The following is a 57,671-nucleotide window of genomic DNA, read 5'->3' as shown; positions in this document are numbered from 1 at the left end:
TATCACCGCCCGTATCGCCACCTGTGTCACCGCCGGTATCACCGCCTGTGCCGTCGCAGTTTTCGTTATAAATAAGTGAAGCAAGTTCAGGCTTATCAATAAACGGGTTACGGTTCCCTTGGAATTCAAACACACGCTCGTTACGGCGAAGCTCAAATTCATCCACTGGATCGCTCTCATGCCACTGAAGCAGCACACAAAGCTTGCCAAATGCTGCTTCGTCGGTAGAGGTTAAGCGGTTTAACAGGACTAAATCTTCTTCCGTATCACCTGCGGTATTACCGTCGTAACGCACATCCATATAAAGCATAGAACGAGCAACGTCGCCTTTCACTGCATCGCGCGGTTCAAAAGAATCGCTATCAACGCGGTTCGCTGGCGCTTCACTTAGAGGGCTATCGCTGAAGTCAAAATCTAAGTTTCCGCGCGAGCTATTTACTGAAATATCAGTTGGACGTAGGTGAAGGATATCACTGTATGCCGTTAAGCTTGTGCTTGAAAACCCATGACTTTTTGCCCAAACATGTTCGCGGTTCCAATTTTCTTGGTTAGAGCTTTGACTACCGCTTCCGTTGGTAAACTTGCCTTGTGATATCCCTTTGTAAAATAAGATAACATTGTCAGTATTTGTAGGGTCTTCATCGGTATAGGTAAGTGCAGTCCACACTTCAGAGTATGATAATGTGCGATGACCGTTTTCAATGATGTTGTGTGTTGTTTCTTTCAGTGTTTGTGCACTATCGCCGTTAGCAATAGCGGTATCTAATGCGGCATAGTAGTCTGATGCGACAAAATTACTCGCTAAATTAATCGCCTCTAAATCTGGGCAATTAAAGCAAGTACCGCTTAAGAAAAGAAGTTCGTTCGAAGGTTCACCACCATTATCGGGGTTATCGCCACCATCGCCATTGTCGCCGCCATCGTTGGTACCCTCACCGCTAACCGAAATACTGTCTAAATTTAGGTATTCAGAGCTAGAATTATTGGCCATAGCAACTTTTAATACTAACGTGCTTCCACTTCCAATTGTCTTATTTATCGTGGCACTACCGAAATCATCTTGTACGGTATTTGATGTCCCTTCGGTGAGCGTTATAAGCTCAAAAGCACCACCATCTAGTGAGTAAAATACGTCGACGTAGTCTGCCGTTTCAAATGTTCCGCTTTGAGAAAGTGCTGCATTGATAGTAACTTCACCCGCACTAGCGATATCAATTGATTCACTCAACCAAACCACTTCGCCATCGACATCACGGGCTTGCATGACGCCATTTTCTACACGAAACCAATCTGTAGTTGCAGTCAAAGCGCCTGCAGAAACATCAACTGACCAACGCTCTACTCCCTCAAGGCTAAGAACAGCCCCTCCGGGATTAGAACCCGTTGCGCCCTTTCCTTGCAGCTCGCTGGATTCAAAATCTTCTTGCCAAACCGTATCGGCCGAAGCACTAACTGAAACTACGCCCAGTGACAAAGCCCCTGCTAACAACGCATTTACGACTTTAGCTGATTTGCTCAGCTTATACTTTTGTGTGTTACCCTCATTAATCATTTTGCTTTCCGCTTTTTTGTATAAGGAAGGTATAAAATCTTATACATACGTATTTGCAGCAAGTACTTAACAAAAATAATAATAGAAACGTAACAAAGCTTATATATCAACAACTTACAACCTTAAAATAAGGTTATTTATTGATTAACTCGACTGAACTTTGGTATAGGGAAAGTTGATTTGTAACATTACTAAGTTGTTTCAGTTTTGAAACATTTTTATGTTACAAAGCAGTGCATGTTACATTTCAAATGCACAGTAAAGGAGCGCCTGCTTTGGATGATTTTTACTTCATAAGCACCTTGCCACCTACAATCTTAAGCGCAGGGGCACCACGTATCATTGTATTCCGGCCAAACTGAACATTACATGAGGGGCAGATCCCTTCTTCATTCGTGTAGTCTTCAACAATCCGCTCTTTAAAGCATTTGACCAGAGCCCCTTTGCCCCCTTTTCGGTATTTAAGCAGTTGGAATCTGCATTTGGCGCAAAATATTTGCACAGTCCTAACCGGACCTTTTGCATTGGGTTTTGCCATAACAGTAATTACGTTCCTTGTTGTAATATTCGCCTTTTGTTGAAGTGCGACAAATTACAAATCTTGGTTATACTTTACGAAGGGTGATGTGCCCTTTTATAACAATGTCTCTGAAGTTTATTAACGTAGCAATTCAGCTGTCAGAGAAAGGACTAAAGGTAATACCAATGAAGATAATTGCAGCCCTATTTTTAATCTTGTCGGCACCACTTTATGCGGGCACCGCCGTAATTGTAAATGCTAGCAACAATTCAGGTATAGATATCGACACTGTGAAAAAGATTTACTTGGGCAAAGTAAAAGCCTTTCCGGATGGCAACCGTGCAATTCCACTCACATTCGAACAAGGAAATGCTGCAAGAGATGCATTTAACAACAATGTGTTAGGAAAATCTGAATCACAATATTCTGCATTTTGGTCAAAGCTAGTTTTCACTGGCCGGGGTACACCACCTGAAATGATTGAATCAGAAGATGAAATGTTAAAATTAGTTTCAACCAACCCAAATACAATTGGTTTTATCGATGAGAGCAAAGTCGACGGCCAAGTAAAGGTTGTTGGTACGTTTTAACTTAGTCATTTGCAAAAGCAGATTTTAGATACCGTGCGACACGTACTCCTATGCGTCGCACTTAACCTAAAGCTTAGTTTGGGTAACTGGCTAAATAATTAATGTTGGCAAATGCCATTATTACGTCTTTCGCAAAGTCTACTCTAGGATGTCGCAGCGCACCTTTCTTCCACACCAAGTAAATCTCGTTTTCAGGCCCATTTTTTCCAAGCGGAACTAGCTCGCCTTTGACAATTGCTTCCTTACAAAGGTAATCGGGCAGCACAGAATACCCTATTCCCGCTTTAACTATGCTGCTGATTGCGCGGATATCTGGGCATATTGCAGCTACAGGTGACTCGCATGGCGCGTTAAATACTTCTGAAAAATAACGGCGAATAAGCGGCAGTTGTTCGTCATAGCTTACTACTTTATGTTGATTCAGTAACGACGGCGTAATCTCTTTATCACCAAGTAATTTACCTTGAACCCGATTCATCACCAAAATCAATCGCTCCTTGTCTAACATCTGATATTCGTACATAGCATCCGTTGGCTCAGAGGCGGTAATAGCGAGTTCGGCGATATCATCTTCTAATAGCTGATAAGTGTTATTTTTATTACCGGTATGGATAACCAAATTAACTTTGTCTGCTTGAAGTAAGTTAGCCAACGCAGGGCCCGCAACAAAGCTTAAATATTCGGCGGGGCCAGCTAAGTGCAAGGTACCGTGGTCGGTAGATGCGCGACTGCGGATAGACGCTACTTTTTGTTCTAATGTATCTATATGACTGGCTACTTGAAGCGCTAAATCATCGGCGATCGCCGTTGGCTCTACGCCCCTAGCTTTTCTCACGAACAATTCTTTTCCGACAATATTCTCCATTGCCTGAATATGTGAAGTTACTGCTGGCTGAGACATATGAAGCCTAGCTGCTGCACGTGTGATGTTGCCGCATCGATAGACTTCTACAAAGGTTTTTAGTTGTGTTAGGTAAGACATAATACTCCACCCATCAGATTTTTGATGACTCATCATAATTTATCTGACTTCTGCTTTTAAACCAATAACTCTAAGATGCACACACTTTCAAATGCGACAGGAAAAGCACATGAGAACATCATCATCAATTCTATCACTTGCGATCATTGTTGGGTTGACACAGTCGACGTATGCTGCAGATTTTCAGTCATCAAAAGCCAGTAAAGGCGAAGTGCTTGTTCTGCTTTCAAGCGAAAATGTAATGCAGCTTACAGAAGGTAAAACTGAACCTACCGGTTACTATCTCAACGAATTTGGCGTGCCAGCTAAGGCATTGGCAGATGCGGGCTACAAGTTGGTATTGGCAACTCCTAAAGGCAATGCGCCAGCAGTAGATAAAAAATCAGTTATTCCACAGTACTTTGATGGCGGCGAATCACAAATGCGAGATATTCAAACGTTTGTTGCGTCTATAGATGGCATTAATGACACGCTGTCACTAAGCGAAGTTATTGCACAGGGGCTTGATAAATTTGAGGGTGTATTTATCCCAGGTGGTCATGCACCGCTTATCGATTTAGCAAACAACCCACAGATAGGCGAGATTTTGGCTCACTTTCATAATGAAGGAAAACCTACTGCTGCAATCTGCCATGGCCCAATCGCCTTACTTTCTGGGCAATCTAACCCAAAGGCATTCGAACTGGCATTGAAATCAGGTGAGCAAGCCGCATCTGACAGTTGGATTTATGAAGGCTACAAAATGACAATCTTCTCGACGCCAGAAGAAGAGTATTTTGAAAGCACCTTAGATGATGCAAGTTTATTGTACTACCCAGCTGATGCTATGGCACAAGCGGGTGGCAAGATGGAATACAAAGACATGTGGGCGCCTAATGTAGTCGTAGACCGCGAACTTATTACTGGCCAAAACCCATTTTCTGACGAACTGCTAGCTGAGAAGCTATTACAACAGCTAAATTCACAAACTAATTAAGGGCAGGCAACACGATGCTTAATTTTACATTTAAAAATCAAACCGAAATTTTGTTCGGCAAAGGTCAACTAAGTGAAGTGTCTTCACGTTTGCCGGAACAAGCAAAAGTCCTCTTCCTGTATGGTGGCGGCTCAATTAAGAAAAATGGTATTTACGATAAAGTAAATACCGCGCTGGAAGGCGCAGACGTTATTGAATTTCAAGGCGTTGAACCAAACCCAGAATTCGAAACATTGATGAAAGCGGTGTATGTGGCCCGTGAAAATGACGTTAACTTCATTCTTGCTGTAGGCGGCGGAAGTGTTATCGACGGCGCAAAATTTGTGGCAGCGGCAGTAAACTTTGCAGGAGACCCATGGGATATATTAATCAAGGGTGCATCTTTCGAAAATCCACTACCTATTGGCGCAGTACTTACGTTACCTGCAACAGGCTCTGAAAGTAACGGCAACTCTGTAGTAAACAGAAAGGAAACTTCACAAAAGCGCGCGTTTTCATCGGAAACAGTGCAGCCTGTTTTTGCTGTACTTGACCCTGAATTCACCTATTCACTGCCACCTCGTCAAGTTTCAAACGGTGTAGTAGATGCTTTTGTTCACGTAATTGAGCAGTACTTAACTTACCCGGTAAACGCGCCGCTTCAAGACCGTTTTGCTGAAGGTATTTTACAAACCTTAATTCAAGAAGGCCCTAAAGCTTTAGCGACACCTGAAGACTACGACGTACGTGCAAATGTGATGTGGTCAGCAACTATGGCGCTTAACGGCCTTATCGGAAAAGGTGTACCACAAGACTGGGGCACTCATATGATTGGGCACGAACTAACGGCCTTACACGGTTTAGATCACGCCGCGACTTTAGCCATTGTGTTGCCATCGCTAATGTTTGTGCAGCGCGACAAGAAGCAGGAAAAAATACTGCAGCTAGGCGAGCGCGTATTCGGTATTCAAGAAGATGACAAAGAAAAGGCCATCGACTTGACTATTAAGGCTGTACAAGACTTTTTCGAAACCATGCAGGTAAAAACCCGCCTATCAGACTACGACATTGAAAAGTCTGCAATTGATGGGCTTATCGACAACTTAGAGCGCAACGGATTAACAGCGCTTGGTGAGCATGGCGATATCGACCTGGCAAAAGCCCGCGAAATTTTAACCCTCGCAGCATAAGCCTGGTTGCATATGACGCAACGCGCATATGCTTTTTCAACATTTAAGTACCTAGCATAGTCTGGGTACTTTTTATTCTTATCCTAATTAGAGAGAAATATGACTGCACTATTTGAACAGTTTTCGTTAAAAGACGTCACGCTTCGCAATCGTATTGCTGTACCTCCTATGTGCCAATATTCGGCAGAAGACGGCTTTACCAACCAGTGGCATGAAGCAAACTATCAGTCGTTCGCCCGTGGTGGCGCAGGGCTTGTAATCGTTGAAGCTACAGCGGTTTCTCCGGAAGGTCGTATTACGCCAAATTGCTTAGGCATTTGGAAAGACGAACACGTCAGCGGCCTTAAAAACATCGCAGAGCGCATCAAAAGCCAAGGCGCCGTTGCAGGTATTCAAATTGCTCATGCAGGACGAAAAGCTAGCGCTAACCGTCCTTGGGAAGGCGACGATCACATACAGCCAAGTGAAGAAAACGGTTGGCAACCTATTGGCCCATCTGCACAAGCGTTTGGCGCGCACCTTCCGGTAACACCTACCGAAATGACCAAGGCCGACATTGAACGTGTTAAGGGTGACTTTGTTAAAGGCGCCGAGCGTGCACTTGAAGCTGGGTATGAGTGGCTTGAACTTCACTTTGCTCACGGTTATCTAGCCCAAAGCTTTTTCTCGAAACACGCGAACAAGCGAACAGATGAATACGGCGGTGACGCACAAGGTCGCGGTCGCTTCTTGCTTGAAACACTAAGTGCAGTGCGTGAAGTTTGGCCAGAAAACCTACCGCTAACCGTGCGTTTTGGCGTTATTGAATACGATGGTGAAGACGAGCAAACACTTAGCGAATCTATCGAACTCATTAAACAGTTTAAAGAAATTGGCGCTGATTTTGTAAGTGTTAGCGTGGGATTCAATACCCCTGAGGCAAATATTCCGTGGGGTCCAGCTTTCTTAGCGCCTGTAGCAAAACGCGTACGAGACGAAGCTGATATCCCTGTTGCAACGGCTTGGGGTGTAGACACACCAGAGTTAGCTAACGAGACAATCGAAAACCAACAGCTTGATGTTGTTATGGTAGGCAGAATGCACCTTACTAACCCGCATTGGACTTACTATGCAGCAAAACAATTAGGCGTTGAGAAACCATCATGGGTAATGCCCGCGCCTTACGCTCATTGGTTGGAGCGTTACGCTCCTTCTGATGAAAGGTAGCGAGTAAAAATACAGGCAGCAAATGCTTTAAGCTATGCTGCCTTTTTAGTTTGCACTTGTTTTGGTCTTATTTTGCTCTTAAGTAATGTTCCTTTGGCTTGGCGATGCTTTGAAAGCTTTCGAGGTTTCAAAGGGATCTTTTTCTTGGCGGTGATTTGACGTAGCTTCAGCCCACCAAAGCATTTGGCTAAGCGCCCGACCAAAGTAAGTTCGCCAGTTATCTTCTTGTTCACTATCAGCAGCCCCGTCCTCATTGAACGCATTTTGTGCGTGTGGCACGTGGATCATTGCTGAAACCGGTAGACACCCAAGTTCAGATAGAAAGGTTCTCATTGCGACAGCAGCTCGCATTCCGCCCCACTGCCCTGCTGAATAAGTGGCAATAACGCTGGGTTTGAACGAATATAAAGAACTACCAAAGTGATTAAGTAAATCCGCCAAAGCGGGGCTCATTGTGTGGTTGTACTCAGGACTTACCATCACATATCCATCAGCCGCCTCTATTTTCTCGGCAAGAGTAGATAGCGCCTCGGGAGCTTTTCCTTGCGCGTACGCAAAATGAGGTTTGAACACTTCACCGGTTTTGTAATCTAAAGGGTCTATCAATCCAAACTCGTGTTCAGCCATATTATCTTTGGCCCAATTCAATATCGCTTTTGCGACTCGAAGGCCTAACCTTGCTGGTCTAGGGGGCGTGCTGTCACGTACGGTGCCGAGAAAAACTAAGAATTTCACCTCGCTTGCTCCTTTGTTAGCGCATTGTGTAGCCCAGCCTAGTGTTTCTTAAAGGAGGGCACAACCGTTGCGCTATCAAAAAAGCAAAGCATAAGCTTAATAGGCTAAAACCCGTGATAAGTCACAAACTCTTCGTTGTCAGCGCGAGTTGAGCGGACGTCGTTTGCTGGGAAATCTGGGTCTGGATAACCTAGCGCAATACAAATCATAATGGCTTCATCATCTGGAATATTAGCGTACTTATGTACTACGTCAGACTGCATAATACCTTGGCCATTAATAACGCAACCCAGACCTAAATCCCACGCCGCCAGAACAATACCATACGCTAACGACCCTAATCCAAACTGCGTTATACCTGCAGGCTCTAAAGATTTATCATACGTCAGCACTAAAGATACCGGCGCATCGAACTGCCTAAAACCTCGCATCATCCAATCCATGCGCTTTTCTTTGTCTTCGCGCGCTATGCCCATCACGTCGAACAGCTGTATTGCTACATCTATTTGGCGCTGTCGATGTATACCTTCATAGTCTTCTTTATAAGGGAAGTCTCGAACGTGAGGTTTGCCTTCTAATGTATTCTTGGTATTACCTTCTCGAATTTTATCTAAAACCTCACCAGTCACCGCGTGAATTTTCCAAGTTTGGGTGTTATATGATGATGGCGCCCACTTCGCAGCGTTAATAATGGCGTCCACCGTTTCCTTAGCAACGGGCTCTTTGGTGAATCCTCGAACACTTTTTCTTGATGCTGCAAACTCTGCAAAATTCATACACTTCCTTAAACACGGTTATTGAATTTGTTAATTTAGAGTAAACATGGGGACGTGGCTCTTCAATAGGAGGGAACGCTTATTCGGATTGATTGTTTTTATAGATATATATAGGAACGTTTAAAATTTTTAATTAAGTCACGTTTAGTCAAAGCATGAATTCAGTCAGAAATAACAATCGTTTTCCTTAACAAATCAACGGCATTCAACTTTAGAACAAAAGTTTATTCACAGATTTGCGAGAATGAAAATTGTGGCTTACGTTTAGGGTATCTAATCGTTCACTGCACTGTGTATGTCGTTATTCAAAAAGTCTAAAACTGAACAAAACACCCCTCGTTTAGCACCGTGGAAAATTGCCGTTATCGATGATGAAGCGGGCGTGCACGAGGTCACCAAACTCACACTACGTAAGTTTCATTTTGAGAAGCGTGGTGTAGAGTTTTTATCTGCTCACAGTGGCGAAGAAGGTTTAGCGCTATTTAAAGCTAACCCTGATATTGCGCTTGCGTTTGTTGACGTAGTGATGGAAACCGACGATGCTGGCTTAAAGCTGGTAGATGCCATTCGCAACGATTTAAAAAATCATATTACCCGATTAATATTGCGAACAGGCCAGCCAGGGCAAGCTCCTGAAGAAGATGTCATTAGAAGGTATGACATCAATGACTATAAAGCCAAAACAGAGCTTTCTTCACTAAAGCTTAAATCTTGTGTTTATACGGCTATACGCTCTTATCGCGATATACAAACCATAGAGCAAGGTAAACGTGGTATGGAAGAGGTCTTAAAGTCATCCTCTTCTGTGCTGGCGAGCCAGTCGCTGGCTCAATTTGGTACTGCAGTACTGAAACAAACACTTACTCTTCTGAATTTAAACAACTCAGTGTTATATCTTTCGACACAGCATACCGATTTGTATGGCGACACCAATATGACGGTGTTGGGCGCAAGCGGAGACCTTGTGGGTTTGTGTGAACCGGGTATCTCAACACGTATACCAGAAGAAATTGAAGAAGAAGTTAAACAGGTATTAGCCAATAGATCGCACTTCCAGAGCGATAAAGTATTTATCGGCTATTATCCAACAGGTGAAGACAGTCACAATATTTTGTATGTAAAGCTAGACCAACCTTTAGATGCAATGCAGAGAAAAACACTGGAAATGTTTGCATCCAATGTAGCGGTTATTTTCCAGAACCTTACGCAGAAAGAAGACATTCAAAAAACCCAGAAAGAACTCATCATGGTGCTAAGCGACGCTATCGAAATGCGTAGCAAAGAAACCGGTGGTCACGTTAGACGCGTTATATTGATGACAGAGTTTCTTGCAGAAAAGCTACACATGAGCCGAGAGTTCATAGATACCATTCGCTACTCTGCTGCCCTACACGATGTAGGCAAAATCAGCATACCAGAATCTATTTTACACAAGCCTGGAAAACTTGACCCCGACGAATGGGAAATAATGAAAACCCACGCGCAAAAAGGCTATGAATTGCTTGCCGATTCTGACCGCATCGTTGCCAAAATGGGAGCAATCATTGCCAAAACCCACCACGAAAGATGGGATGGACAAGGCTACCCAGACGGGCTTGCCGGAGACAACATTCCAGTTGAAGGGCGGATTATGGCTATTGTTGATGTGGTCGACGCCCTACTTTCTAAACGTTGCTATAAACCTGCGTGGAGCGTTGACGAGGTTAAAGCTTACCTACAAGAAAACGCGGGAAAACAGTTCGACCCGCTAATTACCCATATCATGCTAGAGCACTTTGATAGAATACTTGAGATCCGTGCCACAGAACCGGACGCAGATGAATGAAAGAGACGTTAGAGTTAATTTTGCTACGCGTTAGCCAAAGTCCAGACATTGATAAAGGTGAGCTAGACGTTGCTTCAAGACTCATTATCAATTCTGTATGTGAAGGCTTGGAAATTACTCGGGCGGGTATTTGGTTATATGATGAAAACCAAACCCTTGTGCAGTGCACATTGCTTATAGACAAAGGCAATGACCTTGATAGCGAAAGCTTAGTGCTAACGCGAAGGGATTTTCCCCATTACTTTGAGGCGCTCGACTCAGGTCGAACAATAGCGGCCCACGATGCGCTCACCGATGTTGCGACATTTGAATTTGCCGAAGTATATCTTACGCCACTGGGAATAAGCTCTATGCTAGATGTTCCCATTCGCCACCGCGGTAAGATGATAGGAATAATCTGCTGTGAACACCAGGGTAAGGCCCGTAAATGGCTTGACGATGAAATGGTATTTGCGGCTTCGCTTGCCGATCTTTACGGGCGTGCGGTAAGTGCTAACGAACGGGCTGACTATGAGCAACAGCTTATTGAAGCTAACCAGAATCTAGAGCAAAAAGTAAAAGATCGCACCGCCGAACTTGAAGCAGCCCAAGAAAAACTTGTTGAATCAGAAAAAATGGCCGCCCTGGGCAACCTTGTAGCCGGCATAGCTCACGAAGTTAATACGCCGTTAGGCATTGCGCTTACTTCTGTAAGTAACTGCAAAGAAGAATTAAAAGAGATTTATCGAGACTTCGAAGATGGTGAATTAACAGAAGACGGTTTTAAGGATTTTGAAGCTATTTGCACTGAGGGACTAACGTTAGCTGAAACAAGCCTGATGCGGGCCGCGAACCTAGTTCAAGACTTTAAGCGAACTTCAGCCGACCAAACCTCGCTGGAAATTGAAGAGATTGCACTAGATGAATATATCCCTCGGGTTTGTAACCCATTAAAACCCATGCTTCATAAGGAGCAAATCGAGCTTGATATAGATGTTACACCAGATCTCGTTATCACTACCTGCCCTGGCATTATTGCCCAGTTGCTTACGAATTTGATATCGAACGCGCAACGTCATGCTTTTGGCCCATCAGTAAATAATGAGGTGAATAAAGTTACTGTTAGCTGTAGCCAAAACGACAACGGCGTTGTGGTAAGCGTTCAAGATAACGGAAAAGGTATACCTGCAGAATTTCATAAAAAAGTATTCGAGCCCTTTTACACAACGGCCCGCGACAAAGGCGGCACAGGTTTGGGCTTAAATATTCTATACAATTTAGTTCGTCAGAAATTTAACGGAGAGATTGGCTTAGTATCGTCGCCTGGTGAAGGAACCACTGTAACAGTTTGTATACCTGCGGAGAGTTAGTGCAGTAAACCCACTATCACCCATTTGTTTTGGTTTAAACTAATGTAACAAGCGCGACATAGTTTAAATGTCGCGCTTACGACAGACCTAGAGCTTCACGAAGGGCAAGCTGAGTATAAAAACATAATAAGGCTTTTCGCGATGCAACTTTCACAATGGCGTAGCTCAGGCCAATCCCTAAACGTTAATGATCAGCACATTTTCTACACTACCCAAGGCAAAGGGCCTGTGCTGTTGTTAATTCATGGGTATCCTACTGCGAGCTTTGACTGGGTTAAATTATGGCCTGCGCTTACTCAGAAATTTCACTGTGTAACACTCGATATGCTGGGGTTTGGTTTTAGCACCAAAGCGCCCAAAAAATACAAAATAAAAGAACAAGCCGCGGTGATAGAAGCCTTAATGGAACACCTTCAAATTACGCATGCTCACGTTCTATCACACGATTACGGCGATACCGTTGCGCAGGAGTTAATGGCCCGTCAGTTAGACGGCAACCTTGCATTTCGTATGGAGTCACTGCATTTGCTAAATGGCGGCCTTTTTCCCGAAACCCATCAAGCATTACCCATTCAAAAGCTGCTGCTTTCCTCTATTGGCGGGCTGCTCATTCCTTTTTTAAGCAAAAACGCTATTCGAAAAAGCATGCACAACATCTTTGGCCCAAATACGCCCCCTTCAGACCAAGACATTAATGATTTTTGGACGCTTATTACTGAAAACAATGGCCACAAATACATGCACTTGCTTTTGGACTATATGAAACAGCGCAAGCAATACAGAGAGCGTTGGGTAAGTGCACTTCAAAATGCCGACGTGCCGGTTCGACTAACCGCCGGCATGGCAGACCCAATTTCTGGTGCGCATATGGTGGCCAGATATAAAGAGCTTATTCCCAAAGCTGACACAGTAGAACTTGCTGATATAGGCCACTACCCGCAGATTGAAAGTGCGGAATTGGTTTTAGAGTCTGTTTTTGGATTTATCGAAGATTAGGTGCTTGGGTGTCGCTTCAAAGAAGAGAAGTTGGTCGGTGTGAGAGGATTTGAACCTCCGACCCCTGACACCCCATAAAAATATATATTAGCTAGCATTAGCGTTGATTAGTTTTAATTAGAAACAACAATAGCAACAACCAGTTGTTATTTAAGAATTTTAATTGATTTCAAATGTATAATTAGAATTAAGTAGAACCAAGTAGTTGAATCATCAAGCTGCTACACATATGCTACACCAATCTATTTCAAGATTATTTTGGTGCTACACGTGTCTACCGTAAAGCTTCTCATCAGCGATACCTCACTCAGCAAAGTCCCTGAACAAATCAAACGAATTAATGATTCTAAACTCAGTGGTTTTCATGCTCGGATTGGCAAAGTATCAGAAGACAATAAGTCAAAAATAGCGTTATACCTGAATTATCGAATTGGTGGCTCGGGCGGTAAACAACGTAATTATCTATTAGGCTATCACGGAGAGCGAGATCTCAAAGAAGTTCGTAAAGAGGTCGAAAGCTTAAAAGGCCGTATAGCAGCTGGTGAAGACGTTTATGAAACTAAGCGAATAGCTCAGAGAGAGCAGTTTATTGAAGACAGTAGCCCTTCCCTTTCAAAGCTAGCGAATGAATTCCTTACGCGATATATAGACGTTAACCGAAAAGACCCGAAAGAAGTTCGCAGAATGTTCGATAAAGATGTTCTGCCTACACTTGGCGATATGAAACTGAAAGACATCACCAGGCGAGATGTTATTGAAAAGGTATTAGACCCTATCACTGACCGTAGTTCTGGCACTCAGGCCAACAAGACGCTTTCAATACTCAAACAAATGTTTGATTTTGGCGTTGATAGAGACCTACTTCAGGGCAATCCCATTACCACAGTCAAAAAGAAGAATATTGGCGGGTTTGAGAAATCCAGAACAAGAGCACTTACCTTTGATGAATTGGTACAGGTATTTGAACGACTACCTAAGTTAGGAGTAAGCCCACAAGTTATCTATGCTCTTAAGTTTATAGCGCTTACTGGCTGTAGACCGATTGAGGTAACTGGCGCGCGCTGGTCTGAATTTGATTTTGTAACAATGCTATGGATCATACCCTGTGAACGAGTGAAGCAGAAGAAAGGCGGCGACCGAATACACAAGGTACCAATCACTCAAAATATGATTGTAATGCTAGATGAGTTACGCTCTGCTTTTGGCTACCTCAACTCAGAGTTCGTATTCCCTAGCACCACATGTATCAAACGTAGTCCTGGCGAACAACCAATTGACAGGCACTCATTATCGCGAGCTGTAGACAGAAAGCTTAAACAGTTGGGAGTGCCAAAATTTGTTCCTCATGACTTACGACGAACTCTAGCTACACGACTGGGCGATTCTGATATCGGAGCCGACCCAATAGTTGTTAAAAAAATACTCAACCATCAACTTCAGGGAGTGCAAAATATTTATAACTTACAGGAATATATGGAAAAAAGGATGCAAGCCTTAGTCGCTTGGGAGCGCAAGTTTTTTGAACGTGGTGAACACTAGGTCCCTCACAACCTACGCCGCATTATGGGCGTTTGTAACAGGAGCATATGGAGGAGATGAGAGAAACAATAAATGCTTTGTGCTTGCTTTATGTAGGCAAAACATTTTAAAGTTTTGAATAATTCAGATTCATAAAAAGCAAGGATTAGCTTTTCTCTTCTTTTGGAAGTTCCTTGTCAAAAAACCAACAGGCGATGTATGGCAATTAAACACGTAATTATTCATGTTGTAAAACGTGACAAAGATGGTGAACAACTTTCAAAGCAACTCAGGGATAATGAGAATAGCACGGAAGGAATGACGGCACAGCTGACGGACGGCTTGTTGGAGCTTTTTTCAAATGCTCATCTTAATATTGGCGAATTTGGCGTAGATGGTGATAGCGAAGTTGAACCTGCTTTTGAGCAGAAACTAAAAAAATATTACGACGATGAATGTAAATGTTCTGACTTTGTTGCTATGACAAAAGAATTGGCGAACAAATATGAAAGTGTCATCGTAGGTGATCAACTACATTCTGTTAAAGGCGGTTATTTGGTGTTCTATCAGTATGAAAGAAACGATGATAATTGGTTAGCTGTAGCTATTTTGAATAAAACCGAAGGTATCGATGTAGCAGCTAATCTGGAAGTTGTAGCCAGTGAAATCTTAGATTTGAAAAAGCTTCATTTAGGAGCCGCTATCAACCTTACTCAATGGAAAAGTGAATTAAGCACAAGATATGTTCGCTTCCGAACAGGCTTAGCAGCCGAGGTGAGAGATTATTTTGAAAAGTTTATCGGGTGTCAAAGAGATAAGCTGGCAGCAACTGTTGAAACCAAGAAATTAAAAAGTGCTATACAAGATTACGCAAAAAACGCTTGTGGTATGGACGATGATGTTGTGTCACAAAAAGTTGCACAAGCGCATGATTACATTAAAGAGCAACAAAAACTTGGGAATCAAGTCCAATTGAGCCATGTATCAAATCATGTCTTTCCAGATCGTGCCGATGAATTCACTAGGCAGGCAAAAGAAATACATGATTTACCTGAAGAGCTTGCTATTGACGCAAAGGTACTAAAAAGCTACAAAAAACTTGCTGGTAGAGGAAAGGGTATTGCGATTAGCTTTGATAGAGATATGCTAAACACCACTGTGAAATATGATGATGGAGAGCTTACCTTTTCAGAAATCCCAGACTCTTTGCGTGCAGCGATTGAAGAAGAGCTAGAAGACGATCTTGGTCAAGATAACTAATGAGCTCCCCAATTCTCAACGCATATGCCCTTGTTTTCGCTGCACTTGATCAAAAAGAATATCAAGACGGTGAATTCAAAGGATGGCTTAGTCTTACACCACAGCTAAAAGATAAGTTGGAGTTACTAGCTGATGCGGGATTAACTGCAGGTTCGTACGATTTTAACAAAGATGGGAAGCCTCATTCTAGTGTAAACCTCAGCCAGCTTAAGCCAGCACACTTTGAAAATAATATACGATTTCACGTCGAGTTAACCGCACAACAAATCAAGTCAGATTATGCAATTTGTTCTGAATGGAATGAGCTTCTGGCTAATGAACTTCGCGTGAAGTCACCGGTTAAATATATCTTTTTCACTAAAGCGGCCACGTTATTGACACCAGAAAGTGAAGACGAAAAGTATGTTAATTATCTGAATGTTCACAAGGCCTATGAGTTTGTAAAAGAGTTAGCTGAATCTACTGAAGGTGGGGATAGTACCATTTTCTATGAGCGCCCGTTGAGGTTCGAGTTTGTTTTGAACGAGTCTGATTTAGAACGCTCGATTGACCTAGATGCCCTTCAGAAGTTGCTAAGTAAAGATTTACACAAGGAAGCAATCACTTGCTTGATGTGCAAGGAATTAGTCTCTTTTCTCAAAGATAATGCTTCGAAGCAACGCTTTAGCTATTTGATACAGCACATGGACTCTTTGGTGTCGAATGTGTTGTTGAGCTACCAAAGCTATGTTGAAAATTACACCTTTGATAAAGTGCGCAAGGAATATTTGGAAAAGCGTACTGAGTATGTAAGCAAAATTCATGGAGTCTTCGACAATATAGCAACTAAGCTTTTATCCCTACCGGCGGGTATTTGGTTTGCAACTACCCAAATAAAGGAAGTTGAAATAGGTGGCTTAGAAACGATGGCATTCGCAAAAAATGTGTCTGTTATTGTTACAGTGGCAGTATTAGCGGTTTTACTGATTTTTAATCTGATCGGTCAATTTTCAACTATAAGCACTATGAGTAAGGAATATCGCGGTGTATTCGATTCATTAGCTAAAACATACGAAGAAGAGGCTTCGGCGATAGAAAAAGCCGAAGACGATATCAAAAGTGCTCAGACACAAGTTGAAGTGAAACTTTACTTGGCAGTAGGGGCAACACTTTTTCTTGTTGGTTTAACAATATGGATGTTTTGTAAAGCTTATAACTAATTAAGCCGTGGTTCCCTACAATAATTTGTACACAATAATGTCTTTTTTGACTTTCAGAAGGAAGCCATTCTCACTCTTTGGTTGACAGTGAACATATGCGCGTAAAAACGCGCAATTCGTGCACTAATAAAATGTCAGCTGAGGTGCATTATTATACCTTGATAATCACATCTGTTCGATTAGTAGTTTTTTTCAACTGTTCATCTAATTCGCTTAATACTTCCATATTGCGACTATTCAACCTTCTTATCGAGACTTTGCAAGTCGAGCCCTAGCTATTACTGCGGTCAGAGCTACTACAGCCTCTATATTGCCAGTAGTGTCTATACACTGATTAATCATTTTTCCAATAAGCTCATCATCATAGTTTGAGGCGATTATTTTATCTGCCGCACTATCTATAGATGAGAACTTTTGCTTTTTGCTATCATGACTCGGAGTATTACCTTTAACAATAGTTTGATCACCCCTCTGAGGAGCGAAATCAAACCTATTCTGTTCTTGCTGAGAAGTTTGCGCTACGTCTGTACTTGATGTAATAGACTCCGTAGGCATTTGCTTTTCAGTCACCGTAACTTTAATTTTGGCCCTCCTTTTCGCTAAAATAGTCTGTCCAAATGGCAGCTTAAACCATTGCCAAATCGAGGTTCCATTTTTGTATTCTTCACTTATCGGCTCTAATTCTCCAACGCCAGCCAAAGCTAGTTGATCATCAAAATTTACGACAGCATCTGACTGATTTCCTGGTGGGTTCCAAATCGAAACATCAGGATAAGAAAAGCTTTTTGCTGGTTCATTCAGCGCTATTTTGCACATTCTTCTTGCTTCAGACTCAATATATTCTTTGTCCTGAAGCTTCCACCTCGGTGCAACATCACTTATCGCCCCTAAAAGGGCTCCAGCCATCGTCGCTATTGTATCTGTATCACTTTCAAGTTCATTAGCTGACGCTATAAGAGCGTCTTCAATTTTTTCTGCAGAATACAGCTGTGCAAGGACAAATGCAGCTAATGCAGTCTTAAACCCTGATCCCCTATAGGTATCATTTAAACAGTTTAAACGCTTTAATAAATCATGATAATCAGGTCTCTTCGACTCTTTAAAAGCTTCCTCAACTATAGAAATATCTAACTGGGCATCACTTTGAAATTTTCTGATTGATTCAGAAAAGCCCTGTTCGCTCTGTTTTTCCCAGTTACTTCGCCAAAAAGTCTCTAACTCATAATCATTTGCGACAAGTTGCGGAATTCGGTCCATGTACGCAACAAACTGACTAGCAGCTTTTAACGGTGGGATCTTTTTGTTTGATAGCGTAAACCACAAGCATAAAGCATGAAAAACTGCCCCACAAAAACCATGTGGATGTCCGTGTGTAACTATCGAGTCTCGCAGTACGTTTTGGATCGTTTTGTCTAAAGACCCCCTCGAACTCCAAACATGCGGTTGTATGCGCATCGCCGCTCCATTACCACCACCTGAGGTATATTTTTGCTGTCCGCTAACAAAAAAGTTTGAAAACCAATTGACCCCTCTTTTAGATAAATTGGAGGCTGCCGCCTTTGAGCCCAAGCCAGCTCCTAGAGCGTATCCTTGCCAAGCGGTGACTTCTATCTTGGCAAATGCTTCTACATCAAACAGGCCGCTGCCTCTAATAGAGCGACTCACACAGAGCCTCAGCTGTGTATCATCTGAGTATGAGCCGCCCGGGAAATTTACTGTAACTCCCAGTCTCCCCCCTATGCGCCGCTTCCAATCGACAGGTTCTGTAGCAAAAGTTGAACCTATTCTATTCTTAACGCCAGAAGTACCCGAAGTTAATTCAGTCATCCAGCCTAACGCATCACCAGCCGCCGCCCACAAAGCAGAATTTGAAACAGCTCTTTCATATTCATTTCTTCGATACCAATTCACTGGTGATTTCGACGTATCAGCACTCAATTTGGTTTGCCCTCAAATTTCTCTGGTTGGAATAAAACGTTTACATCATTCATACCAAAATCAACAAGCCATCCGACCACCGTATCACGATGCTGTTCATCCTCTACATATATCGTTCTTAAATGATCCAAGCTTAATTTTTCGTAATACAATATCTCAGCTTGCTCGCATGTCGGCAAACTGCTATGTCTACCAGCTCTTCTCACTGACCAAGGGTTACCCGAAGCTCCAATTCGCTTACGAGCAATATTTTCAGCGAAAAGATTATCGAGCCCTTGCTCCCCTTGCGCTCTCCGACATTGATCATAGCTGTTGTTAGTCGTAGCGAAATATACACCCTCATGTGTCATTATGAGTGGGTCAAAAGATAAAATACACCACCAAACATGCTTATCGTTGTGCCAACGGCGAGAAACGTTTAAAAAGCGCCGATTAATCTCTGATATCGATAGATTGACGTATCGCAGCCAATCCTGCTCTTTGTCAAAACTATCACATTCTTCTGGTCGTTCGGATGAGTTGAGCTGTAGTACATGACGAAGATAGTTTTCTTTACTAAGTAATGGGCGAGAATAAATGTATTTGGTTGCAAGAGCACCAAGTAGTCCTTGGTTCGTTGAAAAATGTAAGATTTCAGAGATTCCTCTTTGCTCTAAAATATCTTGTATGCTCAAAGTACAACTTCCCTATATGTTCCTGGTTCAAAATAGTCGACAAGACGGGATTCTTCCCCTGTTTTATAACCTACAACAACGTGCTTTCTTGCTCTTGCCACTGCTACTGCTAGTAGGCGCCGTAGTACTACAATTTGATCAGAGAATTCCTCTACGCCAAATTGAGTGTTTTCTTGATTAAAACCAATTATGATCACATGATCGAATTCTAAGCCTTTAGCGGAGTGGAAAGTTGATAACGCAACATTCTCGTTACCTTCTGGCCATTCGGCATTCCTTTGAATCTTAACAAATTCAATGCCTTCTTCTTCAAGCTTTGATTCAATCGCTCTAAACCAAGCGCCGCCTTCTGGCTTAAGGAATGCAACTGTTTCATTAGCTAAATCAACCTGATTCTTTATATAGTTTACTGCCCAGTTCATTTGAGCTTGATACCTACCTGAAATAACCTCTGGTAACATCCCCCTCGTGCCCGCCGCATTTAAGTCGGGAAGAGCGCCGTCGCTATCTACAACTAATCCATTCATAATACCAGCGGCAAAAGCCGCTATTTCCCTCGTGTTTCTATGGTTTTCACCCAAGAGGTGGGACCTATTTGCAGAAATCGTGACACCCGCCTCCACCCAAGTAAACCCCCTAGCATAAATACGTTGCGCCGTATCTATAACGAATGTGACTGCGTGCTCTCTGGCTAAATGATGCTTAATAGTTCGAATCTGATTTGCTGAAAAATCCTGGCTTTCATCAACAACAACAAGATCATATGAAAGACTCGGCAAGTCCGTTCTCATTTTAATCGCCAATCGGTTCCAGTCTAACCAATTATTCTGCTCCAGATACTGCAAATAAGGATAAACAATGGTGTCTAAAATTCTCCGACGCAATTCAGCGCCAACCCTAGGAAGTGCTCCTCTTCCTGTTCTCTCTGTTGTGATGTATAGCTCAAGATCTTCAGGTTCAAATCGCCCCAAAAGATAATCAACCTCTTGGACAACATACTTAGTTTCAAGACCTTGAAAACATGCAGACAAAGCAATCAGATAATCGTAAGCCTCATTTGCATTAGTATTGTAAATGCCAAGCTTATTAACTGCCCATTTTGCAAAAGTTGAAATTTCAATAGCATGACCAGTTTCACCCACTTGTGATTCAGCTAAGGCCGTCACATATCCCGCCAAAGTTCGATTGAACGTCAACAATAAAACTTTTACAGGACTAGGATCATCTACCCTGTCTTTTTTTGCTCTCATCATGTTTGCCAGAGAGGACAACCTTAAAAGAGCAGTAGTAGTTTTCCCGCTTCCCGCCGAACCTCTAATCAGCTCAGCGCCCAACTGGTTGGTACTGATAATTTTTAGCTGCTCTGCCGAAGGTGTTATACGAGCCAAATGCTTCACCGAAAAATCCTTATTAACCCTTAGAGAAAGTAACCATCCTGATATAAAAGCTGTAAGACTGAACCAACGGACCAACGTTAGAATCATATAAAAAGCTTGGCAGTTTTGGTTTACAGAAAATATCTTGTGCTGAAAAATATTATTAAAGCACGAATTTAGCTTACGAAACAATAACCTTAAATATCATTAGGGCATTGAGTTCATAGCGAGTACTTTGTCTATTTTTTTTTGTTATTAGGGTCAATGGATACATTTAAAATTAATGATGCAACTCGTAGCAACTCACTTTTGTGTGTAATCCCAGATTTAATTTGGAGCACCAAAACGGGTTTTCGTCCTAATGTAATAATCTTATTTTTCAAGATAAACTTCTGTAATCTCCGGCCTAAAATGCCACATTTCCTGAGATACTGTCTCCAAGGCTATTGCCCTGCTGTAGCCTTGAGCTTTCAATTCAACCATACGCTCCTGTGCGTAACTATGACGCAAGCCATGAGCTCCAGTTGAAAAAAATAATTTCCGATTGGAAGCCTTGTTAAAGGAATCGGACCATTTTTTCCCACCACCGATATCATAGCGCTGTAGGTACTTTATTTGACGGTCAGTAACAGTCACAGGGCTTTCGAGTCTGCGCTGTTCGAGTTGATTGACTAAGGCTGTAGGAATAAGCACGTGCCGTTTCAACCCGCCCTTCCCCACAACAGTGTAAAGTGAGCCTGAACGGCCTTCCCATTTAGAATTTAAAGCTTTTCGTCTATCTGGCTGACGTTCATCACTTTTAGCCAAAGTTAAAAGCTCATGAGCCCGTAGCCCGGCAGCGTATGCGATTTGTGTTGCTAGACTATGCTTAGACGACTGTCCCAGAGATACGGCCTCGGCTTGGTTGCCAGTATAAGCCCTTGACCGTTTTGCCTCAGCGAGCTCTGACTTAACGATATATAGCTTTCCGTTGTCGGGTAGCTTACCATTTAGTTGCATCATCGCTTGCAAGGCCTGGCGCTCCATATCAAGTGTTTTTTGCCCTACACTCTCGGCGCGATACTCAAGGTAAAACCGTGCTTGTTCTAATGATAAAGATTGCAAGCCGTTGAGCTTATTTTCCTTAACCCAAAAAGAAACCCTTTTCAGGGCATCTTCGTAGTTTCTAGCTGTCCCAAGAGATTGTATTCTCTCAGCCTTTGTTAGTGCCTTTATGACGTTATGAGCCTGCGTACTGGCCTTTGCAAACTTAGGCATTTTTATCAAGCCATCGTTTTACTGTTGTCCAGTCGACACGCATCCCCTTTTTTTTGATCAACCACCTTTGCAGCTCTGCTTTTGTGGCACCGGCATGAAAAAGTTTACATAACTGATACCGATGAACATCGAGCTTTGAAGCTTTCTTTCTTTTCCTGGCAATTAGTTTGGTTTCAGCTTTTAGCTGAGCAACTTCGTTTACTTCATTAAAATTCATGACACACCCTGCGTATTGTAAGATTAACTGGCCTTTTATGGCTCAGCGACACTAAAGCCTATTCGCCCCTGTTTAGCGCAACTACGCCTGGCTCGGACTGATCCCGCCAAAATTTAAGACCTCAGATACGTGGAAACGGCAGCTGAATGCGCCGACTTTAAAAACGCCTGAAAATGCGGCGTGACATGAATATAGATATGAGAAGTGAGGGTCCTCATTACGTGTAAACGGCAGCTGAAAGCGCCGACTTTTTTCGATGCCCGAACGGGCTATACATTTAGAGACTACCTGCTGAAAAAATTTTTTTCAATCTGCAAATGGCTTCTGCAAACAGATAGCTGCGCGTAAGAACGCAAAACCCAGACGCCCGCTATGTTGAAGACGATTTTCGGCTTCGACATAGCGGGCGGCAACGCGCCCGAAAAAAGAGAGGGATATTGCTCGTGATGCCTCGATAGCAAGGGCTGGGTTTTGCGCTCAGCTTGCTGTTAATGACAAACTATCTTACGCTTTAATCTCAGCATTCGAGGAGGTTTTTATGGCACCGCTAATAGTGAGCAATCTGATGATACTTGGCTTGGTTGCATTCTTCGCTGGCTATTTTCATTTCGCGTCAAAGCAAGTGAATAACAGCGGTGAGACCTAACCATTTTTAAAACTGGCGATCTGTTCCGCTAAGCCATCTTCTTCACAATAAAGAAAAGCTGTAGGAACTTTCAGTACCTCCGCTAAGGCCTTCACCGTCTTAAAGTCGGGCGAATGGACTCCTTTTTCATATTGGTTCATACGAGCGGAAGCTGAAAACTCGTCCATCCCCGACAGGATACCGAGTTGCTTTTGAGACAATCCCCGATCTTTTCTGGCCTGCTTTAACCTTTTAGGAAAAGGCGACTCATCATTATTCATGTTTGAAACTAACTAAAACTTGAAAACTAAGAGTTTCTTAGCTTTAATAAGTCATAGATACTCAGGAATCCTTAGCTTTATTGGAGTGCAAGATGCTTTCGAAGATATTAAAAGCAACCGCCCTGGTTGCGTTAGAAGTTCTGCTAGATGACCCAAATGAAGATGCAAAAAAGCAAGACAGGTTTATTGATGAACATAGTGACGGCGCAGGAAATGTAAATTTCTTCGGGGATGATTATTCTGAACAAGAAGCACGAGATGCTCACGACCGCGGTGAGTTCTATTACTAGCACCTTTGACAAGGTGATACACCGGTGTAATTCTAACGTTGGGTTTTTACTTTGCATTGGGATGCGCAGCCGTTGGCTGCGCAGCATGCTTTTCTACAATAGGTACAATTCTTTACTCAATTCTAATTATGTAATAACCTAACTCCAATGACGTAAATGTCAGAATCGCAAAAAAAGGCGCTCTAACCGGCTGCCTGTTACACGTAGTGAGGAAAAGGACGGACCTTCCCTAGGTCAATCACTTCATAAATGTTTAACAGGTTTAGGTATTACGGTTAGGAGGGCTCATGTCCGCATTTATTACCACGAAACAAGCAGCAGCGTACTTAAACTGTACGCCTCAGCATCTATACAATCTGCGAAATAAACGTAAATCTGCCATTGAAGAAGGTAACAAGGCTTTAGCTAACAAGCTCGCGCCTGAAGCAATTAAAATTGGTGGAAAACTACTCTTCGAAGAATCCAAGCTGGAAAACTGGCTGCGTACCTACGGCGAAGTTGCTTAGTCTGAGAATACGGCAGGCATAAGCGACCAAACTCACTGCCTGCCGTGTTGAACTGAATTTCAACATTGGTAGTTTATGTTATCTGAAATAATTCAGCCAGTCTTGGCGGCGCCTGCTTGTGCGCGAGAGAGACTAATCGAGCGGCTAGAAATCACAACTCCCCCACAAACTCTTTGCGCTCAAGAAGATGTGACAAAGAGTTCTTTTCGGTACAAATATAGTGCCTTACAAAAGTATCTTCACATCCAGGTTAATCCAGCAAACACCAAATGCTGGCTGATTTTCGATTTAGACGGGACAGATCCATTTATTTGGGAAGACAAACTGTTACCGCCTCCAAACATTATAGTGAGTGGGCAAAGCCCTAAGGCGAAGTTGAAACAGAACTCCGCACACCTTTTTTACGCCATTCAAAATGTATCAACTAGCCGGAATTCTCGTCGAAAACCTGTAAATTTCCTAGCCGATATCAAAAGGAAGATGACTAGCGAATTGATGGCCGATAATGCTTACACCGGTCCACTTTGCAAGAACCCACTTCATCCGTTTTGGAAAACAAGTTTCCTACACCATCACGAATATAACCTAAACGAACTAAACAATGGGTTTGAGCGACCAGAAATATGCAAACGTAGGGACTTTGATTGGGATAATGTTCCCGATTCAAGAAACTGCACCGTGTTTCATGAACTGCGGTTTGAAGCGTACCGCAGAGTAATTTTCGCTAGGAAAAACTGGAGCTATGAGCAATGGGAACAACACCTTTTTCAGCTCGCGATTTACTTTAATGATTTTACCGGAAAAGACCTTAGTAAAACGCAACAATTGCCCCTTAATGAGCTTTCTTCGATAGTTCGCAGTGTATCTCAATGGACCTGGCTGAACTACAACCCATCGCATAATCGGGGCGTTGCAGGCCTTTGGAATTTACCTATTCAAGCTACTACCAAAAAGCTGGCACAGCAAGAAGGCGCACGGTACACGCACCGGACGCGACAAGAGAAAACCAAACAACAGTTATTGGAAGCTAGATCTCGTCTTACAAAGCGAGGCGAGCGCCTTACTCAAGTCAATCTGGCAAAGGAATCTGGACTAACGCGTCAGACAGTAGCGAAGTACAAAGATTTGCTTAAATGTTAAGTATGCTGACAAGCAGGGTATTATCGTTAAGCAGATGCTAAAGGGAGCGGAAATTAAGAAATTATGTATGAGTAAACCAAGCTACATATATGCTACATGGTTTAAAAAATCAGAGTTCTCTTTGCTACATATACTGGGGATGATATTTGTAACTTTCTGATCATTAAAGATATAGATTGGTCGGTGTGAGAGGATTTGAACCTCCGACCCCTGACACCCCATGACAGTGCGCTACCAGGCTGCGCTACACACCGACCGAAAGAGCGAGTAATACTACTCATATTTGTTCACAATGCAACGAGAATTAGCAATAAGCCTGTTCAAGCGCTCAAATGCTAACCATCTTTGCAAATTTCTACATTAAAACACCTAGTTGCCGTTTTTTTGATATCAGGCCAAAGTGACGTAGCACACCGCGGTTACCACAAGTGCAACCAACACGTTTAGCATTATGCCTTCTCTTGCCATGGTTTTAATATCAAACTTTTCCGTTGAATAGGCAATGGCATTGGGAGCGGTTGCTACTGGCAACATAAAAGCACAACTTGCGCTAATGGCAGCCGGTATCATCAGTAATTTGGGGTCAACGCCTACAGCTAAGCCTGCTGCGGCCAATATCGGCATTAGTAATGTAGACGTTGCTGTGTTTGAAGTAATTTCCGTTAAGAAAGTCACGAACAGGCAAATACCCAGTACTAGTAGTAATACAGGTAAGGTCGCAAGGCCTGTTAACCATGAGCCCATCAATACGCTTAAACCCGACGACATAAACGCTTTCGCAATACAAATTCCACCTGCAAACAGCAGCAGCATTCCCCAAGGAATATCGTTTGCGGTTTTCCAGTCTAGCAGCTTATCGCGGTTACCTTTTGCATCTACTTCGCCATTGTCATTGCCGCTATTGGTGAAAAACATAGCGGCAACACCTGCAACGGCTATAGTGCTATCACTGATGGTGGTCACGCCTATCCAAGCGGTCCAAAAAGGTCTGAATATCCACGCCATTGCTACCGTACCGAAAATGGCAAGCACACGCTTTTCCGCTTTTGTCCACGCGCAAGGTACAGGCAAATCGATATTGCCCACTTCTTTAATTCCCCGCGCTAACCACAAGGCCATAATAGGCACACCAAAAACAACAATCGGTACGCCAGTTTTCATCCATTCAATAAAGCTGTATTCCATACCTTGTGTTTCTTCATACACGCTCATGAAGATAATATTAGGCGGCGTGCCAATGGGTGTCCCTACCCCGCCCAAACTTGCTGAATAAGCAATACCCAGAATTAGGGCCACGCCAAATCTTGGGTTATCGACCGCATTAATAATGGCAATGGCCATTGGCAACATCATTAACACCGTGGCGGTGTTACTAATCCACATACTAAGGACTGCGGTGGTGAGCATAAAGCCCAGTACCAGTTTAAGCGGGCTGCCGCTGCCTGTTATACGCAGCATGTAAATAGCAAATCGCTTGTGTAAGTTCGCACGTTCAAGCCCTTTTGACAGCATAAAAGCCGCCATTAGCAATATAATGACATGACTTCCTAGGGCAGACGCAGCTTCGCTGTGCGACAGCACGCCGAATAATGGAAATAACGCGAATGGCAGCAGCGAAGTAGCGGGAATGGGGAGCGCTTCGGTTACCCAAAGTATTGCTACAAAAAGGGTGATCGCGGCGGTAAATATAATCTCGCTGGGCTGATTTACAGCCCATAAGCCCATACCGCTAAGAACAGAGGCGATAAACGCGAAAAGGATAATACTGTTCTTACGTGTTGGCTGTCGTTGTTGGGTATCTGAAGAAGGTTCAGGATTTGTGTGCATTGCGCTTCCCGTTACTAATCGCTTTATTATAAGTGCTAGCGCCTTAGTTATAGGCCCTAATTATTGCTCTTATATTTTCTATCAGTAATTAGCGGGAAACGCACGAGGCTTTTCCAAAAAAGTTGTTTTTAGGTTGTTTTTCTCACTTACTTTCATCGTCAGACGAAATACGGCTGGCCACTGCACCGGCTTGATCTTTATATTTGGCATCAACTCTGGCGTTATACGGTTTTTCAGCTGGCGCTGATAGCACTTCAAAGCTCAGTGCGCCTATTTTCATTTTAGGGCGAAGCGCAAGTGGTAATTTACCGCTGTTGTAAAACTCAAGAACGATGTTGCCAGACCAACCAGGATCGATTCGATGCGCGGTTACGTGCACCATTAAGCCCAAACGTGCGAGTGAAGAACGCCCGTCTAACCAGCCAACGATGTTATCTGGTAAAGTTACCGATTCGTGCGTAATGGCAAGCGCCAGTTCGCCCGGGTGCAAGAAGAACGCTTTCCCCTCTTCCAACACAATTTCGTCGCTCATTACGTGGTCCAGCGCCTCTTGTACTTGCGCTTTTGGGCCACTCAAATCGATGAACGGCGCTTGATGGTCTTCAAACACACGAAATTTGTTACCAAGGCGGATATCTACCGTTACACCGCTAATCTGATCATAGTTAGGTGTAGGCTCAATTTTTATTTTTCCATCTTGAAGATGTTGGTAGATATCGCGGTCGCACAAGCGCATGGTGTATTCCTCATTTCGTTAGGCCGCTATTATGCGTTTGTCACCGCATGCATTCAACTGCTCAAAGGCTTGTTTTATCTGCTTTTGCGCAATTTTTATAAAGTTTTAGTCAATTTTAAATTTGAGCACCAAAACTTGCCTCTATTTTTCCTTAATTAAGCATCTAACTAGGCTTTGAACTATATTTTCTTAACTTTTGCACACTATGTGTCAGCACTTAATTCTACTCTTTCATCCAACCTTTCCCATCTTTCAATCTTTCAATCTTTCAATCTTTCAATCTTTCCCAAGAATGCCAATAGGGTCGCCTTTAATGTGTTTAACCGCCCCTTTTCGTGGTTCAACCGTAAGCGCCAGCTGCATAGACAGTGCTCGCGCAGCCTCGCGATAGCTTTCACTTAAGGCACCATCAGGCGAGGCCAGTAACAAAGGTGTACCTGCATCGCCATGTTCTCGAATATGAATATCAAGGGGTAACTGGCCTAACAGGGGCAATCCATGGCGCTCAGCCAGTGCCTCTCCTCCGTCTTTGGCAAACACGTAGTCTTTGGTGCCGCAGGCTCTGCATTGGTAATAGCTCATGTTCTCGATAAGGCCAAGCACAGGTACGTTAACCTTTTCAAACATGCTTATGCCCTTTTGGGCGTCGGCTAACGCTAAGTCCTGCGGCGTGGTAACTACCACAGATGCGGTTAGCGGTACTTGCTGCGCCATCGTAAGCTGAATGTCGCCGGTACCTGGGGGCATGTCTACAATCAGGTAATCCAGCACGGGCCACAAGGTTTCATCTAGTAATTGCTTCAACGCTCTGCTTGCCATTGGTCCGCGCCATACAGCCGCGTCTTCCTGAGGAACTAAATAACCGATAGAGTTTGCTACCAGCCCATGTGCCATAAGCGGTTGCATGTGCTTATTATCTTCACTTTCAGGGTGTGCGTTAGGGTTGCCCAGCATTATAGGAATAGACGGCCCGTAAATGTCAGCATCTAAGATACCTACTTTCGCGCCTTCTTGCATAAGCGCAAACGCAAGGTTGATACTGGTTGTAGACTTACCCACACCACCTTTGCCAGAGGCTACCGCAATAATATTTTTGATATTAGTAACAGGGGCAACTTCAGTTTCGCCACTGGCAACGTTTTGCTTAAAAGTAAGCTTATCGGCATCTAGTCTCCCTTTAAGCTGGTTACGCACTTCTTGTTTAAGCGTATCTAACTGAGTAGCAATGCAAAATGGCAAAGTAACGGTAATGCCCGCATTTTCATTTTCTGGCTGACTAAAAGCACACCAAGGTAAGGTATCGTCTACGTCTAGCGAGAAATACTTGGCTAAAATAGCGGCAACTTTGTGAGTTAGCGGCTCTGCTTTGCGAGAAAAGAACATAAAATGCCTTACTAGTAGTAGAATTGTGTGAATTACGAGATGCAAAAAACGCGGTTTTCCGCTAGTATTTGCAGCCATTTTGAAACGCAAAGAATCAATAACGTCATTATGTCAGAAAAACGCCGAATTCTGGTAACCAGTGCGTTGCCATACGCAAATGGTTCTATTCACTTAGGTCATTTGCTAGAACACATTCAAACCGACATCTGGACTCGTTTTCAGCGCCTTCGCGGAAACGAATGTTACAGTGTTTGCGCCGACGATGCACACGGTACACCGGTTATGCTTAAAGCCCAAGAGCTTGGCATTACACCAGAAGAAATGGTGGCTAGAACCCGTGCTGAACACCACCAAGACCTTGTTGATTTTCACGTTGATTACGACAACTACTATGTAACCCATTCGCCAGAAAACAAGGCATTGTGTGAAGAAATTTACACTCGCCTAGATAACGCGGGTTACATTAGCAAGCGCACTATTAACCAATTATTCGACCCTGAAAAAGAAATGTTCCTGCCAGATCGTTTCGTTAAGGGTACTTGTCCAAGCTGTGGCGCAGAAGATCAAAACGGCGATAGCTGTGACGTGTGTGGTGCAACTTACAGCCCAACTGAAGTTAAGAATCCACGTAGCGTGGTTTCTGGTGCTACGCCAGTACTGCGTGAGTCTGAGCACTTCTTTTTTGACCTGCCAAAGTTTGAAGGCATGTTAAAAGAGTGGATCCGCTCGGGTGCCCTACAAGAAGAAATGGCAAACAAACTACAAGAGTGGTTTACCGAAGGTCTACAACAGTGGGATATTAGCCGTGATGCGCCGTATTTTGGTTTTGAAATTCCAGGTGCACCTAACAAGTTCTTCTACGTGTGGGTAGACGCTCCGGTTGGTTACATGGCTAGTTTTAAAAACTTCTGCGACCAGAACAATCTAGAATTTGACGATTTCTGGAAAGCCGATTCTGACGCTGAGCTGTACCACTTTATTGGTAAAGACATTACCTATTTCCACTGCCTATTTTGGCCTGCCATGCTAGAAGGCGCTGGCTACCGCAAGCCAACTGGCGTAAATATTCACGGGTTCGTAACCGTAAACGGTGCGAAAATGTCGAAGTCGCGCGGTACTTTCATAAAAGGCCGTACTTACCTTGACCACCTAAACCCAGAATATTTGCGTTACTACTTTGCGTCTAAATTGGGTGACGGCGTAACCGACATCGACCTTAACTTTACTGACTTCGCACAAAAAGTGAATTCAGACTTGGTAGGTAAAGTAGTTAACATCGCAAGCCGCTGTGCAAGCTTTATCACAAAGCGTTTCGACGGAAAATTATCAGACAACGTGATTGAACCAGAGCTTATTGCTGAGTTCCAAAACGCGTCAGAAAGCATTGCTGCACTATTTGAGAAGCGTAAGTATCACCAAGCTGTGCGTGAAATTATGGCCCTTGCTGATAAAGCAAACCAATTCATCGACAACAACGCACCTTGGGTAACCATTAAAGACGAGACTAAGCAGCAGTTCACACACGATGTGTGCTCGCTAGGTATTAACATGTTCCGTCTGTTGGTTATCTACTTAAAGCCTGTACTACCGGTACTTGCAGAAAAAGCAGAAGCATTCCTAAACGACTCGTTTGACTGGAATTCACTGCAAACCCTATTGAAAGGACACGCCATCAACAAATTTAAGCCGATGATGCAGCGTGTAGAAATGGAGAAAATCGACGCCATGGTTGAAGATTCAAAAGAAAGCCTAGCGCCAGCTGCACCGGCCATCGACCCAGACAGCCCGCTAGCTAAAGACCCTATCAGCGACACTATCTCGTTTGATGATTTCGCAAAAGTAGATTTACGTATTGCTCGTATTGCTAACGCAGAGCACGTAGAAAAAGCCGACAAGCTTTTACGTTTAGAGCTGGATTTAGGCGGCGAAACTAAGCAAGTTTTTGCAGGTATCAAATCGGCCTACTCGCCTGAAGCCTTAATTGGTAAGCATACAGTAATGGTAGCCAACCTAGCTCCTCGTAAAATGCGTTTTGGTATGAGTGAAGGCATGGTACTAGCCGCAGGCCCTGGCGGCGATGAGCTATATATTCTTGAGCCGCACGAAGGTGCAAAGCCGGGTATGCGCGTTAAGTAAGCCTGATAGCGTTCAACATTGAAGTAAGGTGACATTCAGCGCTGTAAAGCGACGGGATGTCACCTTTTTTATTGAGCAATTGATGAAGCGGTCTTATTTATGAAGCCCCAAATCACATAGATAGGCTCAAAACTGAAGCACACTGCCGTTTAAGCTCAATCTTCCCCCACATTCTTTGAGCCTGCCATTACTTACACGTTCTTTAGCCTATTGCTCTATTGCTCTATTGCTCTATTGCTCTATTGCTCTATTGCTCTATTGCTAAATAGGCTACCGACTTCAAATCAACAAACGCACTTTTTCCCCTTGTATTAATTCAAGGCGATCTATCATTCTTTCCTTAACGTAACGAGGGTGTTTAATCATCGAAAGAGGTACTTATGGAAGATTTGTTCGGGACTAATATCGATTTATCGGAATTAACCGAAAAAGCTATATCACTGGTGATGACTTATACCCCCAAATTGCTATTGGCTATTCTTACTTTGGTGGTGGGTCTTTGGCTAGTAAATCGTTTTATAAACCTATTGGATCACCGAATAGGTAAAAAGGACCCTACTTTAAATAAATTCTTATGCGGACTTATAAGTGCCGTTTTAAAAGTAATGTTGTTGATTTCCGTTGCCTCTATGATAGGTATTGAAACCACCTCATTTATTGCCGTGGTTGGGGCAGCAGGTTTGGCTATTGGTTTAGCATTACAAGGCAGTTTGGCTAATTTTGCTGGTGGTGTGCTAATACTGATTTTTAAACCCTTTAAAGTGGGTGACACCATTGAAGCAGAAGGGCATTTGGGGTCTGTCGCAGAGATACAAATTCTTTATACTGTAGTTAACACCTTTGACAATAGGCGTGTGGTTATTCCCAACGGGAATCTATCCAATGCCACATTAACTAATGTTAGCGTATACGACAAACGCCGCTGCGACATGACATTTGGCATTGGCTACGATGACGATATCGACAAAGCTAAGAAAATTTTGCAGCGTTTGTTTGAAGAGGACGAACGCTCATTGACCGATCCAGCACCTAGAATTTGTGTTGGGGGATTAGGTGATAACTCAGTCGATCTAATGTTTAGACCCTGGGTCGGCACCGATGATTTGTGGCCTTACTATTGGGACATGCAGGAAAAAGTTAAAAAAGCTTTTGACGAGGAAGGCATTAGCATCCCTTATCCACAGCGAGATGTTCATCTCTATAAAGCAAACGACGAGTAACCTACCAATATGGAGATAGCTTTGTAAGCTATCTCCTATTTTTCGTTTTGCAATTTGGCTTATAAACTCAAAAGCCTGTTGATAAGGAATATAACAGCATAGCGAGTGTTGCGAATACTTAGTCGTCTGTCATCATCGTCACACACCTAATAACGAAGCGCGTTGCATGTGCGTGAATCTATATTAACGCAATGAACGGTTCGCTGCCGACGTCCTTGCACTTGCTCCTACCGCTGAGAAACTGGGTTTTAAATTGCGTTTCGGTTTTATCGCTGTCATAGGAATTACCCGCTTTTTCGCGAGTATTACATATACCGCGCTACACCAAGGCAAGTAAGACGCTAAATAATTTTGAAGCTTAGCGGCCCCTTTCCACCGTTGCTGAAAAAATAGCGTAGAAAACAATATCTGACGCTGTTCAACAATTTCAAAGCCCAATAACTGAAGCCAATCTTTGATGCGATATGACGTAAAAAAGCGAGCATCATGCAAAATATTTCCGCGCTTAACGGGCAGGAATTTAGCGATACCGGCAAGGCTTAAAGGGTTAAACCCACTGATAATGACGTAACCATTTTGCGTAATAACACGGTCTACCTCTCTTAAAATCTCATGGGGATCCTGCGCAAAATCTAGCTCGTTAGCCAATAAAAAGCCATCAATACTGTTTTCTGCAAAGGGTAAGGAGTGCGACTGTCCTACGACCGTATTTTCTCTGCTAATTGACGATTCGCGACTTTCATCATGAAACTGTGAAGAAGAAACATTGTTGTCTGAGGTATCGCCAAAGGCGGAGTTAGCGTTTAACTGGCAGCCAAATTGGTTATCAAATGGCACCTGATTGATATGATGCCTTATTGGGCTAGTATTTAGATTAATTTCGGCACTTAAAGAGCCTAGCTTGGCAAAATGATACCCGAATATACGCTCAGCGTAATCGCTACACACAGTATTCACGGCATCGCGGATGTGCTCGCCTGCGGGAAAATTATCCCAGCTTGTAGGGTAGCGAGGCGGTTTGGCTTTAAAGGCCGATCTCATTAACACTGCGCGCTCTTAGGTTGCTCTGCTGTTCACAAGCCCCTATAGTAACGCATAATTCTACCTACACAAGCAGGTACTCTTATGACGGCAGAAACGCTTTCTTCAGATGTAACTATTCATCCTATTCCCGCTTTCACTGACAATTACATTTGGTGCATTCACAACGGCAACAGCGCTATAGTCGTAGACCCAGGCGATGCTGAACCTGTGTTGGCTTTCCTTAAAGCCAACAATTTAATGCTTAGTGCAGTTCTGATTACTCATCATCACAGAGATCATACCGGTGGTATTGCTAAGTTAGTGTCCACCGTACCGGATTTACCGGTTATAGGGCCAAGAGGCAATCATATAAGAGGCATTACTAAATCTGTTGCTCAAGGCGATACGGTTTCACTTCCCGTGTTCAAAATGGCTCTGCAAGTTATGGAGGTCCCAGGTCACACGCTTGATCACATTGCATTTTTTGGTCACGGCATACTATTTTGCGGCGACACACTGTTTTCTGCAGGCTGTGGGCGTTTATTTGAAGGGTCACCAGAGCAAATGCATCATTCTTTGAATAAGTTAAAGCGATTGCCTGATACTACCAAGGTGTATGGCGCCCACGAATACACGCAGGCTAACGTTGAATTTGCTCTTGCTGTTGAGCCTGATAATACCGCACTGAACGACTACGCAGATTGGGTAAACGCTAAGCGAGAACAGAATCAACCTACTTTACCGAGTAACCTCAAAGAGCAAAAAAGCATAAACCCATTTTTACGCGCTCATGAACTTTCCGTGAAAACTGCTGCCGAAGCCTATTGCGAAAGTAACCTGGCGGATGATGTAGCAGTGTTTGCTGCGGTTCGCCGCTGGAAAGATGAGTTTTGATGCAAAAGTAAGCCGTTTATCGTAACATTGCCGGTTTGCAGTGCTCCAAGAGGTTTCTTCATATATGCAGTTGAAGTTTTTTTCTCTATCGCCATTGTTGTTGGCGATAGGTTTAACAGGTTGTCAGATAACAAATAATAATAGTGACAATGCACAATTAGAGAGTAGCGAAAATGCTTTGTTAGAAGCGTGCAGTGAAATTTATAGCAACGAAGAAGCCATTTCTGATTGTGAGCTAGCAAGAGATGGCGTTGTCGAAGTGGTTCATCCAAATGACGATACGCTAGCAGAAAGTGCCGAGATTACCGCTACACCTGACATGCATACGCAAGCTGTTGTAACAGACGTGTGGGAGCGTGCTAGCGCAAACTTCGCTTTACCCATACCTGACAATAAACGCCTTAGTTCGCAAAGGAAATGGTATTTAAAGCATCCAGAATATATGGCTCGCGTGGTTAAGCGTGCTAAGCCCTTTCTTTATTACATTGCAGAAGAAATTGAAAAGCGTGACATGCCGATGGAGTTAATACTCTTACCCATCGTAGAAAGCGCGTTTGATCCCTTCGCCTACTCTCACGGTCGGGCGGCTGGTATGTGGCAATTTATCCCCGGCACTGGAAAGCGATTTGGTATGGATCAAAACTGGTGGTACGACGGGCGTCGCGACGTTGTTGCCTCAACGCAGGGGGCGCTGGACTACCTTACCTACTTAAACGAAATGTTTGATGGTAATTGGCTGCATGCGCTAGCGGCTTATAATAGTGGTGAAGGCCGTGTTCAACGAGCAATTAAAGCTAACAAACGTGCGGGAAAACCCACCGATTTCTGGAACTTGAATTTACCCAAAGAAACCCGTGCTTATGTACCGAAGTTACTGGCCCTTGCCGATATTCTTAAACACAAAGATGAATATGCGTACTCATGGCCTGAAGTAGAAAACGTGGCCGTCATTGAAGTGGTGGATATTGGCTCTCAGGTGGACTTAGCATTTGCAGCTGAACTTGCCGGTATGTCTTTGAAAGAGCTTCATGGATTGAACCCTGGGTTCAATCGTTGGGCCACATCCCCAGACGGTCCGCACCGCTTAGTACTTCCTCTTGATAAAGCCGCAGCGTTTTCGCAAGCTCTTGCTAAGATTGATAAAAAAGAGCGTCTTAACTGGGTACGCCACACCGTTAAGCCCGGCGATAGCTTAGGTAAGATTGCAAAACAGTACCATACCACCGTGAAAGTACTGAAAAGAATAAATGAGCTGGACTCTTCTATGATCCGAATAGGTCAACCGATAATGGTACCTGTCGCGCTTCAAGAGTTAGACAGCTATACCTTATCGCAAGAGCAACGTTTAGCCAGTTTGCAAAATAGCAGCGCGTCTCAGCAAAAAGTGCGTTATACCGTTAAATCCGGTGATACGCTTTGGGACATTGCGCGTAAGTACAAAGTAACTACTAAGCAGTTAGCAAAATGGAACGGTATGGCGCCGGGTGATACGCTTCGCCCAGGTAAAGCTTTAGTTATTTGGCAGAAAGGCAAAGAGCAAACTGGCGTTACCAAGAAACTGACCTACACGGTAAGAAACGGTGATTCGTTATCTGTGATTGCAAACAAGTTCAATGTTAAGGTAAGTGACATTGGCAAGTGGAACTCACTAAACACTCAGCGCTATTTGCAACCTGGTCAAAGACTCAAACTGTATGTGGACGTGACAAGGTTGAACGCATCGAGCTAGTGATCCAACATAAAATAGCATTAACGCGTTTTGCTTTCAGCGGACATATCATGCGTTAAATCACGAAAAGGATATGGAAATGCTAAGAATTAACCGAGAAAATTTGCGAAATAGTCACGAGACGCCTTGGTTAATTTTAGATTTAGTCATGCTAGGTATACTATTCGTAAATCTAGCATGGCTTATTTTCGATGCCCTCTATGCTACAGACTTTGTGTACGGTCTATTAGGTACATATTTTCCAGCTTTCCTTACCGCTTACAATCCAATTCACGCCAACTTTTTGTTGGTCGATTTAGTCTTTATTGCCATATTCTTTACCGAATTTTGTTTTCGGTGGGCTGTTGCTATTGTTCGTAAAGAGCACTTACGCTGGTACTTCTTCCCATTTTTGCATTGGTACGACATTATTGGCTTAATTCCAACAGGCCCTACTCGTCTATTTCGCTTCTTAAGAATACTCTCCATACTGCATCGCTTGCACAAATTCAAAATTATCGATTTATACCAAACCGCGGTCTTTCGCTTTTTTGCCTTCTATTACGATGTTTTCGTTGAGGAACTTAGCGACAGAATTGTTGTTAAAGTGCTGAGCGATGCGCAAAAAGACATCTCAGCAGGCTCGCCTTTGTTAGATGATATTAATGCACAGGTATTGGCTCCCCGTCGGCCTGTTATAACGCAGTGGATGGCTGGCGTAATTAATCATTTAGGTCAATCTATACAAAGTGAAGAACACGGCGAAGTGATTCGAGAGCACGTACGAAAAAGCGTGGGAAAAGCGGTGAGAAGTAATGCACAAGTCTCGTCGCTGCATTACCTTCCTGTTATCGGCAAAACCATTGAAAATACATTAGAAGAGTCAGTCACCGATATAGTTACTACGTCGCTAGTAAACCTGTTAAGCGACCTAGATGCAGAGCGCATTGACCACTTTATTTCAGTGGGTATGCACGACTATACCTCTACTGCAGACGCGCTAGATAAAGAAGTGCTTAACGTCGTAAACGAATGTTTAGAACTGGTGAAAGCCCACGTTGCACAGCAGCGCTGGAAATCACATTTAACTGAAAAAGAAAGCGCTATGCCAACGGGTAATCCGGACATAAATCGGTAGATGAAGCCCGCTTCCAGCAAACAAACGCAACAGCTAATAACAACTATTATCATTTCCTTTCAAGTGATAGACTAAGTCTTCATGTAAACATCTATCATTCGAGGAAGGAATCTATGGCGTTTAGTAAGCCATCATCAGCGAAACCTAGTACTTCAAAAACGACTATTTTTTCATTGTCAGCTATTGCGTTAGCTGTTTTTGCTTCAGGGAATGCACTTGCTCAGCAAACTGAAGAAGAAAAATTAGAACGCATTGAAGTAAACCCCATGCAGTCGTATAGAAGTACGGCAACTAAGTCATCGCTTCGCCCTATTGAATCGCCTGTAAGCATTAGCGTTATTGATCAAGATTTACTGCAGCTTCGACAAGCTGATTCAGTGAATAAGGCGCTGCGTTACGTTTCTGGTGTTACTACTGAAAGCCGCCCTACTATTACTATTTTCGACCAGTTTACTATTCGTGGTTTTACAACATACCAGACGTTCTACGACGGGTTGCCACTGCTCACTAATAATAGTTGGAATCTATATCCTCAAGTTGATGCGTTCGCTACTGAATCTCTAGAAATATTAAAGGGTCCTGCTTCGTCTTTGTATGGCCTTGTCCCGCCGGGTGGCATGGTTAACCAAGTGGCCAAATACCCCAAAGATGAAGATGAAACCCTTGTTAGAGCAGCGTTGGGGTCTGACAGTCTATTTGAACTAGGCTTGGATACCGCAGGCGCACTTACCGACAATGCAAGGTACAGGCTTGTTATGTTGGGAAGAAAGCGTGACGGATTTCAAGACACTACAGAAACCGAGCGCTACACCATAGCGCCTTCTGTAACGGTTGATATCAGCAGGGATACAGAACTTACGCTATCTGGTTACTATCAAGATGATCCAGAGATGATTCCCTCAACTCCCCTACCTGGTCAAGGCACCTTATACAGCGACCAGTTTGGAAAGTTAGACGCGAGTACCTATGCAGGAGATGAAAACTGGAATAGTTTTTCCCGCGAAGTGCTTATGCTTGGCTACAAACTAAATCACCAGATTACAGATAGCTGGTCGATACTACAAAAGTTCAGATATACAGATTCAGAAGCGCTTCAACGCAATACTTACCATTCAGCATTAGACGCTGAAAACAATTTATACCGCTCTGCATATTTAACTGACGAAGAAACCGACGGCGTAACGGTAGATACTCAAATCGCAGGGCAAATCGTTACTGGCGAGATAACCCATAACCTTTTATTTGGCGTCGACTATCAAGATTCTGATTCCACAGTAGCCTATCGCGATACGCTAGGCACGAATACGCCGCCAATCAACCTAGTCAATATTGATAACGATCTTTTTGACATTAACACGCTTCCGCTCGACTTCTACCAAGAAGATCATGAAATCGATGTTGAACAACTCGGTTTTTATATTCAAAACGAAATGCAGTTTGACAACATCACTGTGTTGTTAAACGGTCGCTATGATAACTTTGAAAGTACCGATGTGGCTGCAAATGTTTACGACGGTTTCGAGTACGGTAACACTACTGAGATTGACCAAGACGAATTCTCAGGCCGCATAGCTACTATGTATACCTTTGATTCGGGTTGGCGCGTATACGCGAACTACTCGGAGTCTTTTGAACCTGTAACAGGTGTAGACTCGTTAACTGGTGAGGCCTTCAAGCCGACCACAGCCGATCAAGTTGAAGTAGGTACAAAGTTCCAATCGAGCGATGGCGCAACCACGTTTACAGGTGCTTATTTTGTTCTCACTAAACAAAATGTTGTAGTAAATACGCCAGATTTTCTTCAGCGTACCCAAACTGGCGAAGTTGAGTCGCAAGGGGTTGAGCTTGAGTTAAATACAAATATCACTAATGCCCTCTCACTTCAGGCCAACGCAACTTTCTTAGATATGGAAGTGACAGAAAATGAGCTAGACCCAGCGGAGGTAGGCAATACGCCGGTATGGGTAGCCGAAGAAAGTGCTTCAGTGTGGGCTAATTACCTATTTGACGACAGCCTAGATGGTTTTATGATAGGCGCAGGCATACGCTACGTGGGTGAGACACAGGCTGACAAATACAATACCGACCAAGTGCCTTCATACACCTTAGTCGATGCTGTTGTCACTTATGACATGCCAGAGTATGACCTGAGGTTAACAGGTAGTGTAAGTAACTTGACCGACAAAGAATATGTGGGTTCTTGTTACGATACCAACAACTGCTGGTTCGGTGCACAGCGACGCTTCGAAGTGGGTATAGAAAAGCGCTTTTAAACGATACAAAAAAGCCCAGGTTACGTGGGCTTTTTCAATCTATAAAACTCTCAACGAACGCTTGTCGATTCCGGCTAGCTACGCTTTTCGCCACGTCGTGCCGCTTGGGCCATCTTCTAGCACTACACCTTTCGCATTTAATGCATCACGTGCAGCATCTGCGGCTGCCCAGTCTTTCGCTGCACGAGCATCGTTGCGCTGTTTAATTAACGCTTCAATCTCTGCTGCTTCGTCGTCATTGCCTTCACCGCCTTTTAAGAAGGTGTCTGGGTCACTTTGAAGCATACCCAAAATTGCGCCAAGGCCTTTAAGAACAGCAGCCAGTTTGCCCGCTTCTTCAGCGTTATCTTTTTGGCGGTTAAGCTCACGCGCCACGTCGAATAACACCGAAAAGGCTTCAGGCACGTTTAAGTCATCATTCATAGCTGCTTCGAAACGCGCTAGATAGCCACCGTAGCTAAGGTCTGTACTCTCATCTACTACAACACCACGCAGCGCAGTGTACAAGCGCTCTAACGCTGCTTTTGCTTGAGTGATGTTGTCTTGCGAATAACTTAACTGGCTACGGTAATGGGCCGACATCAAGAAGAAACGCAAAGTTTCTGAATCGTGCTCTTTGAGCACATCACGCAAGGTGAAGAAGTTGCCTAATGACTTAGACATCTTTTCATCATTAACTTGAACCATACCTGCGTGCATCCACACGTTTACGTAAGGTGTGTCATAAGCGCAGCACGACTGAGCCACTTCGTTTTCATGGTGTGGGAAAGTTAAATCTGAACCTCCGCCATGAATATCAAAGTGCGCACCAAGGTGCTTGTGGTTCATAGCAGAACACTCAATATGCCAACCCGGACGGCCTTCGCCCCATGGTGACTGCCATGCTGGCTCACCAGGTTTGGTGGTTTTCCACAATACGAAATCTAGCGGGTCGTCTTTACCTGCCGCTACTTCAACCCGGGCACCAGCTTTAAGCTGATCTAAGTCTTGTTTGCTTAACTTACCGTAATCTTCATACTTGCTTACGTCGAATAGTACATCGCCGCTTTTAGCTTGATAGGCATAGCCTTTGTCCATTAGACGCTGGATGATTTCAATGATCTCATCCATATGACCACTTACTGTTGGCTCAACATCTGGTTCTAGTAAGTTAATCGCCGCAAAGTCTTCGTGCATCATGGCGATAGTACGTGCAGTTAACGCTTCAAAACTTTCACCATTTTCATTAGCGCGAGCGATAATCTTATCGTCGATATCCGTAATATTACGCACGTACTTCACTTCTAAACCAAGATGACGCAAGTAGCGTACTAAAACATCGAAACTTAGGTAGGTACGGGCGTGCCCCATATGACTTAGGTCATAAACGGTTATACCACACACATACAAACCCACTTTCCCTTCTTGAAGCGGAACAAACTTCGCTTTTTCACGGGTTCGGGTATTGTAAAGATGTAGCATGTCTATATTTCCTATTTGTCATAATTTTGGGGCGCAAAGTTTAGCACTGTCACGATTTAAATGGTACAAGCCTTTTGCAGCGATATTGCCGCCATTTGCCATAACCGTCTCTTTGCGCTATCGACTCGTTTTGCGCTAAAATGCCCCCACTTTGCATATACGCTAACACACAGGACAAACCACAATGGTTAAGTTAAAAACAAATTTCGGTGACATCACCTTAGAGCTTTTTGAAGATAAAGCACCTAAAACAGTAGCTAACTTCCTTTCTTACGTAGAAGACGGCTTTTTCGACAACACTATCTTTCACCGTGTAATTAACAACTTTATGGTCCAAGGTGGCGGTTTTACGCCTGATATGGAACAGAAAGATACTAAAGAGCCTATCGAAAACGAAGCTGACAACGGTGTTGCGAATGAAGTAGGTACCATCGCGATGGCGCGTACTCAAGACCCACACTCAGCTACCGCACAATTCTTCATTAACGTGAACAACAACGACTTCCTTAACCACACTAGTAAGTCTGTAAATGGTTGGGGCTACTGCGCGTTCGGTAAAGTGGTTGAAGGTATGGACGTGGTAGAGAAGATCAAAGCGGTTAAAACCGGTAACAACGGCTACCATCAGGATGTACCTGTTGAGCCAGTGATCATTGAAAAAGCAGTTGTGGCATAAGTAACGGCTTAGATAACTGTTAAAACAACTGGCTAAATTTTGGCTTGGCTGGAATGCTTTTCAAAACAAGCCTTTAGCTACATTAAAGCCGCGTGAACGTTAACGCGGCTTTTTAAGACCACACTTAAGAAGATTTATGTCGTTCACCTACTTCATTGCTGATTTACATCTAAGTGCAGACCGCCCAGATATCACCGAATGCTTAATGCGCTTCTTAAAAGAAGACGCCATTAACGCCGATGCTCTATATGTTCTTGGAGACTTATTTGAAGTATGGATTGGCGACGACAACATTACCCCATTTAACACCGCTATTGCATCGGCCTTCAAAGAAGTGAGTCAGCACTGCCCTATTTACTTTATTCACGGCAATCGCGATTTCGCTATACGAGAAAAGTGGTTATCGAAAGCCGGTATGACACTGTTAAACGAACAAGAGGTCGTAGACCTATACGGTACACCTACCCTACTGACCCATGGTGACGAGTTATGTACTCGTGATGTTGCCTATCAAAAGTTTCGCAAGAAATCGCGCGGTTGGTGGTGGCCTCGGTTAATGCTTGCCCTTCCTCTATGGTATCGACAGCGTGTTGCCGATAACGGCCGTAAGGAAAGTAAGGCTAAGCAACAAAACCTTAAACCAGACATCATGGATGTTACCCCTGAAGAAGTGGTAAAAGTGATGGAAAAATGGGGCGTGCAGCGCATGATCCATGGCCACACACATAGACCAAACATTCATAACCTTACAGCAAACGGTAAACCTGCGACTCGCATCGTACTAGGTGATTGGTACGACCAAGGGAGTGTTTTAAAGATTACAGAAAACGACGTAATGCTGCAGCAACATAACTTCAATTGATACTCGGTTTTCAAACGAATTCACAATGTTAGTAAATAAATTATAGCTTTACCTCTGTCTAACCATTATGACTCTATTTTTTAGCTAATAAGTTTTTTGTTTTCGGTACTTTTATGTTCGGTACTATTATGTTCGGTACTATGCAATTACCCCTCCCCCTCTTTTCAGCATAACTAAGCAGCGTTGACGTCTTACCAAACATCATTTTTTACAAACTAGCCCAAAGTACATGCGTTGCGCACTGGCTTAATTTTTGTTCTGTGGTATAAAGAACAAAAGCAAGTTAGTCATCATGGACGGTGTAAATGACAGATGTTCTTCTTTCTCCCGCAAATTTCTGGTTTAGCATTGCGCTCATAGCCGTATTTTTTGTTTTCATATTAGAACTTATAAGTACTATTTTCGGTGCAAGCTTTTTGGGGCTTGGCGACGACTTTGCTGAAGTAGATGGCGAAGGCTTTTTAAGTACGTCGTTAGCCAACTGGTTAAATATCAATAAAGTCCCTTTCCTCATATACCTAGTTGTACTGCTGACTTTATTTGGGCTTGCTGGCCTAATGCTTAATGGTCTAACAGCCAGCATATTTAGCATTATCTTGCCTGCCGCCATAGCTGTTCCTCTCGCCCTTATTACTGGACTGCTTGTTACAGCTAAAACCGTAAAAATTATCGCGAGCGTGTTACCAAGCGTCGAGTCTAGTGCGGTCAATAGCGAAGATTTTATTGGGTCCGTGGCGGAAATCACTATTGGCAAAGCAAGCCGGGGGAATCCAGCAGAAGCAAAATTTACCGATCATTATTCTCAGCCTCATTTTGTGTTAGTTGAACCATTCGAAGATGAAGAATTGTTTGCACAGGGAGAGCGCGTCATTTTAGTTCAGAAAAACCAACACAGCTGGTTAGCAACCCGCTACCTATAACCTAAAAGAGATAAAAGTATGGATACAATTCAACCATCTAGCTTGCCGTCAATACTCTTTGTTGCCGGTGCTATTGTTGTAGGGCTTATCGTTATTGGCCTTATTTTTGCCAAACTCTACACCCGCGCGACTAAAGAAACTGCGTTCGTAAGAACCGGTCTAGGCGGCGAGAAAGTGATCAAGGACGGCGGCGCTTTAGTTCTGCCTGTTGTTCATGAAATTATTCCGGTGAACATGAATACCCTTCGTATAGAAGTAGAAAAAATTCAAAAAGACGCACTGATCACCAAAGATCGTATGCGTGTGGATGTAAAAGCCGACTTCTATTTGCGTGTTGCGCCGAACGCTAACGGCATTTCAATGGCCGCGCAAACCCTAGGTACTCGCACCACCCGCGCTGAAGAAGTTAAAAAATTAATGGAGTCGAAGTTTGTTGACGTACTACGTGCCGTAGCCGCTGAAATGAGTATGACTGAGATGCACGAGCAGCGCGCGGATTTTGTACAGAAAGTTCAGCAGAGTGTGGCTAACGACCTTGAGAAAAACGGTTTAGAACTTGAGTCAGTGAGCTTAACTGGATTCGACCAGACAGATCTGCAGTTCTTTAACGAAAACAATGCATTCGATGCAGAAGGTCGCGCTCGATTGACTAAAATTATCGAAGAAAAGCGCAAAGAAACGAACGACATTCAGCAGGAAAACCGTATTTTTATTGAGCAGCGTAACCTAGCCGCCGAAAAGCAATCTTTAGACGTAAAACGCGATGAAGAAGAAGCGCGCCTTGCGCAAGAGCAGGTACTTGCGTTTAAACGCCAAGAGCAAAAAGCTGAAATTGCTAAGCAACGAGAAATGAAAGAACGTGAAGAGCGCGAAGCAGAGATTGCTAAAAACCGTGCTATCGAAGCGGCAGAAATTGAGAAATCTCGTGAGATAGAAACGCAGGAAATTGCTAAACGTCAAGCGTTAGAACAAGCGCGTATTCGTCAGCAGCAAGAAGTTGAAGTTTCAGAGCAAGTGAAGCAAATTGCTGTTGCTACCAAGTCGGAAGAAGAGTCTGCTGCACGCGCTAAAGCTGCGGAAGCTGAAAAGCAAAAAGTGGAAAAAGAAGAAGCAGTACTTACCGCTAAATCGGTAGCAGAAGCTGAGCGTAAGAAACAAATTGAAGTTATCGATGCTCGTAAAGAGGCGGAGCGTGAAGCTGTAGGTATTACCGTTGAAGCACAGGCTAAGAAAGAAGCGGCTGAAAACTCTGCTGCCGCTATTCTTACGGAAGCCAAAGCTGCAGCCGATGCTAAAATGCTGCAAGCCGACGCTGACGAGAAAGTGCTTGCGGTAGAAGCGCAAGGTAAACAAGCCCTTTACGAAGCTGAGAATACGCTTAAGACCGAACAAATTGAGCTACAAAAAGCCCTAGCTATGCTTAAGATATTACCTGAACTTGTCGAGCAAGCGGTTAAGCCTCTTGAAAACATTGAAGGTATTAAAATTCTTCAAGGATACGGTCAAGGTAGCAGCGCTAATGGTGAGCATACCCTTGCAACCTCGGGCAACGGCTTAGCTGAGCAAGTAACACAGGCAGCGCTAAATTACCGTGCTAACGCGCCCCTGGTAGATTCTATGCTGCGTGAAGTGGGTTTAGTCGATGCTGACAAAGGCTCTTTAGCAGACTTAGTTACCGGCAACAGCGATATTTTGGCTAAAGCAGGCGCAGTTAAGCCTAAGCCGGTTGTGGCCGCACCAGGAAACCTAAATGGCCAAACAGCGCAAGACGGCCAACCTACTGATTAATGCTTATTAGCGAAGCAAGAGAAGCTAAGCCCTGTTATTTAACAGGGCTTTTTGTTTTCAGGCGTTTTTGCGCGTAACATTATGTTTTGCGGTTTCAACTTCCTGCGTTTACGGGTGACGTTAAAAATAAAGAATACTCTTAGCGCATAGGATATTTTTGAAAAGAGAAAGTAGGCACAATTTTTATGACGTCACTACCCGAGGAACCAGAAAAACCATTAAAGGACGATTGTTGTGGCGGTGGTTCGTGTTGCCCATGCATTTGGGACGTGTATTACGACAAACTCGCTAAGTGGAAAGAAGCGAAGCGAGAATACGACGAGTTAAATAACAGTGAGTCTTCAAACACTGGGGCAAAAGAGTAACGGTTCCTGCACGCACGTGGGTTTCGTGTTCGCTATTACCTTCTAATGAGTAGCCCTTAAATAATCCTCTTTACCGTAAGATATGCGTATATAAAAACGCCACAAAGCGGTTTAAGCGTTCCATTTTTTAAACTTCTCATTTACAAATATCTTTTCTACTGTTATTTTAACTTAATCGATTAAGTTTCTTTTCTCTGTATGTCTCAACCTAGTTTGGTCAGTCAACAGTGGAAGATTAAGAATTAAGTTAAACCTATTATATGTTCAAATTTGAACCTGACAGACTGGTAATGCTTAATTCGAAGTAATGCGTGCTTGCGAAACAAAAAAGCAGTACGCACTAGCGCATGCTGAATTTTGGAGAATTATCATGTCTATACGCAATGGCGTGCAATTAATCACCTATGCAGATCGACTAGGCGATGGCAACATCGATAGCCTTACAAGTATACTAGAAGGCCCATTAAATGGTCTGTTCACCGGTGTTCACATCCTTCCTTTTTACTACCCTTACGATGGTGAAGACGCAGGCTTTGACCCTATTGACCATACATCGGTGGATGAGCGCCTAGGCGACTGGAACAGCATCAAAAAGCTGGGTGAGTCTGTCGATATTATGGCCGATCTTATTGTTAACCATATGTCTGGGCAAAGCGAAGCATTTAAAGACGTGCTGAAAAACGGGCGCGAATCTACCTATTGGCCACTGTTTTTAACTAAAGAAGATATTTTTAAGGGTAATGACCCAGCGCAAATCGACGAACAAATAGCACAAGTGTTTCGCCCTCGCCCAACGCCATTTTTCAGTGATTATGAAGTAGGCACAGAGACTGGTAGCCCAGAAACGGTACCATTCTGGACCACCTTTACCTCTAATCAAATTGACATTGATGTAGAGTCAAAGTTGGGCAAAGACTATCTATCGTCTATTCTTCAGTCATTTACCGAAAGTAATGTTGACCTTATACGCCTTGACGCAGCAGGCTACGCCATAAAACGCGCAGGCTCGAACTGTTTTATGCTTGAAGAAACCTTTGAGTTTATTGAGGCACTATCACACCGAGCGCGTAACATGGGTATGCAGTGTTTAGTAGAGATACACAGCCACTATCAGACTCAAATCGATATTGCCGCACGGTGCGACAGCGTCTACGACTTTGCTTTACCTCCGCTAGTACTGCACACCTTGTTCACCAAAAATGCAGACGCATTGGCATACTGGCTTTCTATTTCGCCACGCAACTGCTTTACCGTACTTGATACCCACGACGGCATTGGGATTGTTGATGTAGGCGCAAGTGGTGACAAACCTGGTCTTTTAAGTGCCGAATCAATTAACGCACTTGTAGACCAAATACATGAAAACTCTAACGGCGAATCTAAGAAGGCAACAGGTGCCGCGGCGAACAATGTGGATCTTTATCAGGTTAACTGTACTTATTACGATGCATTGGGTAAGGATGACTTCGCCTATTTAGTTGCTCGCGCCATTCAATTCTTTAGCCCGGGTATTCCTCAGGTTTATTACGGCGGGTTACTTGCCGCCCATAATGATATGGAATTGCTTGCCAACACTAATGTTGGTCGTGACATTAACCGCCCTTATTTGTCTTCCGCTATGGTCGAAGAGGCGGTTAAAAAGCCGGTAGTTAAAGGCTTGATGCAGTTAATAACGCTAAGAAACGAAAGCAATGCCTTTAATGGAGCGTTTGACGTAAATTACAGTGATAATGTTTTGACTCTGTCTTGGGTAAATGGCAACAATGCAGCGTCACTACGCGTAGATTTCAACGTGATGGACGCGACGATTAAGACAGTTGCAGATGGTGAAGAAAGCGTATTGTCTATTGGTTCGTTAATCGCTTAAATCATAAAAAGTACGACTACTAACGCGAGTACTGCTATCTGCTCAGTACTCGCCGTTCTTAGCCGTTCTTATCTAATTCGTTGCCCACCATCGTTATTATCAACAGCTTAAATGATTTTATTTAGCACGCATTATCTGTAGTCATCATTGTATGCCCTACCCCAATCACATAGCTGTCGTAGAGTTGGTTCTAACGTGCGACCTAATTCAGTGAGTGAGTACTCCACACGCGGAGGCACCTCAGCATACACCTTCCGGTTAACCAAACCATCACGCTCTAACTCTCTTAATTGCTGAGTAAGCATTTTTTGAGTAACGCCTTGCAAACGCCTTCGCAATTGACTGAAGCGTAGTGTTTTATGGCAGAGGTGCCACAAAATAACGCCCTTCCATTTACCACCGATAATCTCAAGCGATACCGCAACACCACAAATGTATTGCTTAGAGTCGTTTGAGCTTTCACTAGAGCACTGTTTTGCATTCGCGGCGTTCCCTTTGACTTTAGTAACCGTATCGCATGGCTCTGTTTCTACACTTTTCAAATTTGTTGCCATTTCGCCCTCTCAGCTCAATCAAACAAAAGATACTGCTTCAATATCAGCTCGCCTTTTGCAAAAACACGTAAGTAAAAAGCCCAATACACTCCAATAGTATCTTTTAGGGTACTAGCCTACTAAAAAGTGCATACTTGCGCAAAGCTTATATATAGTCACAATGGGTAGCGTAAATTTTCGACCAACGGAGACGGATATGACATCGTTTAAGGCTTTGCTTGTAGAAAAACAGGAAGATAAATCATTTACCCGTGGCGTCACTGAGCGCTCACTCAATGACTTACCAGAGGGCACACTGCTCATCAAGGTAGAGTATTCATCACTTAACTATAAAGATGCCTTGTCTGCGACAGGTAATCCAGGCGTTAGCAGAAACTTTCCTCACACTCCAGGCATAGATGCAGCAGGCACAGTGGTGTCATGTGATAACAACAGCTTCAAAGAGGGCGATGAAGTTATCGTCACAGGTTATGACCTTGGCATGAATACGCCCGGCGGCTTTGGTGAGTACATTAAAATTCCTAGTGAATGGGCAGTCGCAAAGCCAGATGGCCTTACGCTAAGAGAATCTATGGTTATTGGCACTGCGGGTTTCACTGCAGGGCTTTCGGTACAAGGATTGGTTGAACATGGCGTAACACCTGAAAAGGGTGATATTTTGGTTACAGGCGCCACAGGGGGCGTAGGCTCTGTAGCAGTTGCCCTACTAGCGAACGCTGGCTTTTCTGTGGTGGCATGTACTGGCAAAAAAGAACATGAGTCATTCTTACAAACACTTGGTGCCAATAAAGTAATAACTCGCGACGCGCTGTTAGAAAATAAAGAGCGCCCTATGTTAAAAGAGCAATACGCTGGCGCTGTAGATACTGTGGGCGGAGAATACTTGGCGCAAGCTATCAAGGCAACTCAATATGGTGGTTCGGTTACATGTTGCGGGCTGACGGCTTCAGCTGATCTAGATGTAAGCGTATTTCCTTTTATTTTACGCGGCGTATCACTACTTGGCATTGACTCAGTACAATGCCCCATGCCCCCTAGATTAAGGCTTTGGGATAAATTAGCCAGCGAATGGAAACTAAATTGCCTCGATGACCTTACGGAGGAAGTTTCGTTAGACGACGTTAGCCAAAAAATAGATGCCATTTTGAAAGGCGAACTGTGGGGTAGAACATTAGTTAAGCTTTAGTTTGAATTATACAAGGGCTGTCGTGAAGGCAGCCTTGCGACGTTTACTACAAGCAACGCCATTTTCTTTTAAAAGTTGATGACTTCTCATGTTAACAACCGAGCTTGCTCGTGCATTTATCGCAAAAGCACTGCGACACTATAGTAACGAGGAACAAATAAGGGTATTACCTGTCTACTATCAAACGTTTAGTTAATTCATAAGCACTATCTCATAGTAGCTAATACAATATAATAAGGTCAGATACTCTATGTCATCTCTTAAAGCTCAAACTCAAGAAAAAGTAGACGCTGGACGAAAAAACAACCCTGCATTTATGGAAGGTGTTGATAGGGAGATTGAAAAGGCCCGCACATTCCAGAAAGGCGAAAAAGCGCTTGATGTAGATAGCACCGCGCCAGATTTCAAACTTCCTTCTGCAACGGGAACGTCATTTCAGCTATCCGAGGCACTACATAAAGGCGCTGTAGTACTTACGTTCTATCGAGGCAGTTGGTGCCCATATTGCAACCTACAGCTAAACGCATTGCAAAAAATCAATGATGAAATTAAGGCATTAGGTGCACAACTTGTCGCCATTAGTCCAGAAAGCCCAGACAGCAGTTTAAGTGCGGAGCAGATCAAGCAGTTACCTTTTACTGTCGTATCAGATCAGGGCGCAAAAGTTGCCGCTACCTATGGCGTGGCCTGGGAAGTACCTGAGTTTTTACTTGAGCATATGCGTAACGACCGCCAGCTCGATTTAGAAGCGATTAATGATGGCAATAGCAATATTCTTCCCATACCTGCAACATTTGTTTTAAATAAAAGTGGAACAGTTGTTTGGCGCTACGTTGATGTAGATTATAGAACGCGCGCTGAGCCCCAAGAAATTATAAGCGCGCTTCAAAAGGCTAACTAAACTCACAATGACCGTTGGCAAAAAATAATGAAATATAGTTAATCTTCTATCACGATATGTCGGTACAAATAATTCTAACCGACATTTTAAGGAGAGAACTATGTCATCTACTGCAAAAGTGATATCGGAACTATGCCAATTAGACTTTGATGCTCTTGCTGCCTACGAGGCAACACTAGAACGTATAGAAGAGCCGAGTCTCAAGGAGACAATAGCGACGTTTCGAGACGACCACCAAGCGCATATCGAATCGCTAAACCAAATGCTAGTCCAACGGAGTGAGGATAGAATTACCGAAGCCGATTTCAAAAAAGTACTGACGAAGGGAAAAGTTGTCATTGCAGGGCTTATCAACGATAAAGCGATTCTTAAAGCGATGGTTGTTAATGAAGAGGTCACAACTAAAGCGTATGAAAAAGCCGTAGACCATGACGGTTTTACACCACAGGAGCGTGCTACGATAGAAAGGCACTGGGCAGATGAGAAGCGTCATAAGCAATGGTTCTCTGACGCTGCTGAAAGATTGTAATTGCAATGCACCTGCGAACGCGCTTTTTAGCGCTAGGTGCAGCTGATAATTTTAAAAAAAAGGGGCGTTATTCTACGCCCCTCTCAATTTACAACATCCCTTTTGCAAATAAAAATCCTGTTTAAAATAATGTTATGGAAGGTGTTTACCGCCTGTTACCCCTAATATTTCGGCAGTGACATAGCTAGATTCTTGAGATGCTAAATACACATACGCTGGAGCAAGTTCAGCAGGCTGCCCTGCACGGCCTAGAGGCGTATCTTCACCAAAATCAGGAAGCTTACCCGGTGCTTGCCCCCCACTCTGTTGTATTGGCGTCCAAATGGGTCCAGGGGCCACGCCATTCACCCTGATCCCTTTTTCTATCAACATTTTGGCGCACGATTTGGTAAACGAAGTAATGGCACCTTTAGTTGAAGAATAATCGAGTAGTCCGGGTGAAGGCTGATAGCACTGAATAGATGTAGAATTGATAATGCTACCACCTGGCGGCATATATTTAGCCGCCGCTTTAGTAATCCAAAACATGGCGAAAACGTTGGTTTCGAACGTCGTTCTAAACTGCTCGGTAGTGATATCCTCAATATTTTCTACAAATTTCTGCTTGCCAGCATTATTTACGAGAATATCGAGACCGTCTAAAAAGGCGTTCGCCTCTTCTACAAGGGAAACGCAGAAGTCTTCGTCTTTGATGTCTCCGGCTATGCCCTTCGCTTTTACACCTGCCTCCTCTAAAATGGCAACAGTTTTTTCTCCATCTTCCTGCTCAGAGGGAAGGTAGTTGATGACAACATCAGCCCCTTCTCGCGCATAGGCGATAGCGACTGCTCTACCAATGCCAGAGTCTCCGCCCGTAACGAGTGCCTTTCGACCTCTTAATCTATCACTTCCTCGATAAGTATCTTCACCATGATCAGCTGAAGGGTCTAACTTTTTATCTAATGCTGGGTCAGGTTGGTCATCGTTATAATGGGTCCCACCGTTATCATATTGAGTACGAGGGTCGGTCATTGTGTATTGGTCTTGCTTTGACATATTTATTCCTCCTTAATGAAAACACACATACTTATAGGTGCATGACCCATGCCGAAGGGACAACGTATAAAGGATTAATTCACTTCTCCCAAAAGTGCGCATAAACCCATAAAGCATTGTAATATAACGAATATATTAAAATTTAATTACTAACCCTCTAATTTAGAAAGCAGTTAAACTGTTTTAAGATAACGTTGTCAGTAAAACATTCGTACCGTTGAAAAATAAGTACAGATTCACTGAGCATAAAAGTTAAGGCCATAAAAAAGGACGCTCAAAAGAGCGCCCTTCTATTACCTGAAAAAAAAAGCAAAGGTTGAGTTACGATCTCGCCCAATAACGAATACCACGTAATGTTTTAATAAATTCGTCTGCTGACTTTTGTTTAAGGTCAACAAAACCTTCGTCCATCATGCTATCTAAGCCAACTGCCTGAATAAGCGGCATAGCAGCATCTGTGTAACCAATAAACTTATTGTGAGCAAACGCATCTGATACAAAGTCTTTTGCTTCAGGCTTGCCCGCTAACTTTTCAGCTCCAGACTTAGACATCAATAACAGCACTGCATCGTACAATACCGACGGTCCGCCATCGACCTTCTGCTGCGCATCTACTGAATTGCCCTTATCACAAGTAACACCACCAATTTGCGGTGCAACAATCTCGTACATCGCGCCTTCGTTATCTAAAGCAGTTTTTACGTTACTAAGTAATTCACCGTCAAGGTCATCACTTACCAGTATACCGAGCTTTCTTCCCTTAAACGTATCTGGCGCATTTTTAAGAATACTTAACGCATCCGATTCAACTAGATCTTGTCTAGTCTCCATTGCAGCCTCTGCCGGCTCAGGCATTTCGCTAAAGCCTAGCGCTTCAGCAACCGCTTCAGCTAAATCCTTATCAACATTTAGCAGATGTGAGACAACTCTTTCACGGATGGCCAAACGCTCTACTTTGGATAGCTCAAAAGCGAATGCATCGCGAATATGTTCTTTCTCGGTTTCAGTTTGGCTGATATAAAACTGACGTGCCTGACTATAATGGTCAGCGAAAGTTTCTGAGCGGTGTCTAACTTTTTCACCAGAAACCTCTTCATTATGTGACTGGAATCCATGGGCAGGACACGCGCGCGGGTTATCTTCATCAGCTTCCCAAGAATTCGGTTCGTAATTGGCGCGCCCTTTCGGATTATGCATCGCCATGTGGCCGTCTTGCTGAAAGTGACGCATCGGGCATTTAGGAGCATTAATGGGTAGGTGAGTGAAATTGGTACTACCTAATCGTTTTAGCTGCGTATCTAAATAAGAGAAGTTACGCCCCTGTAGTAATGGATCGTTGGTAAAATCAATACCGGGCACAATATTTTGTGTACAAAATGCAACTTGCTCAGTTTCAGCGAAGAAGTTATCTACCACTTTATTAAGTACCATTTTGCCTACAATCTTAACGGGTACTTGTTCTTCTGGGATAAGCTTTGTTGCATCTAGCACGTCAAATTCAAAATTATCGGCAAACTCTTGATCGAATATCTGCATACCTAATTCCCATTCTGGGAAATCACCAGCAAGAATAGAGTTCCACAGATCTCGTCGGTGAAAATCTGGATCAGCACCGTTAATTTTCAGTGCTTCATTCCAAACGACTGACTGCATGCCCTGTTTCGGTTTCCAATGAAACTTCACATACTTCATTTCTCCTTTAGCATTTATCAGCTTGAAAGTATGAACACCAAAACCTTCCATAAAACGGAATGAACGGGGAATAGCACGATCTGACATCGCCCACATAAGCATGTGAACAGACTCTGGGCTTAAACTGGTGAAGTCCCAAAAGTTATCATGCGCGGTTTGCGCTTGTGGAAAACCTCGATCAGGCTCTTGTTTAGCCGAGTGAATTAGATCTGGAAACTTGATAGCATCTTGGATGAAGAAAACAGGAATATTATTGCCAACTAAATCCCAATTGCCCTCTTGGGTGTAAAATTTAACGGCAAAACCACGTACATCTCGCGCTAAATCTGGAGAACCTTGGTTACCCGCTACGGTAGAGAATCTAGTGAATACCGGAGTCTTTTTGCCTTTCTCTTGAAAAATTTCCGCGCAAGTTATATCGGAAAGAGACTCATATGTTTCAAAGTAACCGTGGGCGCCATAACCTCTTGCATGGACTACCCTCTCTGGAATGCGCTCGTGGTCGAAATGAAAGATCTTCTCACGCATTACGTGGTCTTCTAACGCTGTTGGTCCGCGTACGCCAGCTTTTAAAGAGTTCTGGTCGTCATGTACAGGACAGCCTTGAGCTGTCGTCATAGTCGGATAACCATCTCCTGCCTTTTGGTGTAATTCGCCGCCTTTTCCCTTGTTTCCTTCATATTTGAATGATTCAGCCATGATTTTTCCTTGTCATTTAAGATTGAACACATTTCACATTACTTTTAATGCTATGCGTCACTTATACAGCAAGTTAGATTCCATGGAATAAAATCAATAATTTCAATACTTTAATCAATTCAATTCTATTTGGGTCGTCACTTTTACAAAGAGGCTAGAAAGTTTTACATGATTAGGGGTAAGGCCCAGGGTACTCATCTCCCCTGAGCCAAAGTGTCAAATTCGCTTTTATTTAGCATTGATAAATAGCGAATCAACAAAGGGAGCAAATATAAGCCAGAGACTAAAAACCCTCTAATACAAGCTTGCCGATTGCGCTTCCCTCTTCAAGTATCCTATGGGCTTGTATAAGATTTGAAGCATCAATTTTACCCAAATGCTTACCTACCGTAGTCTTAACTTTACCCTCGTCGATAAGCGCTGCTACGTGTGAAAGTAGACGACTTTGCTCTGCCATATCATCGGTTTCGAACATAGAACGGGTAAACATAAATTCCCAATGAAGCGACAGGCTCTTTTGTTTAAGCTTTGCTACATCCAAACTTTCTGGGTCGTCAATTAATGCAAGCTTACCTTTGGGTTTCATCACCTCTACATAAGTATCGATGTATTGATGGGTATTATTCAAACTTGCAACGTGTGTCACTTCACCTATTTCTAATGCTTTAATTTGCTCAGCCAGAGGTTTACTGTGGTCAACTACATGGTCGGCACCTAATTCCTGTACCCACTTTTTAGAGCTTTCACGGGATGCGGTAGCAATAACTGTCGCCCCCGTTAGCGCTTTGAGAAGCTGAAGCATGATAGAGCCCACGCCTCCTGCTGCGCCTACAACAAGTACCACTTCGTCGCTTTTTTCTCTCTGCTGCTTAAGGGCGAGATGGTCAAACAATAATTCATAAGCAGTAATTGTTGTAAGCGGAAGTGCTGCTGCGTCACTGTCAGATAAAGACTTAGGTGCTTTTCCGACAATACGTTCGTCGACCAGTTGAAATTCTGCGTTTGAACCAGCTCGGGTGAGATCGCCAGCATAGTAAACCCTATCGCCTACTGAAAATTCAGAAACATCAGCGCCAATATCAACTACCTCACCTACTGCATCCCAGCCTAGTATCTTGGGCTCTCCGCCCTCTGGGTTTACGCGCTGCCTAATTTTATAATCAACAGGGTTTACCGCTATCGCACTTATTTTTACAAGCAAGTCTCGACCTGAAGCACTAGGTTTATCGACTTCTAAGTCCATTAATACATCAGGTTCATTTATATCGAGCGAGCGGGTATAGCCAATAGCTTTCATCATTCGTTTCTCCTTTAAGTAATATATCCATCATACCCTTGATTAAATTTGTATAAACAGCACAATATAAGAAACATTATCAAATGGTTTTTGAAAATCATGTTACTCGATGACTTAAATGTTGTAATAAAAGTAGCCGAATTTAGAAACATTACCGCTGCAGCAACACATTTGAATATGCGAACCGCAACGGCAAGTGCTGCGGTTAAACGCGTAGAGCAAGCACTTGGCGCGGAACTGTTTGTTCGCACTACCCGTTCGCTTAGGCTTTCTTCTGCAGGTGAACGTTTCCTTCCAACGTGTGAACAAGCCATGTCGATGCTGGCCACTGCTAAACAGACCTTAAAGGGTGATACCGGCGTTATTGAAGGTGAACTAAGGCTTGGTTTATCGTCTGATCTGGGGCGCAATGTGATTGCCCCTTGGCTTGACGACTTTATGGAAGAGCATGAAAAAATAAGCGTTAAGCTTAATTTAAATGACAGTAATATCGACTTCTATCGCGACCCAATAGACTTAGCTCTACGTTATGGCTCGCCTGACGATGCGAGCGTTTACGGGTTTAAGATATGTGATGTACCGCGCTTACTTGTTGCCTCTCCGTCTTATATTAGCTCTTATGGTGCACCTAAAAACTTCGAAGACCTGCAAAGTCACAACGGCCTTTTTTATCAGCTGCACGATAAAGTGTATAACCAATGGGAATTCGTACAAGGCGATAAACCGATAAAGGTAATAATGCAGGGCAACAGGACAGCAAACGACGGTGAAATGGTTAGAAGATGGGCGGTAGCAGGCAAAGGCGTAGCCGTTAAATCGAGTCTAGACTGTTGTGACGACATTATAAATGGCCGGCTTGTTACCTTGTTGCCAGATTACCAACCGAAGCCCACGCAACTTTGGCTTATTTGCCCAAGCCGCCAGTCTATTACACCAGCGGTTAGGCTATTAAGAGATATGCTAAAAGTGCGCTGTGCCGAGTGTTTAACACAGCTCGAAAAAGCAGGCGTACATACCAAAACTTAGCTTAATCATGATACGTTAAACTTATTGTTTAACTCTTGAAGTAAGCTGTTTGTATGCTTCGTCAAAGCCAGCTAATGATATGGGTAGGGTAACTTGTTGGTTCTCAGACTTTTGAAATGCGACTAGCATGGTTCTACCGTTATTCATTTGGTCTAAAAGCTCACTATCTATTTTAATTATACTCTGGCAAGTCTTTTCATCACACCCGGAAAAGGGTACTTGTAATGGAGCAAAATCATCTATTTTTACTCCGACCCCATTTTTAGTAAGCGTATTTTTAGGTAGCTTTATTATTAAAACGGGAAAATTCTTTGAATAAGAATAATCAACGTTAACGCCCAACAACACCTTAGTTGCTTTTTTATCTTTGGCAACAAGTTGGCTAAGCGTGCACACTGAAGAATCATTGCACAGTAAACTCCAACTTTCATAATTACTCGTTGTTACAGCCCATGAAGAAAACGATGCGAGTATCAAACTAACTAATACTAAATATTTCACTTCTACCTCTTAACGAAAATGGGGAGCTTATGCTCCCCTTATTGTACTTATTTTTACTATTTACGCTTTCTTAATAGGAAAGTGCTGAATAGCGCACCTAGCATAAGGAACAAGGTACTAGGCGCAGGAACTTGGGTCGGGTCTGGTACGAATACAGTAACTGCATTTTGGTTCATATTAATCACACCTGAACCATCGAACGTTAAGCCAGTTACAAACGCATCTGGCGTAGGTTCAAGCATATTCGAAACGTCAATCCCCATAATTCTGAAGCGATCTACAGGTGAAGTGAAGTCGTATTCTACACCTCCAGCAATATCTGTGCCTGTGTCTAACCAATCCATAAGGCCATCATCCCAAAGGAATAGATCAAACAGGTTGTCATCATAACCTTCTGGCAAAAGAACCGAAGCGATATTCGGGCCACTATTCACAATGTAGTCATAGCCTACTGCCACATCCGGATCGATAAAAACAAGTTCGTCTGGATCATCAATAGAAAATTCAAATTCATAGTCAGTTGGTGTTTCTGGATTAACAATTGGCAATATAGGGTTTTCTGGATTCTCACCCGGTAACACACCATCACGAATAGCAAATTTCCAAATACCAGGCGTGCCCGTATTGCTGTTACTTTCGTCTATGTCAGCAATAGCTGCAGTCTGAGAACCAGGTACTGTGAAAAAGTTTTCGCCATCACCTGCGTCATATCCCGCTTGAGCAGGAACACCGCTCGATGCTTCACCTGAAGTCCAGCCGATATCTTCATATCTAAACTCAACATCGAAATTGCCAGCACCAGTGTCTTCTCTATCAATCAACACTAATTGAAACGTATTGGTAGGGTTACTATTTTGGTCGTAATAGCCAACATCATTCCATGTCACTACTAGCGTGTCTTCGTTCGGCGAGCCAATGAATACCCCACCGCAATCACCACAACGAGTGTCAACATCCCCCCAAAACGGTGCGATCATTGGTTGTTCATTATTGGGAAAAGCATCTGGAGTAAACGTA

Annotated in this window: 51 protein-coding genes and 1 tRNA gene (2 of these 52 only partly in view); 29 read left to right on the top strand and 23 right to left on the bottom strand. The window is 43.4% G+C overall.

The window, feature by feature from the left end; all coding sequences use genetic code 11:
- Together D1814_RS15445 and D1814_RS19630 are read right to left on the bottom strand one after the other, a co-directional pair.
- A protein-coding gene (locus tag D1814_RS15445) for an ExeM/NucH family extracellular endonuclease (protein WP_118493924.1) crosses the window boundary here: on the bottom strand, positions 1-1,552 show its 5' portion. It extends 2,498 nt beyond the left edge of the window; only the first 1,552 of its 4,050 coding nucleotides appear in the window; it begins with the start codon at positions 1,550-1,552; its stop codon lies beyond the left edge, outside the window.
- A 286-nt stretch (positions 1,553-1,838) separates the two neighbouring features.
- A complete protein-coding gene (locus D1814_RS19630; protein ID WP_118493921.1) occupies positions 1,839-2,090 on the bottom strand; it encodes a hypothetical protein in 252 nt (83 codons plus the stop codon).
- Between the two features lie 167 nt (positions 2,091-2,257).
- Here D1814_RS19630 and D1814_RS15435 point away from each other — a divergent pair, with 167 nt between their 5' ends.
- The gene (locus tag D1814_RS15435) at positions 2,258-2,662 is read left to right on the top strand and encodes a phosphate ABC transporter substrate-binding protein (RefSeq protein ID WP_118493917.1); all 405 of its coding nucleotides are present in this window, start codon (positions 2,258-2,260) and stop codon (positions 2,660-2,662) included.
- Positions 2,663-2,735: 73 nt separating this feature from the next.
- Here the strand turns inward: D1814_RS15435 and D1814_RS15430 are convergent, their stop codons facing one another.
- On the bottom strand, positions 2,736-3,644 hold the full coding sequence (locus tag D1814_RS15430) for a LysR family transcriptional regulator (protein WP_118495410.1): 909 nt from the start codon (positions 3,642-3,644) through the stop codon (positions 2,736-2,738).
- A 109-nt stretch (positions 3,645-3,753) separates the two neighbouring features.
- Here D1814_RS15430 and D1814_RS15425 point away from each other — a divergent pair, with 109 nt between their 5' ends.
- The 3 genes from D1814_RS15425 (at position 3,754) to D1814_RS15415 (ending at position 6,995) form a co-directional block, all read left to right on the top strand.
- Positions 3,754-4,620, top strand: coding sequence for a type 1 glutamine amidotransferase domain-containing protein (locus tag D1814_RS15425; RefSeq protein ID WP_118493914.1), 867 nt, complete (start codon positions 3,754-3,756; stop codon positions 4,618-4,620).
- Between the two features lie 14 nt (positions 4,621-4,634).
- Positions 4,635-5,789 (top strand): iron-containing alcohol dehydrogenase, encoded by a 1,155-nt coding sequence (locus D1814_RS15420; RefSeq protein ID WP_118493911.1) that lies wholly within the window; start codon positions 4,635-4,637, stop codon positions 5,787-5,789.
- 99 nt (positions 5,790-5,888) lie between these two features.
- A complete protein-coding gene (locus tag D1814_RS15415; protein WP_118493908.1) occupies positions 5,889-6,995 on the top strand; it encodes an NADH:flavin oxidoreductase/NADH oxidase in 1,107 nt (368 codons plus the stop codon).
- Between the two features lie 78 nt (positions 6,996-7,073).
- Here the strand turns inward: D1814_RS15415 and D1814_RS15410 are convergent, their stop codons facing one another.
- Together D1814_RS15410 and D1814_RS15405 are read right to left on the bottom strand one after the other, a co-directional pair.
- On the bottom strand, positions 7,074-7,730 hold the full coding sequence (locus D1814_RS15410) for an NADPH-dependent FMN reductase (protein ID WP_118493905.1): 657 nt from the start codon (positions 7,728-7,730) through the stop codon (positions 7,074-7,076).
- A gap of 104 nt (positions 7,731-7,834) precedes the next feature.
- A complete protein-coding gene (locus D1814_RS15405; protein WP_118493902.1) occupies positions 7,835-8,506 on the bottom strand; it encodes a nitroreductase in 672 nt (223 codons plus the stop codon).
- Between the two features lie 295 nt (positions 8,507-8,801).
- On the opposite strand from D1814_RS15405, the gene D1814_RS15400 reads away from it, so the two are divergent.
- The 6 genes from D1814_RS15400 (at position 8,802) to D1814_RS15375 (ending at position 16,653) form a co-directional block, all read left to right on the top strand.
- Positions 8,802-10,331, top strand: a complete 1,530-nt coding sequence (locus tag D1814_RS15400) for a DUF3369 domain-containing protein (protein WP_118493899.1) — start codon at positions 8,802-8,804, stop codon at positions 10,329-10,331.
- Positions 10,328-11,680, top strand: coding sequence for a sensor histidine kinase (locus D1814_RS15395; protein ID WP_118493896.1), 1,353 nt, complete (start codon positions 10,328-10,330; stop codon positions 11,678-11,680). The genes D1814_RS15400 and D1814_RS15395 overlap by 4 nt, the downstream gene beginning before the upstream one ends.
- A 141-nt stretch (positions 11,681-11,821) precedes the next feature.
- Positions 11,822-12,676 carry an alpha/beta fold hydrolase gene (locus tag D1814_RS15390; RefSeq protein ID WP_118493893.1) on the top strand — a complete coding sequence of 285 codons (855 nt, stop codon included), beginning with the start codon at positions 11,822-11,824 and terminating at the stop codon, positions 12,674-12,676.
- Positions 12,677-12,946: 270 nt separating this feature from the next.
- Positions 12,947-14,215, top strand: a complete 1,269-nt coding sequence (locus tag D1814_RS15385) for a tyrosine-type recombinase/integrase (protein ID WP_118493890.1) — start codon at positions 12,947-12,949, stop codon at positions 14,213-14,215.
- Between the two features lie 198 nt (positions 14,216-14,413).
- Positions 14,414-15,454, top strand: coding sequence for a nucleoid-associated protein (locus D1814_RS15380; protein ID WP_118493887.1), 1,041 nt, complete (start codon positions 14,414-14,416; stop codon positions 15,452-15,454).
- Positions 15,454-16,653 (top strand): hypothetical protein, encoded by a 1,200-nt coding sequence (locus tag D1814_RS15375; protein WP_118493882.1) that lies wholly within the window; start codon positions 15,454-15,456, stop codon positions 16,651-16,653. The genes D1814_RS15380 and D1814_RS15375 overlap by 1 nt, the downstream gene beginning before the upstream one ends.
- A 246-nt stretch (positions 16,654-16,899) precedes the next feature.
- Here D1814_RS15375 and D1814_RS15370 read toward each other — a convergent pair whose 3' ends face one another.
- From D1814_RS15370 to D1814_RS15345, 6 genes are all read right to left on the bottom strand, one after another.
- Positions 16,900-18,591, bottom strand: coding sequence for an ADP-ribosylglycohydrolase family protein (locus D1814_RS15370; RefSeq protein ID WP_205422065.1), 1,692 nt, complete (start codon positions 18,589-18,591; stop codon positions 16,900-16,902).
- Positions 18,588-19,265, bottom strand: coding sequence for a DarT ssDNA thymidine ADP-ribosyltransferase family protein (locus D1814_RS15365; RefSeq protein ID WP_118493879.1), 678 nt, complete (start codon positions 19,263-19,265; stop codon positions 18,588-18,590). The genes D1814_RS15370 and D1814_RS15365 overlap by 4 nt, the downstream gene beginning before the upstream one ends.
- Complete coding sequence (locus tag D1814_RS15360; protein WP_205422064.1) at positions 19,262-20,833, bottom strand: UvrD-helicase domain-containing protein; 1,572 nt, start codon at positions 20,831-20,833, stop codon at positions 19,262-19,264. The genes D1814_RS15365 and D1814_RS15360 overlap by 4 nt, the downstream gene beginning before the upstream one ends.
- Positions 20,834-21,013: 180 nt before the next feature.
- Entirely contained in the window at positions 21,014-21,898 is an 885-nt protein-coding gene (locus D1814_RS15355; protein ID WP_118493872.1) for a site-specific integrase, read from the bottom strand.
- Positions 21,891-22,115: a hypothetical protein gene (locus D1814_RS15350; RefSeq protein ID WP_118493869.1), complete on the bottom strand. Its 225-nt coding sequence runs from the start codon at positions 22,113-22,115 to the stop codon at positions 21,891-21,893. The genes D1814_RS15355 and D1814_RS15350 overlap by 8 nt, the downstream gene beginning before the upstream one ends.
- Before the next feature lie 642 nt (positions 22,116-22,757).
- A complete protein-coding gene (locus D1814_RS15345; RefSeq protein WP_118493866.1) occupies positions 22,758-23,021 on the bottom strand; it encodes a helix-turn-helix domain-containing protein in 264 nt (87 codons plus the stop codon).
- Between the two features lie 92 nt (positions 23,022-23,113).
- Here D1814_RS15345 and D1814_RS15340 point away from each other — a divergent pair, with 92 nt between their 5' ends.
- From D1814_RS15340 to D1814_RS15330, 3 genes are all read left to right on the top strand, one after another.
- Positions 23,114-23,311 carry a hypothetical protein gene (locus D1814_RS15340; protein WP_118493863.1) on the top strand — a complete coding sequence of 66 codons (198 nt, stop codon included), beginning with the start codon at positions 23,114-23,116 and terminating at the stop codon, positions 23,309-23,311.
- A gap of 287 nt (positions 23,312-23,598) precedes the next feature.
- Positions 23,599-23,817, top strand: a complete 219-nt coding sequence (locus D1814_RS15335; protein WP_118493860.1) for a helix-turn-helix domain-containing protein — start codon at positions 23,599-23,601, stop codon at positions 23,815-23,817.
- A 75-nt stretch (positions 23,818-23,892) separates the two neighbouring features.
- A complete protein-coding gene (locus tag D1814_RS15330) occupies positions 23,893-24,957 on the top strand; it encodes a replication initiation protein (RefSeq protein ID WP_118493857.1) in 1,065 nt (354 codons plus the stop codon).
- Positions 24,958-25,134: 177 nt separating this feature from the next.
- Here D1814_RS15330 and D1814_RS15325 read toward each other — a convergent pair.
- From D1814_RS15325 to apbC, 4 genes are all read right to left on the bottom strand, one after another.
- A tRNA-Pro gene (locus D1814_RS15325) sits at positions 25,135-25,211 on the bottom strand.
- 136 nt (positions 25,212-25,347) lie between these two features.
- Complete coding sequence (locus D1814_RS15320) at positions 25,348-26,784, bottom strand: SLC13 family permease (RefSeq protein ID WP_118493854.1); 1,437 nt, start codon at positions 26,782-26,784, stop codon at positions 25,348-25,350.
- 142 nt (positions 26,785-26,926) lie between these two features.
- Positions 26,927-27,520, bottom strand: a complete 594-nt coding sequence (gene dcd, locus D1814_RS15315) for a dCTP deaminase (RefSeq protein WP_118493851.1) — start codon at positions 27,518-27,520, stop codon at positions 26,927-26,929.
- 276 nt (positions 27,521-27,796) lie between these two features.
- On the bottom strand, positions 27,797-28,903 hold the full coding sequence (gene apbC, locus D1814_RS15310) for an iron-sulfur cluster carrier protein ApbC (RefSeq protein WP_118493848.1): 1,107 nt from the start codon (positions 28,901-28,903) through the stop codon (positions 27,797-27,799).
- 108 nt (positions 28,904-29,011) lie between these two features.
- Here apbC and metG point away from each other — a divergent pair, with 108 nt between their 5' ends.
- On the top strand, positions 29,012-31,039 hold the full coding sequence (gene metG / locus D1814_RS15305; protein ID WP_118493845.1) for a methionine--tRNA ligase: 2,028 nt from the start codon (positions 29,012-29,014) through the stop codon (positions 31,037-31,039).
- A gap of 380 nt (positions 31,040-31,419) precedes the next feature.
- Entirely contained in the window at positions 31,420-32,259 is an 840-nt protein-coding gene (locus D1814_RS15300; protein ID WP_118493842.1) for a mechanosensitive ion channel family protein, read from the top strand.
- Positions 32,260-32,442: 183 nt separating this feature from the next.
- Here D1814_RS15300 and D1814_RS15295 read toward each other — a convergent pair whose 3' ends face one another.
- Positions 32,443-33,300, bottom strand: coding sequence for a class I SAM-dependent methyltransferase (locus tag D1814_RS15295; protein ID WP_118493839.1), 858 nt, complete (start codon positions 33,298-33,300; stop codon positions 32,443-32,445).
- Positions 33,301-33,384: 84 nt separating this feature from the next.
- Between D1814_RS15295 and gloB the strand changes: the two genes are divergently transcribed.
- The 4 genes from gloB (at position 33,385) to D1814_RS15275 (ending at position 39,295) form a co-directional block, all read left to right on the top strand.
- Positions 33,385-34,176 (top strand): hydroxyacylglutathione hydrolase, encoded by a 792-nt coding sequence (gene gloB / locus D1814_RS15290; RefSeq protein WP_118493836.1) that lies wholly within the window; start codon positions 33,385-33,387, stop codon positions 34,174-34,176.
- Between the two features lie 64 nt (positions 34,177-34,240).
- A complete protein-coding gene (locus D1814_RS15285; RefSeq protein WP_118493833.1) occupies positions 34,241-35,905 on the top strand; it encodes a lytic transglycosylase in 1,665 nt (554 codons plus the stop codon).
- A gap of 79 nt (positions 35,906-35,984) precedes the next feature.
- Positions 35,985-37,022 (top strand): ion transporter, encoded by a 1,038-nt coding sequence (locus D1814_RS15280; RefSeq protein WP_118493830.1) that lies wholly within the window; start codon positions 35,985-35,987, stop codon positions 37,020-37,022.
- 113 nt (positions 37,023-37,135) lie between these two features.
- Complete coding sequence (locus D1814_RS15275) at positions 37,136-39,295, top strand: TonB-dependent siderophore receptor (RefSeq protein WP_118493827.1); 2,160 nt, start codon at positions 37,136-37,138, stop codon at positions 39,293-39,295.
- Positions 39,296-39,373: 78 nt separating this feature from the next.
- Here D1814_RS15275 and cysS read toward each other — a convergent pair whose 3' ends face one another.
- Entirely contained in the window at positions 39,374-40,756 is a 1,383-nt protein-coding gene (gene cysS, locus D1814_RS15270) for a cysteine--tRNA ligase (RefSeq protein WP_118493824.1), read from the bottom strand.
- Positions 40,757-40,940: 184 nt separating this feature from the next.
- On the opposite strand from cysS, the gene D1814_RS15265 reads away from it, so the two are divergent.
- The 6 genes from D1814_RS15265 to gtfA all read left to right on the top strand — a co-directional run bounded on the left by D1814_RS15265 (position 40,941) and on the right by gtfA (position 47,234).
- Positions 40,941-41,432 carry a peptidylprolyl isomerase gene (locus D1814_RS15265; RefSeq protein ID WP_118493821.1) on the top strand — a complete coding sequence of 164 codons (492 nt, stop codon included), beginning with the start codon at positions 40,941-40,943 and terminating at the stop codon, positions 41,430-41,432.
- 136 nt (positions 41,433-41,568) lie between these two features.
- Positions 41,569-42,294, top strand: a complete 726-nt coding sequence (gene lpxH, locus D1814_RS15260) for a UDP-2,3-diacylglucosamine diphosphatase (RefSeq protein ID WP_118493818.1) — start codon at positions 41,569-41,571, stop codon at positions 42,292-42,294.
- 305 nt (positions 42,295-42,599) lie between these two features.
- Positions 42,600-43,214 (top strand): OB-fold-containig protein, encoded by a 615-nt coding sequence (locus tag D1814_RS15255; protein WP_118493815.1) that lies wholly within the window; start codon positions 42,600-42,602, stop codon positions 43,212-43,214.
- 18 nt (positions 43,215-43,232) lie between these two features.
- Positions 43,233-45,002, top strand: coding sequence for a flotillin family protein (locus tag D1814_RS15250; protein WP_118493812.1), 1,770 nt, complete (start codon positions 43,233-43,235; stop codon positions 45,000-45,002).
- Between the two features lie 185 nt (positions 45,003-45,187).
- A complete protein-coding gene (locus tag D1814_RS15245; RefSeq protein WP_118493809.1) occupies positions 45,188-45,367 on the top strand; it encodes an oxidoreductase-like domain-containing protein in 180 nt (59 codons plus the stop codon).
- A 370-nt stretch (positions 45,368-45,737) separates the two neighbouring features.
- Positions 45,738-47,234, top strand: a complete 1,497-nt coding sequence (gene gtfA, locus D1814_RS15240) for a sucrose phosphorylase (RefSeq protein WP_118495408.1) — start codon at positions 45,738-45,740, stop codon at positions 47,232-47,234.
- Between the two features lie 131 nt (positions 47,235-47,365).
- Here gtfA and D1814_RS15235 read toward each other — a convergent pair whose 3' ends face one another.
- A complete protein-coding gene (locus tag D1814_RS15235; RefSeq protein WP_232368900.1) occupies positions 47,366-47,788 on the bottom strand; it encodes a winged helix-turn-helix transcriptional regulator in 423 nt (140 codons plus the stop codon).
- 196 nt (positions 47,789-47,984) lie between these two features.
- Between D1814_RS15235 and D1814_RS15230 the strand changes: the two genes are divergently transcribed.
- From D1814_RS15230 to D1814_RS15220, 3 genes are all read left to right on the top strand, one after another.
- Positions 47,985-48,974, top strand: a complete 990-nt coding sequence (locus D1814_RS15230) for a YhdH/YhfP family quinone oxidoreductase (RefSeq protein WP_118493806.1) — start codon at positions 47,985-47,987, stop codon at positions 48,972-48,974.
- A gap of 250 nt (positions 48,975-49,224) precedes the next feature.
- A complete protein-coding gene (locus D1814_RS15225) occupies positions 49,225-49,875 on the top strand; it encodes a peroxiredoxin-like family protein (protein ID WP_118493803.1) in 651 nt (216 codons plus the stop codon).
- Positions 49,876-49,975: 100 nt separating this feature from the next.
- Entirely contained in the window at positions 49,976-50,404 is a 429-nt protein-coding gene (locus D1814_RS15220) for a ferritin-like domain-containing protein (RefSeq protein WP_118493800.1), read from the top strand.
- Positions 50,405-50,536: 132 nt separating this feature from the next.
- Here D1814_RS15220 and D1814_RS15215 read toward each other — a convergent pair whose 3' ends face one another.
- The 3 genes from D1814_RS15215 to D1814_RS15205 form a co-directional block, all read right to left on the bottom strand.
- The gene (locus D1814_RS15215) at positions 50,537-51,439 is read right to left on the bottom strand and encodes an SDR family oxidoreductase (RefSeq protein ID WP_118493797.1); all 903 of its coding nucleotides are present in this window, start codon (positions 51,437-51,439) and stop codon (positions 50,537-50,539) included.
- Positions 51,440-51,760: 321 nt separating this feature from the next.
- Positions 51,761-53,830: a catalase gene (locus D1814_RS15210; protein WP_118493794.1), complete on the bottom strand. Its 2,070-nt coding sequence runs from the start codon at positions 53,828-53,830 to the stop codon at positions 51,761-51,763.
- Between the two features lie 283 nt (positions 53,831-54,113).
- Positions 54,114-55,127: a zinc-binding alcohol dehydrogenase family protein gene (locus D1814_RS15205; RefSeq protein WP_118495406.1), complete on the bottom strand. Its 1,014-nt coding sequence runs from the start codon at positions 55,125-55,127 to the stop codon at positions 54,114-54,116.
- A 99-nt stretch (positions 55,128-55,226) separates the two neighbouring features.
- Between D1814_RS15205 and D1814_RS15200 the strand changes: the two genes are divergently transcribed.
- Positions 55,227-56,153: a LysR family transcriptional regulator gene (locus D1814_RS15200; RefSeq protein WP_183037607.1), complete on the top strand. Its 927-nt coding sequence runs from the start codon at positions 55,227-55,229 to the stop codon at positions 56,151-56,153.
- A gap of 21 nt (positions 56,154-56,174) precedes the next feature.
- Here D1814_RS15200 and D1814_RS15195 read toward each other — a convergent pair whose 3' ends face one another.
- Positions 56,175-56,654, bottom strand: a complete 480-nt coding sequence (locus D1814_RS15195) for an invasion associated locus B family protein (protein ID WP_118493787.1) — start codon at positions 56,652-56,654, stop codon at positions 56,175-56,177.
- A 56-nt stretch (positions 56,655-56,710) separates the two neighbouring features.
- On the bottom strand, positions 56,711-57,671 hold the 3' portion of the coding sequence (locus D1814_RS15190) for a nidogen-like domain-containing protein (RefSeq protein WP_118493784.1). 293 nt of this gene lie beyond the right edge of the window; 961 of the gene's 1,254 nt are visible here — the last part of the coding sequence; the start codon falls outside the window, past its right edge; it ends in the stop codon at positions 56,711-56,713.

Source organism: Alteromonas sp. BL110 (assembly GCF_003443615.1).
Lineage (GTDB): Bacteria > Pseudomonadota > Gammaproteobacteria > Enterobacterales > Alteromonadaceae > Alteromonas.
This window is presented reverse-complemented; position numbering and strand designations above follow the sequence as displayed.

Excerpts from the sequence above, each read along its gene's own strand:
- D1814_RS19630 (WP_118493921.1), bottom strand. The coding sequence starts at position 2,090 with ATGGCAAAACCCAATGCAAAAGGTCCGGTTAGGACTGTGCAAATATTT.
- D1814_RS15435 (WP_118493917.1), top strand. The coding sequence starts at position 2,258 with ATGAAGATAATTGCAGCCCTATTTTTAATCTTGTCGGCACCACTTTAT.
- D1814_RS15430 (WP_118495410.1), bottom strand. The coding sequence starts at position 3,644 with ATGTCTTACCTAACACAACTAAAAACCTTTGTAGAAGTCTATCGATGC.
- D1814_RS15425 (WP_118493914.1), top strand. The coding sequence starts at position 3,754 with ATGAGAACATCATCATCAATTCTATCACTTGCGATCATTGTTGGGTTG.
- D1814_RS15420 (WP_118493911.1), top strand. The coding sequence starts at position 4,635 with ATGCTTAATTTTACATTTAAAAATCAAACCGAAATTTTGTTCGGCAAA.
- D1814_RS15415 (WP_118493908.1), top strand. The coding sequence starts at position 5,889 with ATGACTGCACTATTTGAACAGTTTTCGTTAAAAGACGTCACGCTTCGC.
- D1814_RS15405 (WP_118493902.1), bottom strand. The coding sequence starts at position 8,506 with ATGAATTTTGCAGAGTTTGCAGCATCAAGAAAAAGTGTTCGAGGATTC.
- D1814_RS15400 (WP_118493899.1), top strand. The coding sequence starts at position 8,802 with ATGTCGTTATTCAAAAAGTCTAAAACTGAACAAAACACCCCTCGTTTA.
- D1814_RS15395 (WP_118493896.1), top strand. The coding sequence starts at position 10,328 with ATGAAAGAGACGTTAGAGTTAATTTTGCTACGCGTTAGCCAAAGTCCA.
- D1814_RS15390 (WP_118493893.1), top strand. The coding sequence starts at position 11,822 with ATGCAACTTTCACAATGGCGTAGCTCAGGCCAATCCCTAAACGTTAAT.
- D1814_RS15380 (WP_118493887.1), top strand. The coding sequence starts at position 14,414 with ATGGCAATTAAACACGTAATTATTCATGTTGTAAAACGTGACAAAGAT.
- D1814_RS15375 (WP_118493882.1), top strand. The coding sequence starts at position 15,454 with ATGAGCTCCCCAATTCTCAACGCATATGCCCTTGTTTTCGCTGCACTT.
- D1814_RS15355 (WP_118493872.1), bottom strand. The coding sequence starts at position 21,898 with ATGCCTAAGTTTGCAAAGGCCAGTACGCAGGCTCATAACGTCATAAAG.
- D1814_RS15350 (WP_118493869.1), bottom strand. The coding sequence starts at position 22,115 with ATGAATTTTAATGAAGTAAACGAAGTTGCTCAGCTAAAAGCTGAAACC.
- D1814_RS15345 (WP_118493866.1), bottom strand. The coding sequence starts at position 23,021 with ATGAATAATGATGAGTCGCCTTTTCCTAAAAGGTTAAAGCAGGCCAGA.
- D1814_RS15340 (WP_118493863.1), top strand. The coding sequence starts at position 23,114 with ATGCTTTCGAAGATATTAAAAGCAACCGCCCTGGTTGCGTTAGAAGTT.
- D1814_RS15335 (WP_118493860.1), top strand. The coding sequence starts at position 23,599 with ATGTCCGCATTTATTACCACGAAACAAGCAGCAGCGTACTTAAACTGT.
- D1814_RS15330 (WP_118493857.1), top strand. The coding sequence starts at position 23,893 with ATGTTATCTGAAATAATTCAGCCAGTCTTGGCGGCGCCTGCTTGTGCG.
- D1814_RS15320 (WP_118493854.1), bottom strand. The coding sequence starts at position 26,784 with ATGCACACAAATCCTGAACCTTCTTCAGATACCCAACAACGACAGCCA.
- dcd (WP_118493851.1), bottom strand. The coding sequence starts at position 27,520 with ATGCGCTTGTGCGACCGCGATATCTACCAACATCTTCAAGATGGAAAA.
- apbC (WP_118493848.1), bottom strand. The coding sequence starts at position 28,903 with ATGTTCTTTTCTCGCAAAGCAGAGCCGCTAACTCACAAAGTTGCCGCT.
- metG (WP_118493845.1), top strand. The coding sequence starts at position 29,012 with ATGTCAGAAAAACGCCGAATTCTGGTAACCAGTGCGTTGCCATACGCA.
- D1814_RS15300 (WP_118493842.1), top strand. The coding sequence starts at position 31,420 with ATGGAAGATTTGTTCGGGACTAATATCGATTTATCGGAATTAACCGAA.
- D1814_RS15295 (WP_118493839.1), bottom strand. The coding sequence starts at position 33,300 with ATGAGATCGGCCTTTAAAGCCAAACCGCCTCGCTACCCTACAAGCTGG.
- gloB (WP_118493836.1), top strand. The coding sequence starts at position 33,385 with ATGACGGCAGAAACGCTTTCTTCAGATGTAACTATTCATCCTATTCCC.
- D1814_RS15285 (WP_118493833.1), top strand. The coding sequence starts at position 34,241 with ATGCAGTTGAAGTTTTTTTCTCTATCGCCATTGTTGTTGGCGATAGGT.
- D1814_RS15280 (WP_118493830.1), top strand. The coding sequence starts at position 35,985 with ATGCTAAGAATTAACCGAGAAAATTTGCGAAATAGTCACGAGACGCCT.
- D1814_RS15275 (WP_118493827.1), top strand. The coding sequence starts at position 37,136 with ATGGCGTTTAGTAAGCCATCATCAGCGAAACCTAGTACTTCAAAAACG.
- cysS (WP_118493824.1), bottom strand. The coding sequence starts at position 40,756 with ATGCTACATCTTTACAATACCCGAACCCGTGAAAAAGCGAAGTTTGTT.
- D1814_RS15265 (WP_118493821.1), top strand. The coding sequence starts at position 40,941 with ATGGTTAAGTTAAAAACAAATTTCGGTGACATCACCTTAGAGCTTTTT.
- lpxH (WP_118493818.1), top strand. The coding sequence starts at position 41,569 with ATGTCGTTCACCTACTTCATTGCTGATTTACATCTAAGTGCAGACCGC.
- D1814_RS15255 (WP_118493815.1), top strand. The coding sequence starts at position 42,600 with ATGACAGATGTTCTTCTTTCTCCCGCAAATTTCTGGTTTAGCATTGCG.
- D1814_RS15250 (WP_118493812.1), top strand. The coding sequence starts at position 43,233 with ATGGATACAATTCAACCATCTAGCTTGCCGTCAATACTCTTTGTTGCC.
- D1814_RS15245 (WP_118493809.1), top strand. The coding sequence starts at position 45,188 with ATGACGTCACTACCCGAGGAACCAGAAAAACCATTAAAGGACGATTGT.
- gtfA (WP_118495408.1), top strand. The coding sequence starts at position 45,738 with ATGTCTATACGCAATGGCGTGCAATTAATCACCTATGCAGATCGACTA.
- D1814_RS15235 (WP_232368900.1), bottom strand. The coding sequence starts at position 47,788 with ATGGCAACAAATTTGAAAAGTGTAGAAACAGAGCCATGCGATACGGTT.
- D1814_RS15230 (WP_118493806.1), top strand. The coding sequence starts at position 47,985 with ATGACATCGTTTAAGGCTTTGCTTGTAGAAAAACAGGAAGATAAATCA.
- D1814_RS15225 (WP_118493803.1), top strand. The coding sequence starts at position 49,225 with ATGTCATCTCTTAAAGCTCAAACTCAAGAAAAAGTAGACGCTGGACGA.
- D1814_RS15220 (WP_118493800.1), top strand. The coding sequence starts at position 49,976 with ATGTCATCTACTGCAAAAGTGATATCGGAACTATGCCAATTAGACTTT.
- D1814_RS15215 (WP_118493797.1), bottom strand. The coding sequence starts at position 51,439 with ATGTCAAAGCAAGACCAATACACAATGACCGACCCTCGTACTCAATAT.
- D1814_RS15210 (WP_118493794.1), bottom strand. The coding sequence starts at position 53,830 with ATGGCTGAATCATTCAAATATGAAGGAAACAAGGGAAAAGGCGGCGAA.
- D1814_RS15205 (WP_118495406.1), bottom strand. The coding sequence starts at position 55,127 with ATGAAAGCTATTGGCTATACCCGCTCGCTCGATATAAATGAACCTGAT.
- D1814_RS15200 (WP_183037607.1), top strand. The coding sequence starts at position 55,227 with ATGTTACTCGATGACTTAAATGTTGTAATAAAAGTAGCCGAATTTAGA.